General features: G+C 64.7%; 43 protein-coding genes (1 of these 43 running past the window's edge). 21 read left to right on the forward strand and 22 right to left on the reverse strand.

Annotated features, from left to right (window positions below; all coding sequences use genetic code 11):
* From OSH12_RS12560 to OSH12_RS12595, 8 genes are all read right to left on the reverse strand, one after another.
* Window positions 1–356: DUF3102 domain-containing protein (locus tag OSH12_RS12560; RefSeq protein ID WP_266343910.1), on the reverse strand; the 356-nt coding region annotated here is incomplete at its 3' end.
* Entirely contained in the window at window positions 353–658 is a 306-nt protein-coding gene (locus OSH12_RS12565; protein ID WP_266343911.1) for a DUF6074 family protein, read from the reverse strand. The genes OSH12_RS12560 and OSH12_RS12565, both read right to left, overlap by 4 nt.
* A gap of 90 nt (window positions 659–748) precedes the next feature.
* Window positions 749–1,360 (reverse strand): hypothetical protein, encoded by a 612-nt coding sequence (locus OSH12_RS12570; RefSeq protein ID WP_266343912.1) that lies wholly within the window; start codon window positions 1,358–1,360, stop codon window positions 749–751.
* Window positions 1,357–1,605: a hypothetical protein gene (locus OSH12_RS12575; protein WP_266343913.1), complete on the reverse strand. Its 249-nt coding sequence runs from the start codon at window positions 1,603–1,605 to the stop codon at window positions 1,357–1,359. The genes OSH12_RS12570 and OSH12_RS12575 overlap by 4 nt, the downstream gene beginning before the upstream one ends.
* A complete protein-coding gene (locus OSH12_RS12580) occupies window positions 1,602–1,895 on the reverse strand; it encodes a winged helix domain-containing protein (RefSeq protein ID WP_266343914.1) in 294 nt (97 codons plus the stop codon). Before OSH12_RS12580 ends, OSH12_RS12575 begins: the two co-directional genes overlap by 4 nt.
* 366 nt (window positions 1,896–2,261) lie before the next feature.
* Window positions 2,262–2,456 (reverse strand): helix-turn-helix transcriptional regulator, encoded by a 195-nt coding sequence (locus OSH12_RS12585; protein WP_266343915.1) that lies wholly within the window; start codon window positions 2,454–2,456, stop codon window positions 2,262–2,264.
* Between the two features lie 167 nt (window positions 2,457–2,623).
* Window positions 2,624–3,844, reverse strand: coding sequence for a hypothetical protein (locus OSH12_RS12590; protein ID WP_266343916.1), 1,221 nt, complete (start codon window positions 3,842–3,844; stop codon window positions 2,624–2,626).
* A complete protein-coding gene (locus OSH12_RS12595; protein ID WP_266343917.1) occupies window positions 3,841–5,043 on the reverse strand; it encodes a tyrosine-type recombinase/integrase in 1,203 nt (400 codons plus the stop codon). The genes OSH12_RS12590 and OSH12_RS12595 overlap by 4 nt, the downstream gene beginning before the upstream one ends.
* An 831-nt stretch (window positions 5,044–5,874) precedes the next feature.
* Here OSH12_RS12595 and OSH12_RS12600 point away from each other — a divergent pair.
* From OSH12_RS12600 to OSH12_RS12615, 4 genes are all read left to right on the forward strand, one after another.
* Window positions 5,875–6,084, forward strand: coding sequence for a cold-shock protein (locus tag OSH12_RS12600; protein ID WP_266343918.1), 210 nt, complete (start codon window positions 5,875–5,877; stop codon window positions 6,082–6,084).
* Window positions 6,085–6,318: 234 nt separating this feature from the next.
* Complete coding sequence (locus OSH12_RS12605; RefSeq protein WP_266343919.1) at window positions 6,319–6,543, forward strand: hypothetical protein; 225 nt, start codon at window positions 6,319–6,321, stop codon at window positions 6,541–6,543.
* Window positions 6,544–6,580: 37 nt separating this feature from the next.
* Window positions 6,581–6,961, forward strand: a complete 381-nt coding sequence (locus OSH12_RS12610) for a DUF6481 family protein (protein WP_266343920.1) — start codon at window positions 6,581–6,583, stop codon at window positions 6,959–6,961.
* 94 nt (window positions 6,962–7,055) lie between these two features.
* The gene (locus OSH12_RS12615; RefSeq protein ID WP_266343921.1) at window positions 7,056–7,634 is read left to right on the forward strand and encodes a DUF1294 domain-containing protein; all 579 of its coding nucleotides are present in this window, start codon (window positions 7,056–7,058) and stop codon (window positions 7,632–7,634) included.
* Window positions 7,635–7,704: 70 nt separating this feature from the next.
* On the opposite strand, the gene OSH12_RS12620 is transcribed toward OSH12_RS12615, so the two are convergent.
* Window positions 7,705–8,088, reverse strand: coding sequence for a hypothetical protein (locus OSH12_RS12620; protein WP_266343922.1), 384 nt, complete (start codon window positions 8,086–8,088; stop codon window positions 7,705–7,707).
* Window positions 8,089–8,307: 219 nt separating this feature from the next.
* On the opposite strand from OSH12_RS12620, the gene OSH12_RS12625 reads away from it, so the two are divergent.
* Genes OSH12_RS12625 through OSH12_RS12635 form a run of 3 tightly spaced genes read left to right on the forward strand, consistent with a single transcriptional unit; the run spans window position 8,308 to window position 13,228 of the window.
* Window positions 8,308–9,357: an HlyD family secretion protein gene (locus OSH12_RS12625; protein WP_266343923.1), complete on the forward strand. Its 1,050-nt coding sequence runs from the start codon at window positions 8,308–8,310 to the stop codon at window positions 9,355–9,357.
* Complete coding sequence (gene rbbA, locus OSH12_RS12630; RefSeq protein ID WP_266343924.1) at window positions 9,354–12,089, forward strand: ribosome-associated ATPase/putative transporter RbbA; 2,736 nt, start codon at window positions 9,354–9,356, stop codon at window positions 12,087–12,089. The genes OSH12_RS12625 and rbbA overlap by 4 nt, the downstream gene beginning before the upstream one ends.
* Before the next feature lie 2 nt (window positions 12,090–12,091).
* Entirely contained in the window at window positions 12,092–13,228 is a 1,137-nt protein-coding gene (locus OSH12_RS12635) for an ABC transporter permease (protein WP_266343925.1), read from the forward strand.
* A 36-nt stretch (window positions 13,229–13,264) separates the two neighbouring features.
* On the opposite strand, the gene OSH12_RS12640 is transcribed toward OSH12_RS12635, so the two are convergent.
* Window positions 13,265–13,612, reverse strand: coding sequence for a RidA family protein (locus OSH12_RS12640; RefSeq protein ID WP_266343926.1), 348 nt, complete (start codon window positions 13,610–13,612; stop codon window positions 13,265–13,267).
* Window positions 13,613–13,941: 329 nt separating this feature from the next.
* On the opposite strand from OSH12_RS12640, the gene OSH12_RS12645 reads away from it, so the two are divergent.
* The 6 genes from OSH12_RS12645 (at window position 13,942) to OSH12_RS12670 (ending at window position 29,049) form a co-directional block, all read left to right on the forward strand.
* Window positions 13,942–23,958 (forward strand): hypothetical protein, encoded by a 10,017-nt coding sequence (locus OSH12_RS12645; protein WP_266343927.1) that lies wholly within the window; start codon window positions 13,942–13,944, stop codon window positions 23,956–23,958.
* A 361-nt stretch (window positions 23,959–24,319) separates the two neighbouring features.
* Window positions 24,320–25,516, forward strand: coding sequence for a substrate-binding domain-containing protein (locus OSH12_RS12650; protein WP_266343928.1), 1,197 nt, complete (start codon window positions 24,320–24,322; stop codon window positions 25,514–25,516).
* Window positions 25,517–25,632: 116 nt separating this feature from the next.
* Complete coding sequence (locus OSH12_RS12655; RefSeq protein ID WP_266343929.1) at window positions 25,633–26,373, forward strand: ATP-binding cassette domain-containing protein; 741 nt, start codon at window positions 25,633–25,635, stop codon at window positions 26,371–26,373.
* Window positions 26,363–27,106, forward strand: coding sequence for an ATP-binding cassette domain-containing protein (locus OSH12_RS12660; RefSeq protein WP_266343930.1), 744 nt, complete (start codon window positions 26,363–26,365; stop codon window positions 27,104–27,106). The genes OSH12_RS12655 and OSH12_RS12660 overlap by 11 nt, the downstream gene beginning before the upstream one ends.
* Complete coding sequence (locus tag OSH12_RS12665) at window positions 27,103–28,089, forward strand: ABC transporter permease (RefSeq protein WP_266343931.1); 987 nt, start codon at window positions 27,103–27,105, stop codon at window positions 28,087–28,089. The genes OSH12_RS12660 and OSH12_RS12665 overlap by 4 nt, the downstream gene beginning before the upstream one ends.
* Window positions 28,090–29,049, forward strand: coding sequence for an ABC transporter permease (locus tag OSH12_RS12670; protein ID WP_266343932.1), 960 nt, complete (start codon window positions 28,090–28,092; stop codon window positions 29,047–29,049).
* Window positions 29,050–29,054: 5 nt separating this feature from the next.
* On the opposite strand, the gene OSH12_RS12675 is transcribed toward OSH12_RS12670, so the two are convergent.
* On the reverse strand, window positions 29,055–29,891 hold the full coding sequence (locus tag OSH12_RS12675) for an IclR family transcriptional regulator (RefSeq protein WP_266344392.1): 837 nt from the start codon (window positions 29,889–29,891) through the stop codon (window positions 29,055–29,057).
* 140 nt (window positions 29,892–30,031) lie between these two features.
* On the opposite strand from OSH12_RS12675, the gene OSH12_RS12680 reads away from it, so the two are divergent.
* A complete protein-coding gene (locus OSH12_RS12680) occupies window positions 30,032–30,934 on the forward strand; it encodes an amidohydrolase family protein (RefSeq protein WP_266343933.1) in 903 nt (300 codons plus the stop codon).
* Window positions 30,935–31,179: 245 nt separating this feature from the next.
* Here the strand turns inward: OSH12_RS12680 and OSH12_RS12685 are convergent, their stop codons facing one another.
* Complete coding sequence (locus tag OSH12_RS12685) at window positions 31,180–31,917, reverse strand: polysaccharide deacetylase family protein (RefSeq protein WP_266343934.1); 738 nt, start codon at window positions 31,915–31,917, stop codon at window positions 31,180–31,182.
* A 346-nt stretch (window positions 31,918–32,263) separates the two neighbouring features.
* Between OSH12_RS12685 and OSH12_RS12690 the strand changes: the two genes are divergently transcribed.
* On the forward strand, window positions 32,264–32,671 hold the full coding sequence (locus OSH12_RS12690; protein WP_266343935.1) for a response regulator: 408 nt from the start codon (window positions 32,264–32,266) through the stop codon (window positions 32,669–32,671).
* Between the two features lie 88 nt (window positions 32,672–32,759).
* Window positions 32,760–33,278 carry an MgtC/SapB family protein gene (locus tag OSH12_RS12695; RefSeq protein ID WP_266343936.1) on the forward strand — a complete coding sequence of 173 codons (519 nt, stop codon included), beginning with the start codon at window positions 32,760–32,762 and terminating at the stop codon, window positions 33,276–33,278.
* Between the two features lie 73 nt (window positions 33,279–33,351).
* Here OSH12_RS12695 and OSH12_RS12700 read toward each other — a convergent pair whose 3' ends face one another.
* The 5 genes from OSH12_RS12700 to OSH12_RS12720 form a co-directional block, all read right to left on the reverse strand.
* Window positions 33,352–33,957: a DUF1345 domain-containing protein gene (locus tag OSH12_RS12700; protein WP_266343937.1), complete on the reverse strand. Its 606-nt coding sequence runs from the start codon at window positions 33,955–33,957 to the stop codon at window positions 33,352–33,354.
* Between the two features lie 79 nt (window positions 33,958–34,036).
* A complete protein-coding gene (gene pbpC, locus OSH12_RS12705; RefSeq protein WP_266343938.1) occupies window positions 34,037–36,292 on the reverse strand; it encodes a penicillin-binding protein 1C in 2,256 nt (751 codons plus the stop codon).
* 147 nt (window positions 36,293–36,439) lie between these two features.
* Complete coding sequence (locus tag OSH12_RS12710) at window positions 36,440–41,974, reverse strand: alpha-2-macroglobulin family protein (RefSeq protein WP_266343939.1); 5,535 nt, start codon at window positions 41,972–41,974, stop codon at window positions 36,440–36,442.
* Window positions 41,975–42,321: 347 nt separating this feature from the next.
* Window positions 42,322–43,245 carry a response regulator transcription factor gene (locus OSH12_RS12715; protein WP_266343940.1) on the reverse strand — a complete coding sequence of 308 codons (924 nt, stop codon included), beginning with the start codon at window positions 43,243–43,245 and terminating at the stop codon, window positions 42,322–42,324.
* Window positions 43,238–46,597, reverse strand: coding sequence for a hybrid sensor histidine kinase/response regulator (locus tag OSH12_RS12720; RefSeq protein ID WP_266343941.1), 3,360 nt, complete (start codon window positions 46,595–46,597; stop codon window positions 43,238–43,240). Before OSH12_RS12720 ends, OSH12_RS12715 begins: the two co-directional genes overlap by 8 nt.
* 536 nt (window positions 46,598–47,133) lie before the next feature.
* Here OSH12_RS12720 and urtA point away from each other — a divergent pair.
* From urtA to urtE, 5 genes are all read left to right on the forward strand, one after another.
* Window positions 47,134–48,387 carry an urea ABC transporter substrate-binding protein gene (urtA, locus tag OSH12_RS12725; RefSeq protein ID WP_266344393.1) on the forward strand — a complete coding sequence of 418 codons (1,254 nt, stop codon included), beginning with the start codon at window positions 47,134–47,136 and terminating at the stop codon, window positions 48,385–48,387.
* Window positions 48,388–48,662: 275 nt separating this feature from the next.
* Window positions 48,663–50,279: an urea ABC transporter permease subunit UrtB gene (urtB, locus tag OSH12_RS12730; protein ID WP_266344394.1), complete on the forward strand. Its 1,617-nt coding sequence runs from the start codon at window positions 48,663–48,665 to the stop codon at window positions 50,277–50,279.
* A 73-nt stretch (window positions 50,280–50,352) separates the two neighbouring features.
* A complete protein-coding gene (gene urtC, locus OSH12_RS12735) occupies window positions 50,353–51,507 on the forward strand; it encodes an urea ABC transporter permease subunit UrtC (protein WP_266343942.1) in 1,155 nt (384 codons plus the stop codon).
* Between the two features lie 5 nt (window positions 51,508–51,512).
* The gene (urtD, locus tag OSH12_RS12740) at window positions 51,513–52,295 is read left to right on the forward strand and encodes an urea ABC transporter ATP-binding protein UrtD (protein WP_266343943.1); all 783 of its coding nucleotides are present in this window, start codon (window positions 51,513–51,515) and stop codon (window positions 52,293–52,295) included.
* 160 nt (window positions 52,296–52,455) lie between these two features.
* The gene (urtE, locus tag OSH12_RS12745) at window positions 52,456–53,151 is read left to right on the forward strand and encodes an urea ABC transporter ATP-binding subunit UrtE (RefSeq protein ID WP_266343944.1); all 696 of its coding nucleotides are present in this window, start codon (window positions 52,456–52,458) and stop codon (window positions 53,149–53,151) included.
* Here urtE and OSH12_RS12750 read toward each other — a convergent pair.
* The 5 genes from OSH12_RS12750 to OSH12_RS12770 form a co-directional block, all read right to left on the reverse strand.
* Window positions 53,141–53,338, reverse strand: a complete 198-nt coding sequence (locus OSH12_RS12750) for a hypothetical protein (RefSeq protein ID WP_266343945.1) — start codon at window positions 53,336–53,338, stop codon at window positions 53,141–53,143. The genes urtE and OSH12_RS12750 overlap by 11 nt on opposite strands.
* 149 nt (window positions 53,339–53,487) lie before the next feature.
* Window positions 53,488–55,662, reverse strand: a complete 2,175-nt coding sequence (locus tag OSH12_RS12755) for a right-handed parallel beta-helix repeat-containing protein (RefSeq protein ID WP_266343946.1) — start codon at window positions 55,660–55,662, stop codon at window positions 53,488–53,490.
* Window positions 55,663–55,796: 134 nt separating this feature from the next.
* The gene (locus OSH12_RS12760) at window positions 55,797–56,429 is read right to left on the reverse strand and encodes a 2-dehydro-3-deoxy-6-phosphogalactonate aldolase (protein ID WP_266343947.1); all 633 of its coding nucleotides are present in this window, start codon (window positions 56,427–56,429) and stop codon (window positions 55,797–55,799) included.
* A 10-nt stretch (window positions 56,430–56,439) separates the two neighbouring features.
* The gene (locus OSH12_RS12765; RefSeq protein ID WP_266343948.1) at window positions 56,440–57,378 is read right to left on the reverse strand and encodes a 2-dehydro-3-deoxygalactonokinase; all 939 of its coding nucleotides are present in this window, start codon (window positions 57,376–57,378) and stop codon (window positions 56,440–56,442) included.
* An 85-nt stretch (window positions 57,379–57,463) separates the two neighbouring features.
* Window positions 57,464–57,671, reverse strand: the final stretch of a protein-coding gene (locus OSH12_RS12770; RefSeq protein WP_266343949.1) for a lysozyme inhibitor LprI family protein. The gene runs 209 nt beyond the window's last position; the window shows 208 of its 417 coding nt (coding positions 210–417); its start codon lies beyond the right edge, outside the window; the stop codon is at window positions 57,464–57,466.

Consider the following 57,671-nt stretch of genomic DNA (forward strand, 5'->3'; position numbering starts at 1 on the left):
GGTGATGCGAGCTGGTAGACGACCGTCGCAGGCAAATCGGAAATGATTTCCGTTTTGGTTTCGAACGCCTCGGCGGCCAGCATGTAGTTTCGAGCCGTGCGATCCGTCCACCCGAACTCCGCCTCCAGCCAGGCGGTGAACCTGCCGTGCCCCAATACTTGTTTGGCGGCCAGCAGACAAACGCCTGTGCTGATCATTCGCTGGATAGTGGACTTCCGCCACAAGCGGATCTGAGCTGCGGCACCCTGTAGGCGTTCAGCGTCTTCGGGTGCGATATCCGCATAGTCGAAAGAGGCCACCACGGTGTGCCCCCCACTATCGGGCTGCAGGATGGTGTTGTTGCAGGCGTCGGTCATGCTGCGTCTCCATCTGGTCGAATGTCGAGAGTGGGGTGGCCGGCAAGGGCGCGCTGAACGCATTCGGTAAACGACTGGATCTCACGGTCGATTTCGGAGGCGGGCACGCCGGCTGATGCCATCTGTCGGGTCATGTCCGTGATGGTCTTGGTCCAGTAGACCTCTGCGCCCTTGCCGGATCGACCGGACAGTACATCGACCACACGGCGGATCTTGCCGAGGCGGCGCTCAGTCGGGAATGCGATGACGCGGGCAGTTGGTGGCGCCCAACGAAAAAGTGGAAGGTCGTTAGCTTCGCGCATGGCGTGCCTCGCACCAATATCTATATAGGATTTCGGAATCCCGAAATATTAGAACCCTTGATTTCTGCGGCTTTTGCGGCGTCCACATGGTCAGGATGCCTCCAATATTTCGGAGTTCCGAAGCGGCAAAATTTCGGAATCCCGAAGCGGCGTTTTCTTTTTGCGACCGACCTTGCCTCGCCCAGCGGCGGCCTTTTTTCGATCTACCTCAGACCACTGCTTGCACTGGTACGGGGTACAGCGCCGCCACTCGCCAGTTGGCGCGGCGCCCTCATAATCGCCGAGATAGGTGATGGTGAAGACGTTGGCGTGAGGCGTTCCGATACCGGCGCGTCCGCGATCAATCTTGATTAGGCCTTTGTACTCAAGCTCGTCGATGGCATCGGCGACGTATTCCCCGGTCACGCCGTAGTCTGAAAATTGGCCGTGGGTTACCACCAGCCGTCCGTTCTTCAGCCCGGCATGCATCGTGTGTTCTATCACCAAGCGGAATAGCGCCTTGGTCGCATTCCCGCTTAATGAGCGGAACGCAACCGATTCCATTATCTCGATGGTCAGCCAGGCCCAATTTCGGCTGCTATCTGCACCCTTGTCGAAACCGTCACTCTTGCGCGGCGGGCTGGTGTGCTTCCGCACCATGTTGAACGTCTTGCCGCCGGAAGTGCGGCTTCTATCGCGGGCGCTGAAGATGGCCGTGCTCATGCGCGCGCCCGGATCTCGGTCGAGTCCATGACCGTCCAGTTGGTCCAGAGGCCGGCAATGCGCACCGCATCGTCATGCGACCGGCCCTCCCAGAGGCGGGTCTGATCGGCGGCCGTAACCATACTGACGAAGTAGTGAGTATTGCCCAGGCTCGGATCGGTGGAGGGGCCGGCGATGGTGCCGGCCTCAATAAGGATGTGTCGCGGCGCGGGCTCGGCCTGGGGGAAGGCGACGACGTTGCTCATGCCGCCTCCTCCATGCTCAGGACTTCGACAGCCGACCTTAGAATGTAGCGGCCATGGAGGCCGCTAAAGGCCCCAGCGTGCGCCTCGTCAACCGTCACGATGTCGAGGCCGGCTTGCCTGGCCTTAAAGACGTAATGGCTCACCCTTGGCGCCGGGCTCTCAATGCTGGTTGTGCCGCGTGGCCCGGCCTTAATCAGCCGGTCGACCATCCATGCAACGCGACCTTTCAGGGTCAGGATGCGGCCGTCTTGGCCGCCGACGCGGATCTCAAGTTTGGTGACATTGCTCATGACAGCACCTCACACATGGCGAGGCCGGCGCTGATGGCCGTGACCGTCGCGATTGATTCCGACAGCCCGAAACGCTTCTGCAAGCGACGGCTGGCTTGATGGAGGGGAGACGAAGGGATAGCTTCGGTGCCGATCAGCTCCGCAAGATGATCGACTTTCGAAGGGCCGTGCGCTGTGCAACCAGCCGCGGCTTTTCGCGTTTCAGGGCTCGGGAATGGCGCCGGCCCTCGCTTGGGCGGTGTGTATATTCGGACGACTATTGTCATGACTGAACCTCTGCGGCTTTGCGCCAGAGGACGGTCGAGGCTATGCTGAACAAGCGAAACTGATAGCCTACGGCCCCGTCCAGAAATGGCGGGGCTTTTTTTAGGCGGCGTACCGGCGGGCCTTGGCGGCCTCAATCACGCCGACGATTTCAGAGCGCGGCCACCGGGACAGCGAACCGATTTTGACCGGCTTCGGCACGGTGCCGTCAGCGACACGGCGCCAGAAGGTCGGAACGCTCATCTGGAGGACCGCAGCGCCTTCGCGAACGGTCAGAAGAGGGTCGGTGAGTTGCATTGTTTCGCCTCGTGTTCGTTTGATACGAGGCAATTAAATGTCCGGGTTTTCAGGCCAAAGCAAAAGAAAGCGGGCCGGATATAGGCAGTTTCGGGCCGGAAATGGATCTACCTAAGCGGCCAATTTCCGGCACACTTAGCGCCAATTTCCGGCACCTATATCCGGCACTATTCAGCGGCTATTCCCGGCACAATATCCGGCACGCCGTCAGCATCCGTCGCCTTGGCGGATTTGAAGGGCTTCATGTAGTCTTGGAACGTCGAGCGTGACACCGTCTGCCCCCATACCGCAAACGCGAGGGCTGAAGCCTCGCTGACCAAGGCTGCTTCCTTCTCCCCGGCCAGAAGACGGTCGCCATAAAGGCGTTGGCACATGCGTTCTATTTCGCCATCAGCTTTCTTCTTCTTGCCTGGTCCGGGGCGAACGGCGGCCAGAGGCCAGGCCGCGCCATTGGCGCCATGGTCAGGAGTGCTAATTGCGACCAGTGGGTTCAGGTGCTCAATATGCATCCTGCTTGAATCCATGACTGCGACCGGCTGTGGAAAGAGGCGGAGCAAAACATCCGCGGGAAAGACGACATCCCACCAAAAACGGCCATTCGCTGCTTGGTAATGGGCGTCGGGGGCTATGCCGCTCAAAGACCAATCGCTTGCAGGTACAGCTTCAAGGACGGCCATAGGGACTAGCGGGCCAACCAAGTCCGCCTTGGGCATTGCGGCGCGCCAAGGGTTTACGACTTCCTGTTGCCATTCACCCTGCTGGCGCTCCGCCAGCTGCCGCATCTCGGTTTGGGATAGTTCGCGCCAGCCAAACGCCTGAATTGCCCCCTCGGCTAACGCCTGAAAGAGCTTAACCCAAGCACGGTCGATATGGTGCTGGAAGAGCCCGTGCACGCTGTCGATAAACGGCGTCAGTTCAAGGCGCTTCTCCAAGCTATTTAGATAATGGTCCCGGCTGCGGGCATCCGCCGGGTCGAACCTCGCCGTTGCCGAGATAGTGAGCGGGTAGACCGATCCACTGTCATCCACCCCCTTTTCGCTCCGCAGTCGAGTGATTTCATTGGTCAGCAGGCGAGGGCGAATATACCCGTGGTTGCTTAGAATCTCGTCATATCGCTCCCAGTCCGTGGAATCTTCCTGGAGGCCAGCCGCTACGGCCTCGAAGCCCCAAAAGCCGTGGAATCGATACTCCTGTGCGAAAACGGGATCCTTCCAATTGAAAGATAGGGTCCCAGTTTTCCAGCCGTCGTCCGCGTCATCGGGGTATTCGTCGGTTATGAGGTAGCTGCCTTCTGGGAACCGCCCGAAGCCTGCCCATAGGATGGCTTCCCAGATGTAGCAGTAGCGGGGGACCTCAAGCGGTTGGAAATATGTCGGTGTGTCGATCATGACGATTGGCCCCTCAAAAGAGCGACGACTTGGCCGCTGTTGCCCGTGACGTGATTAGCCCAGCGCTCTAAAAGGATGCGCCGCTGCTCCAAGAAATCGGTCCGCCGATACGCTCGTTCGACGGTGCCGCCGACTGTGTGCCCAAGCATCGTCTCGGCCACATCGTGCGGCGCGTCGGTCGTCTCGGCGAGCCAGTCGCGCAAGCTGGAACGAAAGCCGTGGGGACGAGCCTCCATCCCCTCGCGCTCCATGTGGCGCGCCATGGTGGCGTCTGAAATCACGCCTTTCCGAGCGCTCGGGAACAGGTAGCCGCCGCGCGCGTGGCGCTGCGCTTGCTCGATCACCGCCAGAGCTTCCCCGGAAAGCGGGATGCGGAAATCCGGCGTAGCATCCTTACGCCCCTTCATGGCCTCGCCGGGGATTGTCCAAATATCGCCGTCCAGTTGCTCTTGTCGAAGGAACCGCAGCGGCCCGGATCGAATGCCGGTGAGGATGAGCAGGCGCAAAGCAAGGTGCGTCACGCTGCCGGCGTCGAGGCTGGCATAGAAGGCTGGCACGTCGATCCAGGGCAGCGCGGGAATGTTCTGCGACTTGTGGCGCGTCCTTCCGAGAAGGGCGCGGGCCTTGTCTGTGGCTTGCAGATCTACCGTCAGACCCAGCGCCGCGGCATGCTTCAGGCAGAGCCCCAGGCGGTTCATTGCCTTCCGTGCCGTGTCCGCCTTGGTGTGCCAAATGGGCGCCAGGGTGTCGCGGATGTCCTTCTGGTCGATTTCCGCGACAGGGATATTCCCGAGCTTTGGCAGCACGTGAAGCTCAAGCGGTGTGAACCATCGGCCTGCCTTGCCGTCGCCTTTCAACTCCGCCTTGCGGCTTTCGAAGGCATCTAGGGCGATGTCCTTTAAAAGATGAATGCTACTAGCGGCTTCGCGGGACTGCCGGTCGCGCTCTTTAATGGGGTCTTTGTTCGCCCTGGCCACCGTCCGCGCGGCGTCAGCGGCATGGCGGGCGGCCTTGAGCGAGACATCGCTAACGGAGCCCAGCCCCATCTCCCGCCGACGACCGTGGATCGTGAAGCGGAGAAACCATTGCCCGCCACCGTCTGGGCGCTTGAAGAGCCACAAGCCCCCGCCATCCGAATATTTGCCCGGAGCGGCAGTCCGAACAGAAATAGCCGTCAGCTTGTTCAATCCGCGAGCCATTTCTGACCACCCCCCGATCCACCCAACGCTCTGCGCTGCGGCGATATTCAGTGATAGGCAATGATTCCGAACGAAGCAAGAACATCGAGCGGAGCCGCTGGGATTGATTTAGCCTGATAGGCGGTGAATTGCCGATATATTACAATACGTTGCCGCGTCTGGGCACCACCCTTTTTCCTTATTATTTCAAAGACTTAAGTGGTGCTGCATCCCCTCGGGGGACAAGCGGCATGTCACGTTCATGTTGCACTGAGGATTGTTGGCTTTATCTGTCCGTAGAGCCTTGAGGGAAGTTTCGTCACGCCCGGCGCTGTACTTGTTTCAGTCTTCCTAAGAGGAATTAACAATATAGTCGCCCCGTTATAGGGGGTGCTCTTTCGTCGCTTCAGCTGTCATTCGAATGTCCGCCTTGCCGCAGGGTGCGGAGCCAGCCTTGGACATCGCAACGTCGACTGTCGCTCAACAGGCCGCGTTCCTGCGATAGGGCATCGATCAGCCCAACGGGAGATCCGACGACAGCTCCATGGCGGGAAATGTGGCCTCGCCCTGACGGACGTTGTCCTGTCCTCGGACAGTGGGCATCGAGCAGGGGCTCGTTGGGAAATTCATCGCATTGCCGGATGCGGGCAATCCTTCCCAAGCGGGTGCCGAGCAATCAAAGCTTGACACTGGGCGAGGGTACCTTTAGTGAAGAAGGCGATATTTGCTTGACGAGCTTTGATTGCCGCGCGATTAGCTCCGCGCCTGAACGAACCTCCCTTTCAAAAATCACAGTCATTCTCCGTGGCATCTTCGTGCTGCGGTCGCTCAATACGTAAGAAGGGGTTCATCATGACCACCGGCACAGTAAAATGGTTCAATTCCACCAAGGGCTTCGGCTTCATTCAGCCTGACAACGGCGGCGACGACGCCTTCGTTCACATCTCGGCTGTCGAGCGCGCTGGCATGCGCGAAATCGTCGAAGGCCAGAAGGTCGAGTACGAACTCGAGCGCGACAACAAGTCGGGCAAGATGTCTGCTTGCAACCTGCGCGCAGTCTAATTTGGTATCTGCTTTCCTTTGACCACGGATGTACTGGCACTGTTGAGAGCATGAGACCAATGAAGGTCAGGCAATTTGCCTGGCCTTTTTTATTGCCGCTCGCCTGGAGCGTTTTCAAGCGAAGCGGGTACCGGTTCGCGTGAAGAAAACGCGATTCAACAAAGAGCCAGAGCCGTTCAGCGTTTCCATGAAACGAGGAACCGGTCTGGACGAGCCGCGCAGCCCGGAACCACCATGACCGAATCGCATAGCAAATCTCGCCAGACGGCAGATATTGCCTTTGGCAAAGCCAAGTCGCAGTTCGATGCGCGCGAACGTGTGTTCGCCGAGATCGACTCGATGGTGGGGGCCCGCGAAGAAAAGACCCTTCGGCTGCGGGAAGCCCGACTGGCGAAGGAATTGCAGGATCAACTGGCAGCGTCTGCCAGTTCCGTTGCAAAAAAGAATAAGAAGTCCTGACCGTTCGTCAGGATGAAACCTAAGCTGGAACAGACATTTGAGAAGCTTCAAGGATAACGAGTTCACCGGTCGTCGCAGCACTGCGGCCGACTCCAAGGCAGCCCAGCTGCAGGCCTATCGGGCCGCGCAGGAAGCTGCTGCCCCGATGCTGGCCGCGCGGCAGGCAGAACGACAGGCGATCGTCGAGGCCCGCGAGGAACGTCGTGCCGAGCGTGAGCGTCTGAAGGCCGAAGAGCAGGCACGTCTCCTTGCCGAAGCTGCCGAGCGCGAAGCCGCCCTCGAGGCTGCGGCTCGCGCCGAAGCCGAAGCCCGTGAGGCAGCGCAGAAGAGCCGCGTCTCCCGCGTGATCGAAGACGAAGCCGCACGCAAGGCCGAACGCGACCGGCGCTACGCCGAGCGCAAGGCCCGCAAGGCCTGACAAAGCCCAGAGGCATTGCCGGCCATGGCTGGCAGAGCCTGAGGGTTGGCAGCGCCGCGCGTCTGCATGAAAAAAGCTCCGTGGGGGATCCCCCATGGAGATCGATGCGATCCCGATCCAGCGGGCGCCATTGGGGTGCGTCACCGTTTCATGGAAACGGCGCGATACGCCAACGCCTTGTTTCGTCGCGCTGTCTTCGCGCAAGCCGCGATGCATTTCGCTCGAAAGCGCGCCAGGTTGCGCGTCTCCCGATCCTGCTTGTTTCGTGTCGGGGAGGGGACGCCGCCCCGCCTGCGACCGTCAAACCTGCGGAAACGCCAATGCCGATGACATGCTGGAGCGTGCCTGTTTTGGCCTCTCCTTGTTCGCGCCGCGCTTGATGCCGGGCGAGTACCTGGTGGCATTGGCCGCAGGCTATTTCGTCATCCTCAACGTCGCCTGCTTCCTGGCTTTCGCCTGGGACAAGCGCTGTGCCCAACGCGGCATGCAACGCGTGCCCGAGCGAACCTTGCTGGGCCTCGCCGGCTTCGGGGGATCGTTCGGCGCGCTCGCCGGCCAGCGCTATCTCCGCCACAAGACGCGCAAGCAGCCCTTCCGCACCCGACTTCGGATGATCATCGGGCTACAGGCCGTCGTTCTGGTCGGAGCCTGCCTTCTCTTCCTGCCTGGATAACTTCAGACCGCCAGCGGAGTCGCGCGGGCGGCCTGCGTTCGCAAGAGGTCGAGGAGGTCGGCGGTGCGGCTCAGCCGGCAGCTAGCCGTCTATTGGAAGCTGCCTGCAGGCGGGTCATTTCCTTGGCATAGGTTGCATCGGCCGCTGCCTGCGTGATCTGGCCGCTATCGACCCGCTGGGCGAGTGCCAGGCGCAATCCCTGCTGTTGGCGCAGCATTTCTGGATCGGGGAAATCGCGTGCGAACCGGTTTTCAGCATTGTTCAGGCATTGCGCCCGGCTGGTGCGAGTCGGATTTGCGCTTCTCTCATAGGCCGCCTGGCACGCGTTGTAGGCTCGATTGAGTCCCGCGCTTGGCCCTGGGGCTGGGCCGGCCGCGCCGGAAGGGGCCATAGATGTCTGCGTGGTTGAGCAGCCCGCGAGTATTCCAAGCAACGCCACGATTGCAATGCGCATGTCATGAACCTCCCGTTTCGCGCAGCATCGCTCTGTTTTGGCCGTGAGTCGAGGCTTGTTGACGTAACGTAATTTTGATCGCTTTCAACGTCGGGGTGTAGTGGTCTTTAGGGGTGTGACAATTCCTGCGGTTGTGGATCCAGACTTCTGCTTCCTCAAATCCGATCTGTGTCGGATACTGTCCTTGCAGCGTTGTGTTGAAATGCGAGGTACGGATCGATGCGTCACTCTTGGCCCAAAGCGGCGTTTGTCGCCTTCGCGGCGGTGCTGGCCACGGATCAACTCGCGGCAACGCTGGGTTCGGGCTCCTGGCTGGTTCCCCAGGTTGAGGCACAGAGCACGCTCAAGAGCCTGATCGACCGTCTTCGTGGCAACCCGCTTCCCAAAGGCATCGCCCAGTCAAACGGCCGGATCGAGGGCCAGGAGATTGAAGTCGCCAGCAAATATCCGGGTCGCCTTGTCGCCGTCGACGCGCATGAGGGCGATACGGTCGAGGCCGGACAGGTCCTCGCCCGCCTCGACGATCGCGAGTACCGGGCTCAATTGCTGGGCGCCCAGGCGCAGGTCCTGCGAGCCGAAAGCGCGCTGAGCGAGGTTGATGCGCAGATTTCGCAGCGCGACAGCGACCGCGCCCTGGCGCAATCGAGCTTCGATCGCATCGACGCGTTGTTCAAGAAGGGTCATGCGACCGGGCAGATGCGCGACGAGGCGCTGAACAAGTTGAACGTCGCGACGGCCGCCTATCAGGCGACGCTGGCCGCGCGGGCGCAGGCCGAGGCGGCGATCAAGGCGGCGGAGGCCGATGTCTCGCGTCTCAACGCGATCCTTGAGGATATGGTGCTGGTCGCGCCGCGACGGGGGCGCGTCCAGTACGAGCTCGCGCGCAATGGCGAGGTCGTCGGCGCCGGCACGCGGGTGCTGACGCTGCTCGATCTCAGCGATATCTCGATGTCGATCTATCTGCCGGCGAAGGATGTCGCCGGCATCGCCATCGGCGATGAAGCGCGGATCATTCTCGATCCGATCCCCAACTACGTGATCCCCGCGACGGTCACCTTTGTTTCCGGCGAGGCGCAATTCACGCCGAAGACCGTCGAGACCAAGGAAGAGCGCGACAAGCTGATGTTCCGCGTCAAGATCCAGATCCCGCGCGATCTGGTGAAGCGGTTCGAAAAGCAGGTCAAGGTTGGCGTGCGCGGGGCAGGGTTCGTGCGCACCTCGGCCGATGCCGAATGGCCGGATAGCCTCAAGGTCAATGTCCCGCAATGAACGAGGCAGTCGCCCGGTTGCAGGGTGTCAGCCATCGCTATGGCAAGCGGCTGGCCGTCGATGATCTAACCCTCGCCATCCCCTCCGGCTGCATGGCCGGGCTGATCGGGCCCGACGGCGTCGGCAAGTCGACGGTTCTCGGCTTGATGGCGGGCGTTCGCAAGCTGCAGGCGGGCTCGGTCGAGGCGCTGGGCGGCAACATGGCCGAAAGGCGGGTTCGCGACGCGGTGTCGCCGCGCATCGCCTACATGCCGCAGGGGCTTGGCCGAAATCTCTATCCAACCCTGACCGTCTTCGAAAACCTCGACTTCTTCGGCCGCCTGTTCGGCCAGGGGGCTGCCGAGCGCAAGGCGCGGATCGACGATCTGCTCAAGGCTACCGGGCTCGACCCGTTCCCGGATCGTCCAGCCGGCAAGCTTTCCGGCGGCATGAAGCAGAAGCTCAGCCTTTGCTGCGCGCTGATCCATGATCCCGATTTTCTCATTCTCGACGAGCCGACGACCGGCGTCGATCCGCTGTCGCGCCAGCAATTCTGGGACCTGATCGACTCGATCCGCGCCCGCCGGCCGCAGATGAGCGTCATCGTCGCCACCGCTTATATGGAGGAGGCCGAGCGCTTCGATTGGCTGGCGGCGATGGATGACGGCAAGGTGATTGCCGAGGGCTCGCCGAGCGAAGTCCGCGCCAAGGCCGGCAAGGACACGCTGGAAGAGGCCTTCATCGCCCTGCTGCCGGAGGAAAAGCGTCGCGGCTATGAGAGCGTCGTGGTGCCGCCGCGCGTCGTCGCGCCGGACGAAACGCCGGCCATCGAGGCGGAAGGCCTCACCTGTCGGTTCGGCGATTTCACCGCCGTCGACAATGTTTCTTTCCGCATCTCCAAGGGCGAGATCTTCGGCTTCCTCGGCTCGAACGGCTGCGGCAAGTCGACGACGATGAAGATGCTGACCGGACTGATCACGCCGACCGAGGGCTGGACCAAGCTGTTCGGCCAATCGCTTTCCGGCAACGAGATGGAGATCCGCCAGCACGTCGGCTACATGTCGCAGGCCTTCTCGCTCTATACCGAGCTGACGGTTCGCCAGAACCTCGATCTGCATGCGCATCTCTTCCACATCCGGAAGGATGAGATCGATGCCCGCATCGAGGAGATGCTGACCAGCTACGACCTGGCCGACGTGGCGGACGTGCTGCCGGACGGCCTGCCGCTCGGCATGAAGCAGCGGCTGCAACTCGCCGTCGCCGTCATCCATCGCCCCTCGATCCTCATCCTCGACGAGCCGACCTCCGGCGTTGATCCGGTGGCGCGGGATTCGTTCTGGCGGACGCTGGTATCGCTCGCCCGCGATCGCGGCGTGACGATCTTCATCTCAACCCACTTCATGAACGAGGCGGCGCGCTGCGACCGCATCTCGCTGATGCATGCCGGCAAGGTCTTCGCTGTCGGCACGCCGCAGGAACTGGCCGAACAGCGCGGCAAGGCTTCGCTCGAGGAGGCCTTCGTCTCCTATCTGAAGGAGGCGTCCGGCATTCCCGAGGACGCGCCAGAACTGCCCGCCGAGACCCCGCTGCCAACACCGTCGCCGCAGTTCGCGAGCCATGCCCGGCCGCGCCGCTTCGACCCCGGCCGTCTCTGGGCCTATGCGCGGCGCGAGACGATGGAACTGCTGCGTGACAGGATCCGTCTCTGGTTCGCCCTGCTCGGACCGGTGATCCTGATGATCACCTTCGGCTATGGCATTTCGTTCGACGTCGAGAATTTGAGCTTTGCCGCGTTTGATCAGGACAAGACCCCGCAAAGCCGCGCGCTCCTGGAAAACTTCTCCGCATCCCGCTATTTCAGCGAGCGACCCGACATCGGCTCCAGCGCCGAGCTGCAGAGCCGGATGAAGAGCGGCGAGGTCAACATCGCGATCGAGGTCCCTTCGGGCTTTGGCCGCGATCTAGTGTCGGACAAGCAGCCCGAAATCGCGGTGACGGTCGACGGCAGCATGCCGTTCCGGGCCGAGACGGCGAAGGGCTATGTGACGGGGCTGGCTGTCGGCTATGCCTCCGAATTCGCGCGCGAGAACGCCACGACGGCGCTTTCCACGGTGTCGATCGAACCCCGCTATCGCTACAATCAGGCCTTCAAGAGCGTCAACGCCATGGTGCCGAGCGTCATCATGCTGATGCTGGTGCTGATTCCGGCGATCATGTCGGCGATCGGCATCGTGCGTGAGAAAGAGACAGGCTCGATCGCCAATTTCTATTCGACGCCGATCAGCAAGAGCGAATTCCTGCTCGGCAAGCAGTTGCCCTATATCGGCGTTTCCCTGGTCAGCGCGGCCGTGCTGTTCCTGCTGGCGCTGTTCCTGTTCCGGTTGCCGCTGAAGGGGTCGTTTTCCCTCTTCGCCGTGGCGACGTTGATCTACCTGATCGCCACGACCGGTTTCGGGCAGCTGGTGTCGAGCTTCACCAAGTCGCAGGTCGCCGCCGTCGTCGCGACGGCGATCATCTCGATTGTGCCGGCTGTCAATTTCTCCGGCCTGGTCATTCCGGTCTCCTCGCTGACCGGTTCCGGCCGTGCGCTCGGGCTCGCCTTCCCGCCGGCCTGGTACCAGCCGATAAGCGTCGGCGCCTTCACCAAGGGCCTGGGCTGGGCCGACCTCTGGCCCAATGTGCTCATGCTGTCGGGCTTTTGCCTGATCTTCTTTGCGCTGTCGCTTGTCCTGCTGAAGAAACAGGACGCCTGACCATGTCCAACATCCTTCGCTGGTGCTCCAACCTCTTCTACCTCTTCATCAAGGAGCTTCGGAGCATCAAGGCCGACCCGATCATGCTGGTGCTGGTCGTCTACGCCTTCACCCTGGCGATCTACACGGTCTCGACCGGCGCCTCGACCGAGCTGAAAAACCTCGCCGTCGCGGTTGTTGACGAGGACAATTCGAAATTGTCTCGGCAGATCATCGGCGCGATCCAGCCGCCACTGTTCCAGGAGCCCGTGGCGCTCAACGTATCGGAGGTCGACGCGGCGCTGGATAAGGGGCGCTTCGTCTTCGTCCTCGACTTCCCGCCGAATTTCGAGCGCGACATCCTCGCCAATCGCGATGCGGAACTGCAGCTCGAGATCGACGCCACGGCGATTGTCTTCGCCGGCAATGGCTCGGTAGCGCTGCAGAACATCATCGCCAACGAGATTGCTGAATTCCGCTATGGCGGCGGCCTGACGACCGCCACACCCGTGAAGCTCGTGATGCGCAGCGCCTTCAATCCGAACCTCAACTCGGTCTGGTTCGGCGCGATGATGCAGGTGATGAACAACATCACCATGCTGACGCTGATCCTGTCCGGCGCGGCGCTGATCCGCGAGCGCGAGCGCGGCACGGTCGAGCATCTGCTGGTCATGCCCGTGGTCGCCAGCCAGATCGTGCTGGCCAAAGTACTGGCCAACGCGCTGGTGATCGTCATCGCCGCCACGCTTTCGCTGCTTGTCGTCGTGCATTGGCTGCTCAGCGTGCCGATCCAGGGCTCGATACCGCTCTTCCTGCTCGGAACCATCATCTACACGCTGTCGATCGCCTCGATGGGCATCCTGCTCGCGACATTCTCGACGTCGATGGCGCAGTTCGGTCTGCTGGCGATCCCGGTGCTGATCGTGCTGAACCTGCTCTCGGGCGGCATGACGCCGATGGAGAGCATGCCGGTCTGGCTGCAATATGCGATGAAGACGCTGACGACGACGCCGCATTTCGTGTCGTTCACCCAGGCGGTGCTGTTCCGCGGCGGTGGTTTCCCGCTGGTCTGGCAGTATCTGCTGATCTTCGTCGGCTTCGGGGCGGTCTATTTCGCCCTGTCGCTGATGCGTTTCCGCAGCGCTGTGCTGAAGGGGTAGCGCCGGCCACGTGCCCGTGGCCGGTCGCGGCAGGCGCTAGGGCAGGGCGGCGACGGCCGTGATCTCGATGATGTAATCGGGATCGGCGAGCGGAATGCCGCCCGTGGCGCGGGCGGGGGTGTTGTTCGGATCGACCCAGGCGTCCCAGACACTATTCATGGCGGCGAAGTCCGCGATGTCGCCGAGCCAGATCGTCACCGAAAGCAGGTGCGACTTGTCCGTGCCGCTGAGCGCCAGCACGCGGTCCAGTTCCGCCAGCGCGCCGCGGGTCTGCGTCAGGATATCGGCCCCGGCCGGTCCGACCTGTCCGGCGACATGCACGACGCCGTCATGCGTCGCCGCCTCGCACCAGCGCGCTGCCGGCTCCAGTCTCGTGATCTCCATGGCATTCTCCTTCGGTTGGCCTTGCCGATTGGCGACACTGCGAACTGTCCTGTTAATCGCTGCGGCCCTCGCGCGCCATCTGGCATGGACAGCATGAGGCTCTGGCAGCCCGCGATCCCCGGCGATGATGCGCGCGCGCAGCAGGTCTGAAAAATCATGCCTCCATATGCCGTTAGGTCACATTACGTTTCGGTAACCGTATAATTGTATATCGTCCACGCGTGCCCTTCGGCGCGGATGGCGGGGGGCTGGAAATCATGCGGGTTCGCACACGGGCGACCAAGGTTTTGTCGTGTCTTGGTCGGTGGCCGAATCCCCTGCCGGGAGCCATGGACCTTCGCCCCATCGCGGCAGCTTCCGGGCTCACCCTGTTTCTCGTCGTCATGGCGCTTGCTGGTTCGGGCAGTTCGGCCCAAGCGGCCTGCGTCGGCCCGACAGGCGGTATCGAGACCTGCACCGGCAACGCCAACAGCGGTTCGGCGGTTTTCGGCGCCCCCAACGTCAGCCAGCTCGACGTCAACAACCTCACCTCCAACCTGTCGCAGATCTCGCTCGGCGGCACCGGCAGCACGCCGTCATCGACGCCCGATCAGCCCAATTACACCTGCACCGGTTCGACCGACTGCACGATCACGGCCTTCGTTCCGGCGAGTGGCGATACCCCTGCTAAGCAGTCCACCTGCTCGGTCAACGAAGATGCGGCATCGGGCACGACCTGCACCCCACCGCCGGCAAACGCGCCGGGCGGCCCGACCGGCAATGCCGGTCCCGATGTCACCATCAATTACAGCCAGCCCAGCGCGGATGCGAATCAGCCCGGTAGCGGCGCCGTCGTCGCATCGGGTGACGACAACGCCGGCATTGTCGGCTTCTCGAATGGCAGCCGTGGCGGCAATGGTAGCAATGGCTATGTGTTCTCGAATGGCGGCGATGGCCATGATGGCGCCGATGGCGGCATTGCCATCGTCAATGTCGATGGCGCGGTCAAGACGACCGGCGCTCACGCTGCGGGTATCATCGCGACCAGCAATGCCGGCAATGGCGGCAATGGCGGCGGCGCCTATGGCATCTCCGGGAGCGCAGGCGATGGCGGTCTTGGCGGCAGCGGCGGATCGGCGACGGTCAATTTCACCGGAGGCAGCGTCGTCACGACGGGTGACTATTCGGCCGGTATCGCTGCGGTAAGCCAGGGCGGCGGCGGCGGCGGTGGCGGCGGCGGTGGCGGCCTCGTCTTCAACCCAGGCGGTGGCAGTGCTGCCGGCAGCGGCGGCAACGCCACCGTTGTCACGGCGGCCGGCACCTCGATCACAACCTCGGGCATCTATTCGCACGGTATCACCGCGCAATCGATCGGCGGCGGCGGCGGCAGCAGCGCCGGGGGCTTCGGCCTGTTCTCTTCCAGCGGCGGCGACGGCGGCAATGGCGGCAATGGCGGCGTCGTGTCGGTCATCAACGCGGGATCGATCACCACCAACAACAACAATTCGCAAGGCATTCTCGCCCAGTCGATCGGCGGCGGCGGCGGCGATGGCGGCTCCAATTTCGGACTGTTTGCCTCCGGCGGCGGCGGCAGCCTCGGCGGCTATGGCTACGCCACCGGTCTGGCGAATGAAATCGCGGTCGGCGTGACCAATTCGGGCGCCATCGTCACCAAGGGCGAATCCTCGAACGGCATCCTGGCCCAGTCGATTGGCGGCGGCGGCGGCAATGGCGGGTCGAGCGGCGGTCTTGTCTCGCTGGGCGGCACCGGCAGTTCGACGACCGATGGTGGCATTGTCCAGGTCACCAATACGGCGACGGGCACCATCAAGACGAACGGCCTGGCCTCCGCGGGCATTTTCGCGCAGTCGATCGGCGGCGGCGGCGGCAATGGCGGCGTCAGCTATGGCCTGTTCTCGGCCGGTGGCGCCGGCGGCGCCGGCGGCAAGGGCGGCCTCGTTACGGTGATCAACGCCGGCGACATCGAGACGGGCATCAACGGCCTGGATTCGATCAATTCGGCCGGCATTTTCGCGCAGTCGATCGGTGGCGGCGGCGGCAATGGTGGCGGTGCCTTCTCAGGCGGCGTCGGATTCAGCGTTGCTCTCGGTGGCAAGGGTGCCGGCGGCGGTGATGCTGGCGCGGTGGAAGTTCTGCGCGATGCGCAGAACACTCGTTACTCGATCATCACGCATGGCGCGCAATCCGACGCCGTGTTCGCGCAATCGGTCGGTGGCGGCGGCGGCAATGGCGGCTTCGCGGTATCGGGCACGATCGGCGCTCTGGCGCTTTCGATGGGTGGCGATGGCGCAAAGGGTGGCAAGGGCGGGACTGTCACGGTCGAGACGGCCGGGTCCTTGACGACCTCTGGCGACGGATCGCGCGGTATCTTCGCGCAATCGGTCGGCGGTGGCGGCGGCAATGGCGGCGCAGCCATCGCGGTTGCCGTGGATGCAGGCGCTGGCTTCGCGGCGGCGATCGGCATCGGCGGCACAGGCGGCGCGGGTGGCGATGCCTCCGCGGTTGATGTCTCGAGCCTCAGCGACATCAAGACCACGGGCGACAATGCCCAGGGCATCTTCGCTCAATCGATTGGCGGCGGCGGCGGCAATGGCGGCTATTCGGCCGGCGGCGCGCTGGGCGGCATCGGCATCGCGGTCAATATCGGCGGCAGCGGTGCAAGCGGCGGCCTTGGCGGCGCGGTTGACGTCGACAGCTCCGGTTCGATCTGGACGAAGGGCAAGAATTCCACCGGCATCCTGGCGCAGTCGATCGGCGGCGGCGGCGGCAATGGCGGCTTCGCGGTGAGCGTGGCGCTCGGCGCTGGCGCGGCCAGCGTCGCGCTGGGCGGCTCGGGAGGCGCCGGCAGTTCGGCCGGCGACGTCACGGTCGATGCCGATGGTGCGGCTCATTTCCTGCAAGGGAAGGGCCGCAGCGACTGGAACCTTATCACTGAGGGCAGCAATGCCGTCGGCATTCTGGCGCAATCGATCGGCGGCGGCGGCGGCAATGGCGGATTCGCGGGAAGCCTTTCAGCCGGCGCTTTGGTCGGCGTTGGTGTCAGCCTCGGCGGCACGGCAGGCGGCGGCGGCGATGCCGGCACGGTCAAGGTCAACAACGGCAAGAAGATCGACTCGGTCATCACGCAGAACAACATCCTGACGCTTGAGGACGGCTCGACGGGCATTCTCGCCCAGTCGGTCGGCGGCGGCGGCGGCAATGGCGGTTTCGCGGTGGCTTTGAGCGGTTCCGGCTCCTTCGGCGCCGCAGGTGGTGCGGCCGCGGTCTCGCTCGGTGGCGGCGGCGGCGCGGGTGGCGTCGGCAAGGATGTTGATGTCATCAGCTACGGCAACATCGCCACCTATGGAAAGCAGTCTGCCGGCATCCTGGCGCAGTCGGTCGGCGGCGGTGGCGGCAATGGCGGTTTCTCCGTCGCGGGCACCTTCACGACCGGCGCGCTCGGCGCGTCCGTCGCCATTGGCGGCAGCGGCGGCTCGGGCCAGAATGGCGGAGCGGTCACCGTCAGTTCGACGGGCAACATCGATACGCATGGGGACCAGTCAGCGGCCATCCTTGCCCAGTCGGTAGGCGGCGGCGGCGGCAATGGCGGTTTTGCCGGCGCGGGTGCGATCACGCTTCAGGGCGCTGCCGTCGGACTCGGCCTGGGCGGTTCGGGTACGGGCGGCGGCAATGGCGAGGCGGTCAAGGTCGGGTCGACAGGCAATGTGACGACGTCGGGCAACCAGTCTGTCGGCATCCTGGCGCAGTCGGTCGGCGGCGGCGGCGGCAATGGCGGCTCGACCGTCGCGTTGGCGGTTGGCCAGCAAGCCGGAGTGAGCGTGGCGCTGGGCGGCGGCGGTGGCTCGGGCGGCACGGGTGGCGCTGTAACCGTCACCTCCAAGGGCGACATCGCCACCGGGGCGGCTTTCAATCCGGAAACCATGCAGACGGTCAGCGGCACGGGTTCCTCCGGCATTCTGGCGCAATCCATCGGCGGCGGCGGCGGCAATGGCGGCTTCGCTCTGTCGGTCAGCGGCGGCAAGTCCCTCGGCGTCAGCGTTGCGCTTGGCGGCAGCGGCGCGGGCGGCGGCAAGGCTGGGGTCGTCAAGGTCACGAGCGAAGGCGACGTGTCGACGGCGTTCGACAATTCCTCGGCGATCTTCGCGCAATCGGTCGGTGGCGGCGGCGGCAATGGCGGCTTCTCCGGCGTGCTTGCGATCGCGGTTGATGGTGGCGCGGTTGGCGTCAGCCTCGGCGGCTCGGGCGGTCAGGGCGGCAATGGCGACGAGGTCACTGTCGGCAGCACCGGCGATATCGTCACGCTCGGCGCGGGGTCAAACGGCATCTTCGCGCAGTCGCTTGGCGGCGGCGGCGGCAATGGCGGCTTTTCGGTCGCGGCCAGTGGCGCCGGCAAGGGCGTCAGCGCTTCCGTCTCGATCGGCGGTGGCGGCGGCGCGGGCGGCATCTCCGGCCTCGTCAAGGTCGATCATGCCGGCACGATCGCCACGGCAGGCAATCTCGCCAATGGCATCCTCGCGCAGTCGATCGCCGGTGGTGGCGGCAATGGCGGCTTCTCCGTCGCGGGCAATCTGACGATCGACGGCGCCGGTGGCGCCAGTGTCAGCGTCGGCGGCTCCGGCGGAACCGGCCAGAACGCCGGCGCGGTCATCGTCAACAGCAATGTCGGGAAGACGCTTTCCGGCAATGCCGCCACAATCCACACCGAAGGCGGCGACGCCAATGGCATCTTCGCCCAGTCGGTCGGCGGTGGCGGCGGCAATGGCGGCTTCTCCGGTGCCGTTTCCGTCTCGGGCCCGGATGCGAAGGCGGCGGTTGCCGTTTCGGTCGGCGGCTTTGGCGACGGCGGCGGCAACGGCTCGACGGTCGACGTCACCACGGTCGACAACATCCTGACCGAAGGCGACGGCGCCAACGGCATCCTGGCGCAATCGGTCGGCGGTGGCGGCGGCAATGGCGGCTTCTCGTTTGCCGCAGCCGTCAACGGCTCGCTCGGCAAGGACACCAAGGCGGCGATCTCCGCCTCGCTCGGCGGCCTCGGCGGCGCGGCCGGCGACGGTGACGCCGTGACGGTCGATTCAACCGGCATCATCCAGACCAAGGGCAAGAAGGCCTATGGCATCCTGGCGCAATCGGTCGGTGGCGGTGGCGGCAATGGTGGCCTGAGCGTCACGGCAAGCCTGAGCGGCGGTGAAAACGGCAACCAGATCAGCGCTTCGGTCGGCGGTTTCGGCGGCGGCGGCGGCGCTGGCGGCGACGTCACGGTGACGCATGACGGTTCGATCCTGACCGAAGACGACCAGTCGGTCGGCATCTTCGCGCAGTCGGTCGGCGGCGGCGGCGGCAATGGCGGCCTGTCGATTGCCGGCTCGATCGCCGGCAAGGACGCCAAAAGCCTGTCGGCCTCGGTCGGTGGTTTCGGCGGCGAGGGTAGCTATGGCGGCATCGTCAAGGTCGACAACACCGGTGCCATCACGACCACTGGCGTCGAGGCGCATGCGATCCAGGCGCAGTCGATCGGTGGCGGCGGCGGCAATGGCGGCATGGCGATCGCGGCAAGCATCGGCGCTCTCGCCGACGGCACCAACGTCAACGCCAGCGTCTCTGTCGGCGGTTTTGGCGGCGATGGCGGAGCCGCCGGCGACGTGACGGTCAAGAATGACGGGCTGCTGTCGACCAAGAAAGACGGCGCTTTCGGCATCTTCGCGCAGTCGATCGGCGGCGGTGGCGGTTCGGGCGGCAACGCGATCAGCGGCGCGCTCGGCCTCGGCGGCAACACGCCCGGCACGCAGGTCAACATCACCGTCGCGGTCGGCGGCACCGGCGGCAGCGGCAATGTCGGCGGTGACGTCAAGATCACCCAGGATGGCGGCATCATAACGGAAGGGATCGGCGCAGCAGGAATCTTCGCGCAGTCGATCGGCGGCGGCGGCGGCACGGGCGGTCGGTCGAATTCGATCTCCCTGCAGCTTGGGCCCTCGTGCAAGCCGCCCGTGGACTGCGATGCGACGAAGAATTCGCCGAACTGGAACCTTCAGGCGACGGTTGGCGGCGCAGCCGGTGACGGCAATATCGCTGGAATCGTCGATGTCGCCAATCTCGACTTCATCCTGACGCAGGGCGAAAAATCGGCCGGCATCGTTGCCCAGTCGATCGGCGGCGGCGGCGGCACCGGCGGCGACGCCTATGTCGGGCTTGGCGGGTTGGTTTCGATTCCCCTGCTGCCCGTGGATCCGCTCACCTTCCTGAAGCCGTTCAGCACCGGCAGCTTCAAGCGCTCCGCTGCGATCGCCATCGGCGGTTCGGGCGGCACGGGCGGCAATGGCGGCGCGGTGATCGTCACGAACACCGGCAAGATCGTCACGGAGGGTCAGACCTCCGATGGTATTCATGCGCAGTCGATCGGCGCCGGTGGTGGCGATGGCGGCGATGGCAATGCGGGCATGCTGGGCACGATTGCCCTCGGCGGCAGCGGTGGCGCGAGCGGCAATGGCGGCGCGGTAACCGTCACCAATGGCGCAATCGATGGATCGCAGGCGCAACTGGCGCTGATCGAAACCTTCGGCGGCGTGGTTCTGGATGAGGACGGCGAAGTCGTCGACAGCAATGCGGAAACCGGTCGCTCGGCCGGTATCTTCGCGCAGTCGGTCGGCGGTGGTGGCGGTACCGGCGGTGGCGCGGGTGCGTTGCTGGCGGTGGGCGGCACCGGTGAAGCGGCCGGCAGCGGCGGCACGGTCACCATCGACAATTATGGTGGCATCCTCACCCATGCGGACGATTCCGTCGGCATCTTTGCCCAGTCGATCGGCGGCGGCGGCGGCGCGGGCGGCTCGGTTGGCTTGACCCTTGTCGGCGTCGGCGGTTCCGGCGGCGCAAGCGGCGAGGGCGGCATAGTCGACGTCGGCAACGCGGCGATGATCGAGACGCATGGCGTCGATTCCCATGCCATTTTCGCCCAGTCGGTTGGCGGCGGGGGCGGCAGTGGCGGCGGCAAGAACGCCGGCAAATTCACCGACAAGATCCCGGCGCTTGTCCTGGTCGGCGGCGGTGGCGGCGCATCCGGCAGCGGCGGCAGCGTCACCGTGACGAACGCCAATAGCCTGCATACCACCGGCGACGGCGCCGATGGCATCAACGCCCAGTCGATCGGCGGCGGCGGCGGTTCGGCCGGCCGTACCTTCGGCCTGATCACGGTCGGCGGCGATACGGGAGCGACCGGCAATGGCGGTCACGTCACGGTCGACAACATCATCGCGACCCATATCGACCCGACCAAGACGACCAAAGGCACCATCCTGGTCGAAGGCTATGGCTCTAACGGCATCTTCGCTCAATCGGTCGGCGGTGGCGGCGGCAATGGCGGCGGCGGCCTGGTGGACGGCCTGAGTTCCGGTTCCATCGACGTTGGCGGTACGGGCAAGGGCGGCAATGGCGGCGCGGTCGATGTGACCAATGCCGGACAAATCACCACGGTGAGCGCAGCCTCGGTTGCGATTTTTGCCCAGTCGGTCGGCGGCGGCGGCGGCAATGGCGCCATGACCGGCGGCACCGCGCTGACCGGGAACGGCGCGTTCGACTTCAACATCGGTGGAGCCGGCGGCGTGAGCGGTCGTGGCGGCGACGTCACGGTCACCAACGAGTCGACTGGCGTGATCATCACCAAGGGTTATGGCTCGACCGGCATCATGGCGCAGTCCGTCGGCGGCGGCGGCGGCACGGGGGGCATCACCTATGTGACGAGCCCCGGCGGGACGCCGACGATCGCGTTGGCGGTCGGCGGTTCGGGTGGCGCGGGCGGCGACGGCGGCGTCGTCAAGGTCGTCAACGACGGCAGCATGTTGATCGAGGGAGACAATTCGGTCGCGATCTTCGCCCAGTCGGTCGGCGGCGGTGGCGGTCGCGGCGGTGCGGCGACGGCGGTTGCCCTCGGCGTACCGGCGATCCTCGGCGGCGATGGCGCTACCGGCGTGGGCGGCGATGTCGAGGTGACCAGCACCGGAAGCATCCAGCTGACGGGCAAGGGTTCTGTCGGCATCTTCGCGCAGTCGGTCGGCGGTGGCGGCGGTGTCGTCACGGCGGGTACGGACGGTATCGTCGAGGCAGCCCAAAACGCCGGCAACGGCAAGGGCGGCAAGGTCACGATAACAGGCAATGCCAGCATCTATATCGAGGATGCCAATTCTGTCGGCGTCTTCGCGCAGTCGATCGGCGGCGGCGGCGGTGTCGGCGGTTCCGACGGCAATTACCTCGGCCTCGATGGCTTCTCCGGCGCGAGTGCTCCGACCTTCGCCCTGTTCGCGGCACCTGCGGGCTTCATGGGCTCGGCGGGCGGCGCGGGCGCCGGCGATGACGTGACCATCACCCAGACCAAGAGCGTCGCTATCATTGGCGACGGCTCTTTCGGCATTCTCGCCCAGAGCGTTGGCGATGAGGGCGAAGGCAATGGCGACATCAACGTCACCATCGCCGACGTTCCGTTGAGCCCGGTTTTGGTTATCGGCGGCACCGGTTCCGGCGCCGGCGTTGGCTTCAGGGACGGCAAGACCAACAAGCTCACCAACTATGGCCTTGTCGCCTCGATCAACGGGATCGACGGCTATGCCATGCGTGCAACCGGCGGAGACGATACTTTCGACAATGCCGGCGCGGTCTATGGTTCTGTGGCTCTGGGGGCCGGTCAGAATGCCTTCAACAACCGCTTCGAGGCGGCTTACTTTATGGGTGAGACCGTCGATCTCGGGCTAACGGGCCAGTTCTCCAACGCCGGCTACATGTCGCCGGGCGATTGGAACCGCGTCTTGACCACCACCTTGACCGGCAATCTCGAACAGGCCGACACGGGCGCTTACCTGCTTGATCTCGATCTGGCCGGCACGACCGACAGGATCGACGTCAGCGGTAAGGCCGAAGTGAATGGTCTTGTCGCGGTCAATGTATTGAATCCGGGCGCGGCGCGTACCGGCAGCACCGACTATGTCATCATCCATACTGAAGGCGGTGTCACGGACGAGGGGCTCGCGCTCGACACCCTTCCTAGCGCTGTGGCGCAGTACAAGCTGCTCTATCCGCTCGATCCGAAGGATGTCGTCCTCAACGTCGACATCAACTATGCACGCGGCGGCCTGACGGAAAACCAGACGGCGGTCGGTTCGGCGATCAATGCGATCCAGACGGATCTGACCTCGCCGAACTTCACCCAGATCGCGGCGGCGCTGTTCTATGTGCCGACGCTCGAGGCGCTCGGCGCGGTCTATGACTCGATCTCGGGCGAAGGCGTCAGCGGCTTCCAGCAGCCTGAGTTCGACATGAACAGCAGCTTCATGGCGGCGATGACCAGCCAGGCGGACAGCTGGCGCATCGGCATCGGCACCGACCCGGCGAGCCAGACCTTCGCGCCCAAGCCGCTCGGCTATGCCCCCGAGCCGGGCAAGAATCCGGCCTTCGCCGCGCTGGAGACGGTCGAGGAGCGTCGCTGGAAGATCTGGGCGACGGTTGGCGGCAATTCCGGCAACGTCACCGGCGATCCGACCGTCGTCGGCAGCGCCGACCTGACCTACAAGGGCGGCAGCCTGGCGGCCGGCCTCGACTACCAGCTCGATCCCGACACGCTGATGGGCTTTGCGCTCGGTGGCGGCGCCGGTTCGTTCTCGGTGCCGGATCGCGAGACCAGCGGCAATATCGTCGGCGGGCATCTCGGCGCCTATGCCTCGAAGAAGTGGGGCCAGTTCTATGCCAATGGCGCGGTGTCGCTCGATATCTACAACAACAGCACCACCCGACAGGCGACCGTGCCCGGTACCGACGCACCCCTCAATCCCGTCCAGGGCTTCTCCGAGCGTTGGGAAGGCGACTTCCTGAGCGGCGGATTTGGCGCAAAGGTCGAGACCGGCTGGCGTCAGCCGGTGGCCGGCCTCGGCGCGGTCACGGGCTTTGCCGGCCTGCAGTTCGCGTCGCTCTCGATGCAGGGCTTTTCGGAGACCTCGCCGAATGGCGACGTGCTGGGCCTCGACTATGCGAGCCGCACCATCACCTCGCTGCCGTCTTCGCTCGGCGTTCAGGTGGACACCGTGCTTGACCTTGGCGACAACATGACGATCCAGCCCTGGGCGCGCGCGGCATGGCTGCATGAGTTCAACCCGGATCGTTCGGTCAATCCGACCTTCCTGTCCGCGCCGGGATATCCCTTCGTCGTGCAGGGCGCAGCGGCGGCCGAGGATGCGGTGGCGGTCAATGCCGGCTTCAAGATGAACTGGGGTCCGGACACGTCGTTCTTCGCCACTTTCGACGGCAAGTTTGCCGGCAACGTCCAGACCTATGGCGGTAACGCCGGCTTCCAGGTTCGCTGGTAGGTCTACCCGCTGCCCGCCGCGCCTGCTTGGCGCGGCTGGTTCGATTGATGATCTGCCAAGACGCCCGCCCCCGTTAAATTTCGCCGGGGCGGGCGTCTTGTTTTGCGGCCCCGCGCGGTTGGCCGACACCCGGCCCGCCTTCCCGAACGTTCCCTTGCGATCCCCCGCCAAAATCCTGTTGACAGGATTGCGGCTTGCTATCTGATATGAACGAAAGATCTCACCTGCGAAAACGATCTGAGGGAGGAACCGGCGTGGGTGACGTCGGCCGGCGGGACGGACGGTTGTCGCGAATGCGGCAGCGTGAATTGAGCGCGGGGAGCGGATGTCCGCCCCGGCCAAGAGGGAGGGAGACAGGATCATGACACGGGCTAGCAGGACGAGTTTGGGCTTGGCGGTTTGCGCCGCGGCCGTGATGAGCGTCGCCAGCGTGGCCAGGGCGGAGACGCCGCCGGCTTTCGCGACGCTGCCAGCGGAAGTGCAGGCGCTCTATCTCGGTGTCGAAGAGACGATCCAGCCTTCCGCCTATGACAATTTCGGGCCGGTGAAGCAGCCCTGGAAGTGGTGCCATTCGGAGTCCTATCAGGGCAATCCGTGGCGCGTTTCCGTCACGCACGAGTTGGAGCGTCTGGTCGGCCTCTACAAGGAGAAGGGCTGGATTTCCGATTTCGAGATGTCGGATTCCAACGGCGACACCGGCCAGCAGATCGCCCAGATCCGCGCCTTCATCGACAAGAAGTGCAGCATCATCACCTCGTTCGCCGGCTCGTCGACCGCGCTGAACGAAGTGATCGAGGCAGCCTTCAAGGCCGGCATTCCCTTCGTTACCGGCTCCGGCGCCGTCACCAGCCCCTATGCCATCAACGTCGATTCGAACTTCGTGAAGTTCGGTTATGACGTCGCCAAGGGCGTGATCGACGGCATCGGCGGCAAGGGCAATGTGCTGCGCATCGAGGGCATCGCCGGCAGCCCGCTGGTCGCCCAGCAGCGCGTCGGCGCCGACAAGGCTTTTGCCGAAGCGCCCGAGGTCAAGGTAGTCCGCGACGTCAACGGCAACTGGTCGCCTAACGTCACCAAGACCGTGACGCTGCAGGTACTGGCCACCACGCCGCAGCCGATCGCCGGCGTGTGGACCTCCGGTTCGGAGTCGCGCATCGTCGCCGAGGCATTCAAGCAGGCAGGCCGGCCGATCCCGGTTGTCTCCGGCTCGATCTCGGGCGACGCGCTCGGCTTCTGGAAGGACAATCAGGACACGTTCCGCTTCACCGGCGGCGCGTTGATGCCATCCTGGACGGCGCAGACGCTGTTCCGCGTCGGCGTCCGCGTGCTCGAGGGCCAGCAGCCGAAGCTGAACATCCTCATGATTCCGGTGCCGGCCGTGAACCCCGACGAGCTCGGAAAATGGCATCGTGAGTGCATGACCAAGGATGCCGTCTCGATCTTCCCGGTCGCGCCGCAGGATCCGATGCCGGAAGCGCTGATGGACGCCTATTTCGCCAAGCCGGCGCATACGGCGCTGTTCGACTACGCCCAAACGCCGGATCCCTGCGCCAAGTAGGCGCTGCTGAAGGCGATGAATGACGCTACGCCGGTGGCTTTCGAAGAAGCCGCCGGCGTATCGTTCAAACAGGAATCCGGCGCTCGCTGGTTGCGCATCCGGGAGAGTGAGAGTTCATGCTGGAGATCCGGGATCTCTCGAAGCGCTATGGCGAGACGGTAGCGCTCGACGGCGCCACCATCGATTTCACGCCCGGCACGATCCACACGATCCTCGGCGAGAACGGCTCGGGCAAGAGCACGCTGGTCAAGCTGCTCTCCGGCATCGTCACGCCGGATCGTGGAACCATCACCTTCGAAGGGCGCAAGATCGCCGGCCGCGATCCCGCCGATTTTCGCGCCGCCGGCTTTGCCACCGTGTTCCAGGAAGTGCTGATCGCGCCGGATCGCAGCGTCACCGACAACATCCTGCTCGGCTATGACGGCCTGTTCCGCCGCCGCGTGCCGCGTGGCGAACGCCGCGCCCTGGCCGGTCGCATATTGTCCGAATTCGCCTCGACCCATGTGCCGCTCGACGAGCCGGCCGGCGAGGTGCCGCTGGCGGCGCAGCAATTGATCGTGCTCGCCCGCGCGCTGACGCGATCCCCCCGCGTGCTGATCCTCGACGAAGTCACCGCCGCGCTCGATTTCGCCGATCGCGAGGCGGTGTTCGCGTTGATGCGGCGGCTGGCGGCGAGCGGTTGCCTGATCCTGTTCATCACCCACCGGATGGATGAGGTCACGGGCCTCTCCGACCGCGTGACGGTGCTGCGCAGCGGCCAGGTGGTGAAGACGCTGGAGAAGGGCAATCTCGTGCCGGATGAACTGCTTGCGCTCATGGCGCCGGAAACCGCGCGGGAGCTGCATCATGTCGGATAACCCGGTCTCGCTCTCCGTCCTTGGCCTGTCACTGAAGCCGGGCGCCGTTTCGTTCGACCAGGAAATCCGGCGCGGCGAAATCGTCGGCCTCGCCGGGCTCGACGGCCATGGCCAGGACGCCTTCATCGAGACGATGGCCGGCCTGCGCCCGCCCGTTGCCGGCCATGTGAATGCCGGTGCGAAAGCCGACCGTGTCATAAGGAGCTTCCGGCAGGCGGTTCGGAGCGGCATCGCCTATCTGCCGCGCGACCGCCGCGCCACCGGCATTTTCCCGTCCATGTCGATCCTCGACAATTTCGCCATCGCCACCGTCGGCCGCGACCGCAAGCTTGGCCTGATCAGCCCGGCCGAGCGGCGCAAGCGCTATGACTATTATCGCGACCGGCTGTCGATCGTCGCACCCGACCCCGGCCGCATGATCACCACGCTTTCCGGCGGCAACCAGCAGAAGGTGCTGCTCGCCCGGGCGCTCGCGCACAAGCCGGACGTACTGCTGCTGAACGATCCGACCCGCGGCGTCGATATCGCCACCCGCCGCGTCCTCTATTCCGTGTTCCGCGAACTGGCGGCGGAGGGCATGGCGCTGGTCATCCTCTCGACCGAGATCGAGGAGGCGCTGGTCTTGTGCGACCGCATCCTTGTCTTCCGCGAGCAGGAACTGGCCGCCTCGCTGGAAGGCGCCGAGCGCTCGTCCGAGCGCATCATATCCACCATGTTCGGACGCGCAGCATGACGGCAATGGCCACCTCCCAGCCGACCAGCAAAGTGCCCGCCCTGAAGGCGATATGGCGGCAGACCGGCTTCGCGCCGATCCTGTTCGTCGTGCTGCTGGCGATCAACATATTCATCAACCCGGCCCGTTTCTCACCCAGTGCCTGGGGCACGCTGATCGGCCTCGCCGCGCCGCTGGTGGGCGCGGCAATCGCCTCGGCGCCGGCGATCCTCGGCGGCCGGGGCGGCATCGACATTTCGGTCGGCCCGATCATGGGCTTCGTCAACGCCATCGTCGTGCTGGTGCTGATCCAGAAGCTCGGCCTCACCTCGCCCTTCATCGTGGTCGGCGCGGCTGTCCTGATCGGCGCTGCCATCGGCGCGCTGAACGGCTTCATGGCGACGATCCTGCGCATCCAGCCGATCGTCGCCACGCTCGGCACCTATCTGCTGCTGGTCGGCACCACGCTGACCATCCTGCCGGCGCCGACCGGCACGGTCCCCGTCTGGCTGAAATCGCTCGGCGGGCCGCTGTCGATCCTGCCGCTCGGCGCTGTCTTCCTGATCTGGATCGGCATCCGCCGCCTGCCTTACTACGACCACCTGATGGCAGTCGGCAGCGACGACCGCGCCGCCTATACGGCCGGCATCCCGGTCACGCTGGTGCGCTTCCTGTCCTATGTCATCACCGGCGTCTTCGCCGGCGTCGCCGGGTTGATGATGACGGCGCTGATCGGCTCGGCCGATCCGTCGATCGGCCCAACCTACACGCTGATCGCCATCTCGGCGGTGGCGCTCGGCGGCGTCAGCCTCGCCGGCGGCCGTGGCGGCCTGCTCGGCGCCGCCATCGGCGCCATCGACATCTTCCTGCTGCAGAGCGCGCTGACCTTCTTCAACTTCTCGACCTTCGTCCTGCAGATCGCCTATGGCGCGATCCTCGTCATCGCCATCGTGCTGACGGCCTTGCAGGATCGCTGGCTCGGACGCATGCGGGGAGCGGCCTAGATGACACGCTTGACCAGTGACCAGGCGCGCGTGCTCGGCGCGCTCATCGTCGCCGTCGCCCTGCATCTGACCGGCACGGCGCTGATCGAGGGCTACAGCAGCGAATTTTCCATGCGGGCGATGCTGGTGCTCGGCTCGCTGCTCGCCATCGCTTCGATCGGCCAGACGCTGGTGGTGATCATCGGCGGCATCGACCTGTCGATCCCCTTCGTCATCGGCTTCGCCAATGTCGTGACCGCGCAGCTCTATGGCGGCGGCATGAACTTCGCGCTGGTCTGCCTCATCGTCGTCGGCCTCGCCTGTCTCATCGGCGCGCTGAACGGGCTGATCTCGTCAAGCCTGAAGCTGCATCCGCTGATCGTGACCCTCGGCATCGGCACCATCGTGCAGGGTTCGGTGCTGTTGTGGACCGGCGGCTTCCCGTCCGGTTCTGCGCCGGATTCGATCACCGAATTCGTCTCGATCGGCGGCTCGGTCGGCTTTTTGCCTGTGCCGTGGCTGGTGCCGTGCTTCGTCGCGCTTGCCGCGATCGTCACCGTGGCGCTCGCCCGCACCGCCTATGGCCGCCGCCTGTTCGCGCTCGGCAGCAATCCGCGCGCCGCCCCCCTGGCGCTGATCCACCCGGTGGCGATGTGGACCGCGACCTTCGCGATCTCGGCCGCCTTTGCCGCCGTCACCGGCATCCTGCTGCTCGGTTTCACCGGCTCGGCCTATGGCGAAGTGGGACAACCCTATCTGTTCCAGACCATCGCCGCCGTCGTCATCGGCGGCACGGCGCTGGTCGGCGGGCGCGGCTCCTATCTCGGCACGGTCGCCGGCGCGCTGGTGCTGACCGAGATCAACACGCTGCTGATCGGCATCGGCCTGCAACCCTCGCTGGTCCAGGCCGTGCTCGGCGTCGTCATCGTCGTGCTGGTGTCGTTCTACGGCCGAGACGCCCATGTCCGGACGACCATCTAGGGGCCTCAACCCTTGATCGGGAATTTTGGCTCCGGCAAATGGCCGCCGATCTGGCGGCACAGTTCGGCCGCCGACTCGTAGAGATGTTTTGAAGCATCGACGAGTTGCACCTGGTTGGTCACCCAGAGCAGGAACGGCATGGTGATCGCCGCCTGGGCGATGCCGCTGGCGTCGAAGATCGGGAAGGAGACGTCGGTGATGCCACGCAGCGTCTCGTCCGCCACCACCTCATAGCCGCGCTTCTGGATCTGTTCGACGCGGCGGATCAGCGGCTCCGGATCCTTTTCACGCGAGCGCAATTCTTCCGAGGCGCGCTCGATCAGCATGGCGCGGGTCGGCTCGTTCTGGAAGGCGATCAGCGTGCGCCCGGACGCCGTCGACAGCATCTTGGTCTGCGTGCCGAGCCGGACGCGAAAACCGACCGGAGCAGGATTATCCGCGACGGCGATGACGCGCACGGTCAATCCGTCGAGGATCGACAGGATGATCGCCTCCTCGACCTCGGCCGCAAGGCTCGCCAGGATCGGCTGCGCCGCCTCGCGCAGACGCCGGATCGGCGGATGGCCGCAGGCGAGGTCGAACAGCTTCATCGAGATCTGGAAGGCTTCGCCGGGCGGCTTGCGCTCGACATAGCCGCGTCGCTCCAGCGAGACGACGACGCGGTAGACCTCCTGCACCGAGCGGCCGAGCGACTGGGCAATCTGCGACAGGATCAACCCGTTCGATTGGCCGGCGAGTAGCTCAAGGATATCGAGTCCCTTCTCCAGCGCTGGGGCCTTGTAGGCGAGGGACGCGGCCTGCTTGTCCGGTTCCGCCAATGCGGCTGCTTCCTTGGCCATCATTCCACTCACTGGCTGTTGTTTCCCCATCGATACAGTATCGCGCCCTTGACAGCATGGGGAGGTGGATCTCCTATTTAAACGATAAAGTTCATATGTGGAAAATGACGCCTTCCGGCGGCATCGTCCGGGGAGGCATGGGTATGACGGGACAGTGCTATGACGGGCCGATCATCGACGCCCATCATCACCTTTGGGATCTCGGCCTTGGCAAGCATGGCTGGCTGAGGGGCGGCAGCAGCGACGACGAAATCGCGCCGCTTCGCCAGAACTATCTGGTCGCCGACTATGAAGCGGAGGCGCTGCCGCTGAACATCGTCGCCAGCGTGCATGTCGAGGCGGACTGGGATCCGGCCGACCCTGCCGGCGAGAGCCGCTGGCTCGATACGCTCGAGCGTTCGCCCGGCATTGCCGAGCGCTATGTCGCCTATGCGGCGCTGCTCGATCCCGACGCCGAAGCAGTGCTGGAACAGCATGCGGCCAATCAACGGGTCGTCGGCATCCGCGAGATCTTGAGTTGGCATCCCGACCCGGCCAAGCGCCGCATGCCCGACAACGACCGCATGGACGATCCGCGCTGGCGCGCCAATCTCGAAAAATTCCGCCAGCATGGCTTCAGTTTCGACCTGCTGATCACGCCGCATCAGTTTGAAAGCACGCGCCGGCTGGTGGCTGATTTTCCCGATATCGCCTTCATCCTGAACCATTGCGGCAGCCCGATCGACCGCGACGCCGAGTCCATGCAGCGCTGGCGCGAAGGGCTCAAGCAGCTCGCCGCCGCGGAAAACGTCGCGATCAAGATATCGGATCCGGTCGCCTACGATCCGCAATGGAGCCGTGAAAGCCTGACTGAAGTGATCGACGCCTGTATCGACGCCTTCGGCCCCGAGCGGGCGATGTTCGCGACCGATTATCCCGTCGCCGGGCTGCATATCAGCCTTGCCGAATGGGTCGACGTCTTCAAGGACGCAACGAAGGCATTCTCCGCCGATGAGCAGGCGGCGCTGTTTGCCGGGAACGCGCGGCGCTGGTATCGCATGCCGTAGAAAGCATGCCATCGCCGCCCAGAACTCCGGGCTTCTTGATTGGCTCGCTCCGCCATCATCCTGAGGCGCTTCGCGCTAGCGAAGCCTCGAAGGAGGCTCCAGCGGAGCACGGTTCATCGCTTTGATATCGGCGTCTTCTGGACCCTCCTTCGAGGCCCGGCTTCGCCGGGCGCCTCAGGATGATGCGCGAGTTTTATGTGTGGTGGCTTGGAGGTCGTCGCACATATGCGTCGCGAAAATGCGCCTCAATTGCTGGCCTGTGTCTGAACGTCGTCGAGCTTGACGAAGACGGTGCCGCTCGCCAGCAGGCGCTGTATGCCTTCGGCCACGCCCTTGCCGGCCGAATGGCTGGGCTGGTTGATATGGGCGATGATCACGTCGCCCGATTTGGCGGCGGCGATGCGCTTGGCGACTGTCGCGGCCGGCAGCGAAGCGCCCATGTCGGCATTGAGCGAGAAGCCGGCGATCGAATAGCCTTCGGCGCGGATGGAATCGAGCGCGTCGCGGCTATAGACGGCGGTGGCGCCGCGGAACCAGTGCGGTGCCTTGCCGGTCGCCTGCAGGACCGCCGCCGCTCCGCCATCGACCTCCTGCTTGACGCTCGCCAGCGATCCCGCCGTCTTCAGCCCGTAGAGGCTCGGAATGTCGGTGATGGCCGGGACGTGCTGGTCGCCGTGGTTCTCGATCTGAAACAGTTCGGGATGTGCCATCAGCAGGGTGATCGCACCCGGATTGTGCTTCAGCCAGCGATGCGTGACGAACAAGGTCGCCGGAATGCTGTGCTCGATCAGTACGTTCAGGATGCGCAGGTCGACCGCGCCCGAGCAGGCGTCAAAGGTGAGCGCCACGACGCGCGGGCCGGGTGGCGGCGAGGCTATGCGCAGCTTGAGTTCGACGTCACGCGAACTGGCGGAGGCGGCCGTGCTCATCAGGACCGAGACGGCTACCCCAATCAACATGGCGCGGAACGAAGGGGCAGGCATGCGAAACTCCCGGATACGGCCGACTGTCGGCGCGCACAGCTAAGGGCGCAGTCTTGGACCAATTTGTGGCCCTCCGCCAATCGTTGACCGATGTTCTCCCTCGCTTCCGAGGGCTTGCCGCCAACGCAAGTCACGTTTTGATAACAAAGCTGTTAGGCTGTCTCGACAAGGGTGAGTGCTGGGACGGTTGGGGGCGCACTCCGTATCCAAGCCGGGACGAGGAGCAGGATGGCTCAGATCGCGCAGTGCCATTGCCGGGTTTGCGAGGTGAACGTCAGTTATGTCTCTGGTGCGGGGCGAGAGTCCGGTCGCGCCAAGACGGGCAGGGCGGTGGGGGAGAGCGGCCATGGGTAGCGGCTCGCCGGTCATCCTGCTGATCGAGGACGAGGCGCTGGTGCGTTTCGCTGTCGCCGAATTGCTGGAAGAGCTCGGATTTGTCGTCGAGATGGCGGCCTCGGCCAAGGAGGCGACCGCCCATCTGCGCGCACCCGATCATCACCACAATCATTACCGCGTCGTGATCGTCGATCTTGGACTTCCGGACAGTTCGGGCGAGGACCTGGTCCGGAATATTCTGGCCGAATTGATCGATATTCCAGTCATCATTGCGAGCGGCGACGACCCGTCCTCGATTGACCTGGCACTCACGGGCGACGCCCGCGTTGCCTTTCTCAGCAAGCCTTATGGCGCGCGGGGGATGATCCAGGTGCTGGATGGGCTCGGTATCGTCGTCGAGCGGCCGCTCGACGGCTGATTGCCCGCAATGCGCATGCCGGTCACCGACATGCAACCATGGCGTCGGACTGACGTTCCCGCTTAAGGACGCACTTGGAGGCTGCTGGATGACGATGGATCTCTATCTCGAGGCGACGTTGCGGCTCGGGGCAGCGGCTCTTTGTGGCCTGCTCATCGGCATCAATCGCGATGTCCATGAAAAGCCGGCCGGCATGCGCACGTTGGCGCTGGTGGCGCTCGGAGCCGCCGTGGCCACGCTGACAGCGCTCTGGATCCCCGGTTTCGAGAGCGAACCGGACGCCCAGAGCCGCGTGATTCAGGGCGTGATCCAAGGCGTTCTCGCCGGCATCGGCTTCATCGGCGCCGGCGCCATCATCCGCATGGGCAAGAATGGCGAGGATGTGCAGGGAGTGACCACCGCCGCGACCGTCTGGATCTCGGCCGCCATCGGCATCGCCTGCGGCATGGGAGCCTGGCCGATCGTGCTGGTCGGCTCGCTGCTGGTGTTCTTCATCCTGATTGTCGCCAAGCGCATCGAGAACTGGCTGATGCGGAAATTATTGCCGAAAGACGAGAAGGGCCACCCCGACAGGGCGAAGGCCAAGGCCGAACGAGGTTCCGGCTGAAAGGCGGCATTCGCGGAGACGGCGAATGGCTCCAGCTTCTTGTTTGTTCGCGTTTTCTTCAGGCGAAAACGCCCTACGTCAGGACACTCGCGCCGAGATTGATGGCAAGCGCCAGCAGCGTCGTGTTGAAGATGAACGACGCGATCGAATGGAACATCATCACCATTCGGAAATCCGTCGTCCGCACGTTCACGTCCGACGTCTGGAAGGTCGCGCCGAGGCAGAAGGCGAAATAGAAGAAGTCCCAGATCACCGGTTCGGGCGTGTCGGGGAAGATTAGGCCGCCGACATCATCCTCCGTCCCGTCCGCGTTGCTGTCCGTTCCGGCCGGCGCGTAATAGAGCCGCGCATAGTGGAACGCGAACAGCGTGTTGAAGACGACCCAGCCGAGCGGGATGCTGATGATCGCCGTGGCAAGATGCGTGGCCGACGTGTTGGAGCCGTTCAGGATCGAGAAAATCGAATAGAACGAGAAGGCGATGGCGCCGACGGTCAGCGCCATGATGAGCAGGATGCCTTCATCGTCGTTCCGCGCGCGTCGCCGTAATGTGTCGAGATTGGCTTTCGCCGCGAGCCGCAGCAGGAAGAACAGATAGACGATGAAGAAGATATCGCCGGAAGCGATCAGCGCGAATTCGGGTACGATCCAGCGAATGATGAAATACGCAACGATCGCCACGATGACGGACTGATAAAAATGGGTGTGTTGTTGCCAGTGGCGCTGGAGGAACGAAATCGGACTGCTCCGCTCTGCGAGCCTATTCGACGAATACCGTCACGCGATCCGACCGCCCGGCCGAATCAACCACTGATAGCGTAACAAATCCCGGCCCGTCCGGTTGCCAGCTTTCGGCGCGGGAAAACGGCGTCTGCGCGATCGGCAGGCCGTTGGCGAACCAGGTGAAGGGCGGCTGGCCGTTGCGGATCTTGATCATCAACGGCATCGGATCGCCGGCGCGGATGCCGAGATCGACCTGGACGCCATCGGGCGGGAAGGCGATCTGCGGCGTGTCGGGCGCCTTGTTGGCGAGCGTGTCCGTGCCGCGAAAGCGCTTCAGCGGCGCCGGCAAATCGCCGTTGGACGCAATCAGCGCGCCACGCGGCGCGGGCATCAGCGGGGCGCGGTCGCCGCCAAGCTTGTCGAAGGCTTCGAACAGCACCGGCGCCGCCGTGCCGATGCCGGAAAGGCCGGAGACTGGCGCGCCATCGGCACGCCCTGCCCAGACGCCGATCACCGTGCGGCCATCGAAACCGATCGACCAGGCGTCGCGATAGCCATAGGAGGTGCCGGTCTTGTAGGCGATGCGGCCACGCGCGCCGATTGTCGGCGGCGGCACGTCGGCGAGGATGTCGGAGACATACCAGGCGGCGAGCGGATCGAGCACCGGCGCGGTATCGGCCGTGGCCACGATCGGCACAGGCTCGGGATGCAGCGCCACCGGCCGGCCGCCGCGCGCGATCGCCGCATAGACCGAGACGAGGTCGCGCAGCGATATGCCGACGCCGCCGAGGCCGACGGCGAGGCCGGCGGCCGACATGTCCGGCAGGCGCGGATTGGCCGCGGCGCGCTTCAGCCGCGCAATCAGCCGCGCCGGCCCGACCGCGTCCAGAACCTGCACGGCCGGCACGTTGAGCGATTGCGTCAGCGCATCGTGGATGGTTACCGTGCCGCGATAAAATCCGTCGAAATTGACTGGGGCGTAGCCGGCAAAGGCGGAGGGCTTGTCCTCGATCAGGCTTTGCGGATGGGCAAGGCCCTGCTCGAAGGCGAGGCCGTAAATCAGGGGCTTCAGCGTCGAGCCGGGCGAGCGCACCGCTTCCGTCATGTCGACATAGCCGTTGCGGCCATCATCCATGAAGCCGGCCGAGCCGACCGAGGCGAGGATGTCGCCGGTGACATGGTCGGCAACGAGGATGGCGACCGACGTCTTGGCGCCGACTTTGGCCGCACGCGTGCTGGCCAGCGTCTCCAGCTTCGCCTGCAATCGGCCGTCGATGGTGAGCTTTATCACCGGATCGCCCGGATGCCGCTTTCGCGCTTGATCGCCGAGGTGTGCCGCCAGCATGGGAAACGGCTTTCGCGCTTCGGGAATGCGTTCTGTCTTGGCGGAGGCGGCGGTCTCCTCGTCGAGCACGCCCGCCGTGACCAACCGGTCGAGCACGCGGTCGCGCGCCGCCTTGGCCGCCTTCGGGTCGCGATCCGGCCGCCGCGCTTCCGGCGATTGCGGCAGCGCGACGAGCAGGGCGGCTTCCGCGATGGTCAGCCGGCGCGGCTCCTTGCCGAAATAGGCCAGCGTCGCGGCGCGGATGCCTTCGAGATTGCCGCCATAGGGCGCCAGCGCCAGGTAGAGCGACAGGATCTGGTTCTTGTCGAGTTTTTGCTCGAGCGCCCGCGCATGGACGATCTGCTTGAGCTTGCTCTCGGCCTGTCGGGTCGAGCCGCCCTGGACAAGGCGCGCGACCTGCATGGTCAGCGTCGAGCCGCCGGAAACGACATGGCCGTTGCGCAGGATCTGGCCGGCGGCGCGGCCGAAGGCGCGCCAGTCGACGCCGTGATGCTCGTCGAAGCGGCGATCCTCATAGCCCTTCAGCATGGTGAGGAACATCGGATCGACCTCGCCAAGCGTCACCGGCAGCCGCCAGCGGCCTTCCGCGATGGTGTAGGGCCGCAGCAGCGTATCGGTGCGATCGACGACGATCTGCGAGGTCGGCACCTTGGCCGGATCCGGCACCGGCGGCAGCGTCCTGTCGATCTCGGCCAGCACACCGCCAAGCCAGGCATAGGCGAAGAACGCTGCCAGCCCGAGCGACAGCCCGCCAATGGCGAAGCGGCGGGGCCAGCCCTTTCTTTCACCTCTCCCTGAGGGAGAGGTCGACGGCGAAGCCGGCGGGTGAGGGGTTACGCCCTCTCCGGTTAGCCCGTAAACCCTCACCCGGCCCTGCGGGCCGACCTCTCCCTCAGGGAGAGGTGAAGGTTTGCCTCCATTGCTGTCGCTGTCGCGTCCGCCGTTCATCGCCGCCGCCTTTGATGGCTCGGCGCCAATCCCACGCTCGCCGTCATCCCCGCGAAAGCGGGGACCCATTCAGCCTGAGGCTTCGGCTGCATGGATCCCGGGTCTTCGCCCGGGATGACGGCGCGCGTGGTCATGCGTTTCGTCCGCTCACTTCGTCGTCGTCGGTCCGACGATCTCGACCGAGCCGGTGTCGGTATGAGCCTGGCGGTCGGGGTCGTACATGTCTTCGACGGTTGCTGCCGGATGCACGAACTGGCCCGGCGACACGGCGCGCACGCCATAAGCGACCGAGAACTCCAGCGGATCGCCGGCCGAGCGGGTCACCGCCGCGACGAAGCGGTCGGTGCGGGCCTCGGTGTGGGCGACATTGGTCTCGACCTTCAGCCACTCATAGGAGGCCGTATCGCCCGAGCGCGAGATGTTGGGGTTCTCGATCTCGAAGCCGGCGGGCAACGGATCGACCACCATCAGCCGTCCGAAACGCTGCTTGTCGGCCAGCACCCGCAGCACCACCACCAGCCGGTCGTTCTGGCCGACCGTCGTCGGGTCCGCCTCGCTGCCATCGGTGTTGAAATAGCTGCGGGTGATGGTGAAGCCCTCGCCGCCGGCCGGCTCCGGCGTCGCCGGGATGCCGGTCAGCGTCAGGGCGGCATCGAGCGCCACCTTGCTGGTGTTTTCCACCACCAGCGGACGCGGCGACACGTCGGAACCAAGCAGCTTGCGATAGAGCGGCACGTCGGCATGGTTGCCGTCGACCTCGATCGAAGCCTGCTTCAGGTCCGACATCATCGCGGCCGCCGCCATCAGCATCCAGCCCTGCTCCTGGGTCGAGATGTAGCGGCGGTTGTCGCGGGTGGTGGCGACGTCGTCGACCAGCGTCTTCAGGTTGGCGTCCTTGTCGCCGCTTTCGGCGACGAGCGTCAGCACGGCGGCCTGGTCGCGCAGGGTCGAGCCGTAATCCTCGCGGCCGACGAGCAGCGGGCCGTAGCCGCGCTGCAGATTTTCGATCGCGACCTTGAGCACCGAGCCGGAGCGAGCCTTGTCGCCGTAAAGGGCGAGGGCCGCGCCGATCTGGGCCTGCGCCAGCGGGGTTGCGAAGTTGTTGAGCTTCGATTCCGCGTAATAGCGCAGATCGCCGATCGCCGCCTTGCCGTTGCGGGCCAGCACATAGAGCGAATAGGCGATCGCCTCGCCACCCTTGTCGAAGTCCTGGGCGTAACCGACCTTGTTGGAGAGGTTGTCGAGCGCGTTGTTGAACGCGATCTCCGGCACCAGGTAGCCGGCCGCCTTGGCGCGGGTCAGGAAGTCGGTGACATAGGCATCGAGCCAGAGATCCTCATAGCCAGGGCCCCAGAGGCCGAAGGAGCCGGCCGAGGACTGGTTATCGAGCACCTTGCCGATCGAATCCTGCAGGCGCTTGCGAAGCTCGCTGTCCTGCGCGATGCCGATCGTCGCCGCCACCTGGTTCAGATAGAGCAGCGGCATGGCCTTCGAGGTGATCTGCTCGGTGCAGCCATAGGGGTAGCGATCGAGCGAGGCGAGGATCGCCGCGACGTCGAGCTTGGCCGAGCCGCCAATGGCGAGCGTGGCGCTGGTGGTGCCCGGCACGAATTCCGCGAAGGCGTATTCGTCGACGGTCAGCTTGTTGCCGGGCGCGAGCGAGATCAGTGAACGGCGCGAGACCGGCTGACCGGCCGGGCGGATGCCCAGCATGTAGGTGCGGTCGAAGGTCTGGCCGTTCTCCGGGCTCGCCAGGCTGACGGTGATCTGGTGATCGCCAATGTCCACCGCCTTGATCGGCAGCGCGATCGTGGCGCGGCCGGCCTTTTCCAGGCGAACCTGCTTGTCGGCATCACCGGGGTCCATGGCGAGGCCGGGGGCATCGACGGTCAGTTGGTAATCGCCGGCCGGGCCTTCGACATTGTTGATCTCGACCTGGATGCGGCTCTGGTCGTCGGGCGTCATGAAGCGCGGCAAACTTGCCATCACCACGACCGGATCGCGGATGATGACTTCCTTCTCGGCATGGCCGATGCCTTCCTTCGACCAGGCCATCGCCATGACGCGGACCGAGCCGTTGAAATCGGGCACGTCGAAGGTGATCGTCGCCTTGCCGTTCTCGTCGACCTTCACCACGCCGGAATAATAGGCGATCAGCTTCTCGGTCGGCGGAACCGACTTCAGGCCCGGCGCGCCGCCGTCGCCGCCGGAGCGGAGACGGCCGGGGACGCCCTGCATGCGGTCGATCAGCAGGCCGTAGAGGTCGCGGATCTCCATGCCGAGCCGCCGCTGGCTGAAATACCAGCCGTCCGGATCGGGCGTCTTGAACTGGGTCAGGTTGAGAATGCCGATATCGACGGCCGCCACCGTGACATAGGCGTCCTCGCCCTTCTTCAGATTGGCGAGCGTGACGGGGATGGTGAGCGGACCGCGCGGCCGGATCTGGTCCTCGGGGTCGAGCTGGACGTCAATCCGGCGATCGGCCGGATCGACCGGCACCCAGGCGAGGCCGAGCGCGCGCGTCGGCATCCGCTTGGCCTGAACGTCCATCGGCCGGAACAGAGTCGCCGTCACATAGGCGCCCGGACCCCAATTGGCCGTCACGGGCAGGTCGACGGTCGTGCCACCCTCTGGAACCTCGACCGTCTTCATGTCGATGACGCGGTCGTCGATCACCATGATCTGGGCGATGCCGGGGAAGCGCGGATCGAGACGGAGCTTGGCCGTGTCGCCAGGCTTATAGTTCTTCTGGTCAAGCGAGACGGTCAGCATGTCCGGCGTCTCGGAGGCGGCCGAGGCGTCGACATACCAGCCGGCGTCGAAACCATAGCTCGACGAGGTCGGTGCCTCACCGGCGAGCGCGACCGTCAGGCGGAAGCGGCCCCAGTTGACCTTGCCCTCGATGGCGGCGGGCTTGGAGGCGTCGAGATCGACCGTGCCATTGGCGACGCGGGTCGCCGTGGTGATCGCTTCATACTTCCAGGAGCCGTCGCGGCGATACCACTGGTAGTTCGTGTCGAGCTTCTCGATCTGCCAGGTCGCGCCCTTGGCGTCGATGCGCTTGCCGTCCGGGCCGATGGCGATCAGCTCGAAGCTGGCCGCGGCGCCTTCCGAGACGCTGCCGTCGAAATTCGGCTTGATGCCGATATGCGGCTTGTTGCCATTGGCCGGCAGGGTCAGGCGGCGCTCGACGGCGCGGCCATTGGTGTCGGTGACGCGGACGACGATTTCGGCGTTGAAGAGCTTGGTCGTTTCGGGAAGCGTGGGCACGGTGGCGTCGAAATTCGCCTCGCCGGCATCGTCTGTGACGGCGCTGGCGCCGAGCGAATCGCGCACGCTTTCGACCGGGTCGTCAGATAGGCCGAACGAAAAGCCGGGATAGTCCGGGCTGGTGCTGGTCGGCGTTGCGATGATGTCGCCGTCGACGCCGAGGCCGATCGCCGTTGCGCCATAGAGATATTTGGCGGTCAGCTGGATCGGGAAGGTACCGCCGGAGATCAGCCGTTCGGCCGTCGTCTTCAGCTCGAAGGCGATCCGCTCGGGCTCGAAATCATCGATCAGCGCCGAGATTTCGGTCAGCGCCGCGCCATCCGGATCGGCATAGAGCTGGAAGCGCCAGGCGCCGCGCTGGGCGCCATCGGGGATCGCCACGTCATGGCTGTAGCCGCCCTGGCCCTCTTCGGTGAGCTGGGTGCGCAGGAATTCGACGCCATCCGGGCGATCGACGACCAGCGTCAGCGGCAGGCCATTGACGGCCTTCGCCTGTGCGTCGCGCAGCAGCGCCGTCAGATGCACCGTCTCGCCGGGGCGATAGATGCCGCGTTCGGAGGTGAAGAAGGTGTCGAGCGGGCCGGGGGCCGGGCGCCCGTCGACGCCACGATCGGTCAGGTCGAAGGCGGTCTTCTTCATGTCGAGGAAGGCGTAGTCGCCGGCCGCCGTCTGGGCGACCAGCAATTGGGGCGCCATGCCGCCAATGCCGCGCGCCAGCCCCGGTTCGAAGCGGACATAGCCATCGGCATTGGTGGTCGCCTCGCCCAGCACCTCGTCATTGGTGGCGACGAGCTTGACCTTCACGCCGGCCAGCGCCTGCGCCGTATTGAGCGAGCGGATGACGGCATGGACGCCGTCATTGCCGGAAAGCGCCGACAGGCCGAGGTCGGAAACGATGAACCACTGCGTGGCGAGCGAGGAATCGTAGCCGCCATCGTTGGAGCCCTTAGTCGCGGCCTTGGCGGTGATGACATAGACGCCCGGTTCGATCGTCTTGACCGCATCGCCGATCGGGATCGCGGTCGTGATGTTCTCGTTCAGTTTCTTGGCGCCGACCTCGATCTGGCCCTTCCAGACGGAGGTGCCCGACGTGTTGGCGATCTGGCTGGCCGAATAGCTGTCGAGCTGGCGCAGGAAATTGCCATCGCGGACCGCGATCGCGATCGAGCGGTCGCCAATGCGATAGACCTCGGCGTCGATCAGGTCGGTGTTGATTGAGTCGATCGGGATCGAGGCGCCCTGGCCGGCGGGCAGCACATAGGCGTTGCCGGCAAAGCCGACCCAGGGGGCGCGGTCGCGGATATAGCTGGAGACGGAAGCCGTCTGCGCCAGCTTCTCGCCATCGGCAGACGGCAGGCCGGCGCGGAAGCGCATGGTGTAGCGCTGGCCGTGCTTCAGTCCGTCGATGCAGATCTGGCTGTCCTGCGGCTCGACCGCGAGGCCCTTGCCGCCCTCGACGACGACATAGTCGGAGAGCGTCGCATCGGATACCGGCAGCGGATCCGAGAAGACGACGCACATGCGCGGCGAGGCGGCATCGGCATCGACCGTGTTGGAGACGACGCGGAACCCGCGCTCGGCGATCAGCTTGTCGTAAGCGGCGCGGAACTGCGGATCCTGCTTGTATTCGAGGCTGAGGCGATAGGACTTGATCGCTTCCTTCCACATCTCGCGCCGTTCGAGCGAATGGGCGAGCAGGGCGAGCGACAGCGCCTGGTCGCCGGCGCCATCGGCGCGCAGATAGGCGTTGATGGCGGCCGACGTCGCGGCAGCCAGCACGTCGCGGCGCTGCGAATAGTCGTCCGGATTGCGCTTCAACAGGCCGAGCGCGAATTCGCGCCAGATGCCGGAATCATCGGGCGCGATCGCCAGCATGGCGCCGAGATCGCGCTCCAGTTCCGTCGTGTTGCCATTCGCCCGCGCCCGGTCGGCACCCTGGCGGATCGTGTCATAGCCAATGCCATGCGAGGGATAGTCGCGGGCCAGCGTATTGAGCTGCGCCTTCGCATTCTCGAAAGGCGAGGGCCCGAGGAAGGTCAGTTCCTCGATGCGCTTTTCCTGGGTCGTCTTGTCGATCGACTTGGCGACGATGATGCGGCCGGCCGTGGCGCCCGGGGCGACGGCGAGACTGCCGAAATCGCTCTTCAGGAAGCACCACGTCGCCTTGGTATTGTAGGTGAAGGCCTTGCAGGACTGGTCGTCGACGCAGGCGGTCGCGCAGGCCTTCTGGTCGATGTCCTTCAGCGTCTGCAGGTCGAAGCCGGGATAGTCGGCGTCGCGGCTGATGATGACGCGCCGCGGGCCGTCATCCTGCGCCTGCGCTGGAGACGCCATGCCGCCGAGGGAAAGCGCCAGGCCGAAAGCCAGCCCCAGCAATCGGCTCGCACCGCGAAGTCCGCCCATAGCGCGCATGTCTCTCTCCCGAACGCCGTCTTCACCAAGCGGCGCAGTCTAGGCGTCGGAAGCCTTCAGGTAAAGCTGCGCTGGCAAGTTGGTTGTGCAGCTAAGTATTTAGAATTGAACGGAAATAATTCGCAACTGGCGTGTCTGTGATAGGCGTCACAGGAGCAGCGTGCGTGCTTCTTCACCTCTCCCTGAGGGAGAGGTCGACGCCCAACGGGCGGCGGGTGAGGGTTTACGCCCTGGCAAGCGTCATTCGGAATTCCGATGATAGGGGATCTATTCGGATGGTTCCCTAAACCCTCACCCGGAGCTTCGCTCCGACCTCTCCCTCAGGGAGAGGTGACAGTACAGTCTCGCTATCCCTCGCCAAGCGCCGTCAGCGCGCTGATGGCGGCGGAGGCGCGGTTTTCGACGCCGAGCTTCTGATAGACCTGCTCCAAATGCTTGTTCACCGTGCGCGGCGACAGGCCGAGGATCTCGGCGATGTCGCGGTTGGATTTTCCGCGCGCGATCCAGAGCAGCACCTCCGCCTCGCGCTGGGTGACCGTGAACTGCTTGCGCAGCGTCGCTTCCTGGCCGCTGTCGTCGTCGCTCGACAGGCGGAACAGGAATTCGTCCTCGCCGGTCTTGCCGACAAAGGCGAGCTGCAATTGCCTGCCCCCCTCGACGGTGATCGGGCCGGGCGGGGCGAGGCCGCCGCGCTGGCCGGCCGAGATGCGCAGCCAGATCTTGACGCTTTCGGGCAGGTGGATGGTGCCATCGCGGTTCGGCAGCGTCGTCTCCAGCAGCTTTACCGCCTGCGGCGTGCACCAGCGGATCTCGCCCTCGCGGTTGGTGGCAAGCAAATAGCGGCCGGCGGTATCGAGCGCCATCCGCGCGCTCTGCGCCGTGCGGGCATTGGCGAGATGGACGCGGATGCGGGCGAGCAACACGTCGAGGATGATCGGCTTGGTCACATAGTCGACGCCGCCGGCCTCCAATCCCTCCAGCACATGCTCCGTCTCCGACAGGCCGGTCATGAAGATAACCGGCACATGGGCCAGCGCCGCATTGGCCTTCAGCCGCCGGCAGGCCTCAAAGCCATCCATGCCGGGCATGACGGCGTCCATCAGCACGATGTCGGGCGTGATCCGATCGACCAGGCCGAGCGCGCGGGCGCCCGAGGTGGCGACGAGCACGGTGGCGCCGGAGCGTTCCAGCGCCTCGGTGAGGAAACTCAGCGTCTCGGGCGAATCGTCGACGACGAGGACGATGTCGCGGGCGTGCGCCGTCTCAGTCATGATCGCCCACCCCCTCCAGCGTCGATTGATAGAGCTCAAAGTCGAAATTGCGCAGATGCGTGCGGAGTGCTGCGACCAGCGGCTGGTTGTCGGTCTCGGCCGCCAGCTCGTCCAGCTTCGCCTCGATGCCACGGACATAGCCGATCTGGCCAAGATCGAGAAGTTCCCGCACATGATCGGCACCGGGGCTCACCAGCGCCGTCGGCGTCTCGATTTTCGATGGGGCGGGCGGTTCGTCGATCCAGTCGAGCTTCAAGAGCGCCTGGATGCGATCGAGCAATTGCCGCATGTCGAACGGTTTTGGCAGCGCCGCGTCATGCGCCGCGTCTTCGGCCGGTTCCGGTTGCATCTCGCCAAGGCTGGCCGACAGCATGACGATCGGCGCCGCGTGGCCGTTTTCGCGCAAGCGCCGCGCCAGTTCCCAGCCGGTCATGCCGGGCATGGAAATATCGAGCAGGAACAGGTCCGGCCGGATATCGGCGGTCAGCGCCAGGCAGGAAGGCCCATCCGGCACCGGCAGCACGATGAAGCCGAGCGGTTCGAGAATCTGGCGCACCAATTCGCGGTGATCGGGATCGTCATCGGCAACCAGTATGGTGCGGCGCGGCCCCTGATAGCCAAATAGGCGCTTGGCGGGAGCCGCCAGCGGAGTCGGCCGATCGACCGCCGCCAGCATCAGCCGCACCTCGAAGGTGCTGCCGCCACCCTTTGTCGGCTTCAGGATGATGTCGCCGCCCATCAGCTGCGCCAGCATCTTGGTGATGGTCAGACCCAGTCCGGTGCCTGGCACGGCAAGTGACTGCGAACTGGCGCCGCGCTCGAACGGCTCGAAGATCCGCTCGGCGTCGGCGGCAGGAATGCCGGGGCCGGTATCCTCGACCTGCAGCGTCGCGACCTGGCTGCGATAGCCGATCCTGAGCGCGACATGGCCCGTCTCGGTGAATTTTATCGCGTTGGAGAGCAGGTTGACGAGGATCTGGCGCAGCCGCTTCTCGTCGGTCGCCACCACTTCGGGCAGGTTCTCCGGCCGCTCGAAGCGGAAGCCGAGCCCCTTGGCCTCGGCCTGGAAGCGGAACATGTCGACGACCTGGTCGAGGAAGTCGGTCAATCGGATCTCGTCGCGCTGCAGCCGCAGCCGTCCCGCCTCGATGCGCGAGATCTCCAGCAGCCCGTCGATCAGGCCGGAAAGATGCTCTGCGCTGCGACGGATGACGCTGATATTGCCCTGCCGGGCTACGGGGATCGTCTCGTCGCGCTCGAGGATCTGCGCATAGCCGAAGACGGCGTTGAGCGGCGTGCGCAGCTCGTGGCTGAGGCCGACGAGATAGCGGCTCTTGGCCTGATTGGCCGATTCCGCCACGTCCCTGGCGCGTTGAAGTTCGGCGTCGGTCTTTCGATGCGCCTCGATCTCGCGCAACAGCAGCGTCGTCTGGCGGGCGGATTCCTCCTGCGCCACATGCCGGCTCTCATTCGCCAGCACCAGGAACCAGGCGGCGATGCCCGATACAATCAAGAGGATGAAAAAGGCGGCCCAGAGCGTCTGGGCAATGATGTCGCCATGCAGGCCGCCATAGGCCGTCGCCTGCACATGGATCAGCAGTAGCACGAGGCTGATCACGGCCATGAACAGGGTCAGGATGCCGGCATATTGCACGATGCGCGGGCCGATCCGCGCAGCTACTCCCGCCGGCAAGACGGCCGAAACCGCCTCGCTCACCTGGCTCTGCAACCGCGCGTGCGGCTTGCAGAGATCGTGACAGCGGGCGTCGAGCGAGCAGCAGAGCGAACAGATCGGGCCGGAATAGGCCGGGCAGTAGGCGCTGTCCTCCGGCTCGAAATGATGCTCGCAGACAGTGCATTGGATCTCCTTCAGGAGATGCCAGTGGGCGCGTGGCTTGCGGGCGAGGTAGTAGCGGCCGCCGGTTGCCCAGGCGATGGCGGGGGCGGCGACCAGCGCGACGCCGAGCGCGATGAAGGGCGCGAACGCCTTGGCTATTTCGCCGACCAGTCCGACCGCCGCGATCAGGCCGAGCAGGGTGGCGATCGCCATGGCGCCGACACCGACCGGGTTGATGTCGTAGAGATGGGCGCGCTTGAACTCGATGCCGGGCGGCGACAGGCCTAGCGGCTTGTTGATGGCGAGGTCGGCGACAATGGTGCCGAGCCAGGCGACGGCGACGACCGAGAACAGCCCGAGCGTCTGTTCCAGCGCGCGATAAATGCCGAGCTCCATCAGGAGCAGGGCGATCGCCACGTTGAAGACGAGCCAGACGACGCGGCCGGGATGGCTGTGGGTCAGGCGCGAGAAGAAGTTTGACCAGGCCAGCGAGCCGGCATAGGCGTTCATCACATTGATCTTCAGCTGCGACACGACGACGAAGGCGGCGGTCAGGAACAGCGCCGCATCGGTCCAGGGCAGCACGTAGCCGAAGGCCACGACATACATGTGCGCCGGCTCGGCCGCATGTTCGGCCGGCACACCGTGGCGCAGCGCCAGCACGGCGAGGAATGAGCCAAAAAGCAGCTTTGGCGCGCCGACGATGATCCAGCCGGCGCCGGCCAGCAGCGTCGCGATGCGGCCGCGCCGGCCTTCGAGACCGGCGGCGGGAAGGAAGCGCAGGATGTCGACCTGCTCGCCGATCTGCGGCATCAGTCCGAGGATGACCGAGCAGGCGGCGCCCAGCGAGACGATGTCGAGGCCGCGATGGCCGGTCGCGGGCGCCAATCCCTCGAAGGCGAACCAGGTCGCGACCGAGCCGGAATCCTGCCAGAGGATGAAGCCGACCGGCAGGATGTTGAGGACGATCCAGAGTGGTTGGGTCAGGATCTGGAAGCGGCTGATCCAGCTGATGCCATGGGTCACCAGCGGGATGACGGCGACGGCGCTCAGAATGTAGCCGATCCAAATCGGGATGCCGAAGGCGAGTTGTAGCGCCATCGTCATGATCGAGGCTTCGATGGCAAACAGGATGAAGGTGAAGGTGGCGTAGATCAGCGAGGTGACGGTCGAGCCGATATAGCCGAAGCCGGCGCCGCGCGTGAGCAGGTCGATATCGACGCCGTAGCGCGAGGCATAGCGGGCGATGGGCAGGCCGGTCAGGAGCAGCACGACGCTGACGATCAAGGTTGCGACGAGCGTGTTGATCGTGCCGTGCGAAAGCGTGATCGCGCCGCCGATCGCCTCCAGCGCCAGAAAGGAAATCGCGCCGATCGCGGTCTGCGCGACACGCGGCGTGGTCCAGCGCCGGGCGCTCTTCGCGGTGAAGCGGAGCGCGTAGTCTTCCAGCGTCTGATTGGCGACCCAGCGATTATAGTCCCGGCGGACGGGAAGGATCCTTTGTCGTCCCGTCATAGAGTTTTGCTTATCTTCTGAGCCTGCCTAGGATTTGAGCGATGATGCGGGATCAGGCTCGGTGGCGCAAGGGTTTTTGGTGATTCCGGGACGCGACGGATTGGGGAGGGAAGGAAGCCCCTCACCCCAGCCCTCTCCCGCAAGCGGGCGAGGGAGTGATGCTGTGCGTTTCCCTGCGTGAGTGACGCTTGATGGTCCCGACTCACTGATCCGCGCCGTCAACCTGCACGGTCTGCCCCCTCTCCCGCGAGCGGGAGAGGGCTGGGGTGACTTCCTTCAACCAAAGCTCTCCTCCCGCTCCGGTTGTCGTGATCCACATACGTCAATCGACGTATATGCTGCACGGCACCATTCATCGGACAGTTCCCCTCACGAACGAGCCCGGCATTGCCTTCCAGATCGCCCGGTCCCGTCTCGCGATTGTCGCAAGCCAACCGCTCCGCCCGGCCGAAACGCCGTGGAAAGGGGTCGAACAGGGGGAATTGAGACCGATGAGCTATATCAGCCGTACATTCGGCGCGATCGCCACGGCCGCCATGATTGGCGCCGGCGCGACCAGCGCCATCGCTGCGGAGGAGACCATCAAGGTCGGCGTCCTCCACTCGCTGTCGGGAACGATGGCGATCTCCGAAACCACGCTGAAGGACACCGTCCTCTTTCTGATCGACGAGCAGAACAAGAAGGGTGGCGTTCTCGGCAAGAAGCTTGAGGCGGTTGTCGTCGATCCGGCCTCGAACTGGCCGCTCTTCGCCGAGAAGGCGCGTGAGCTGATCAGCCAGAACGGCGTCTCGGTCGTGTTCGGCTGCTGGACCTCGGTTTCCCGCAAGTCGGTCCTGCCGGTGTTCAAGGAACTCAACTCGATCCTGTTCTACCCCGTCCAGTACGAGGGTGAGGAATCCGAGCGCAACGTCTTCTACACCGGTGCCGCTCCGAACCAGCAGGCCATTCCCGCCGTCGACTACCTGATGAGCGAAGATGGCGGCTCGGTGAAGCGTTGGGTGCTCGAAGGCACCGACTACGTCTATCCGCGCACCACCAACAAGATCCTCGAAGCCTACCTGCTGTCGAAGGGCGTCGCCGCCGAAGACATCATGGTCAACTACACGCCGTTCGGCTTCTCCGACTGGCAGACCGAAGTCTCCGCCATCAAGAAGTTCGGCTCGGCCGGCAAGAAGACCGCCGTCGTCTCGACCGTCAATGGCGATGCCAACGTGCCGTTCTACAAGGAACTGGGCAACCAGGGCGTCAAGGCGACCGACATTCCGGTCGTGGCCTTCTCGGTCGGCGAAGAAGAACTCGCCGGTATCGACACCAAGCCGCTGGTTGGCCATCTCGCCGCCTGGAACTACTTCCAGTCGATCGACACGCCGGAGAACGCCGAGTTCATCAAGAAGTGGCGCGCCTTCATCGGCAACGACAAGCGCACCACCAATGATCCGATGGAAGCGACCGTTATCGGCTTCAACGCCTGGGTCAAGGCCGTCGAAAAGGCCGGCACGATCGCTCCGGACAGCGTCATCGACGCTCTGATCGGTGTCTCGGTGCCGAACCTGACCGGTGGTTTCTCGACCATCATGCCGAACCACCACATCACCAAGCCGGTCTATATCGGCGAGATCCAGGACGACGGCCAGCTGGACGTCGTGTGGCAGACCCCGGGCCTGGTCGTCGGTGACGAATGGTCCGATTACCTGCCGGACTCGAAGGACCTGATCTCCGATTGGCGTGCTCCGATGTCGTGCGGCAACTTCAACGTCGCCACCGGCAAGTGTGGTGGCAAGGGCTCGTAGTTCGCCGCTCTGAGCCTGAGCCAAACGGGAGGCGGCGCGTCCGCCTCCCGACTTTCATCGAAGAGGGACGGACCCAAGGGGGTGCGTCCTTCGAGGCGGCCCTTCGGGCCCCTCAGGATGATGGAAGCTGAGTGCTGCGGGTGGTGCCGAACGCTTTGACCCCAGCCCTCGACATTGTGAGCAACCCGCCAAGCGGGCGTCTCGAACCGCGTACCTACGACCAACCGCTTCCGAATAACTGAGGCTCCAAGCCTGAGGACAATCCCGTGGTCGACATGATCTCCCGCTTCAAGACCCTTCTCGCCACCCTGGCTCTCGTCGTGCTCGCCGCGATCCCCGCGGCCCATGCCGACGATCTGAAGCCGCTGGTCGATGGGCTCGGCAAGTCTGGCTACGCCGCGCTCCGGCAGGCCGTCGGCGCGCTCGCCGCGACCGGTGACCCAGCCGTGGCGCCGATCCTTCAGTCGCTTTCCACCGGTGATCTCTATGTGCGCAAGTCCGATCGCGCCGTCTTCGCCGCCACCAAGGCCGAGGACGGCTTCAAGCTGACGGATCCCGCCACCGGGACGGATGCCGGCACCGCCACCTCCGGCGAGATCGACAAGATCAAGGTCAACAATGCCGTCCGCGAGGCGGTGACAACCGCGCTCGGCTCGCTGACGCTGATGAGCCCCGACATTGCCAAGCGCCGCTTGGCCGCCGCCGACATGTTTCGGAATGGCGACCCGGCGCAGATCTCGCTGCTCGACCAGGCGATCGCCAAGGAGTCCGACGCCGGCATCGCCGCGACGCTGCAACTGGCCCGCGCCGCCGCCGTCCTGAAATCCGACCAGCCCGACGCCGACAAGATCGCCGCCATCCACGTATTGCAGACCAAGGGCGGCCGCGACGTGCTCGGTCAGTTGACCGCCATTGAGGCGTCCTCGGCGGATGGTGCGGTCAAGACCGCCGCCGCCGACGCGCTCACCTCGATCCGGGGTACGCTAAAACTCTGGGACGGCGCGCAGAACATTCTCTACGGCGTCTCGCTCGGCTCCGTGCTGCTGCTGGCCGCCATCGGCCTCGCCATTACCTTCGGCGTCATGGGCGTCATCAACATGGCGCATGGCGAGATGGTCATGCTCGGCGCCTACACCACCTTCGTCGTGCAGGAACTGATCCGCAACAACGCGCCCTGGCTGTTCGACTGGTCGCTGGCGATCGCGCTGCCGCTCGCCTTCCTGGTTGCAGGCCTCGTCGGCGTGCTGATCGAGCGCATGGTGATCCGCTATCTCTACGGCCGGCCGCTCGAGACGCTGCTCGCCACCTGGGGCGTGTCGCTGATCCTGCAGCAGGCCATCCGCACCTGGTTCGGCCCCAACAACCGCGAGGTCGGCAATCCGTCCTGGATGTCGGGCGCGTTCGAACTCGGCAATTTGACCATCACCTACAACCGGATGTGGATTGTCGTCTTCTCGCTGGTCGTCTTCGCCGCCCTGATGCTGGTGCTGAAGCGCACCTCGTTCGGGCTTCAGACCCGCGCCGTGACGCAGAACCGGCCGATGGCCTCCTCGATGGGCATCCGCACCCCCTGGGTCGACGCGCTGACCTTCGGCCTCGGCTCGGGCATTGCCGGCATCGCCGGCGTGGCGCTCAGCCAGATCGACAATGTCAGCCCCAATCTCGGCCAGGGCTACATCATCGATAGCTTTATGGTCGTGGTGTTTGGCGGGGTGGGCAATCTCTGGGGCACGCTGGTCGGCGCCTTCACGCTCGGCATCGCCAACAAGTTCCTCGAGCCCTATGCCGGCGCCGTGCTCGGCAAGATCCTGGTGCTCGTCTTCATCATCCTGTTCATCCAGAAGCGCCCGCGCGGCCTGTTCGCCCTCAAGGGCCGGGCGGTGGAAGCATGAGTGACTTGTCACGGGCCGCTGCGGCGGCGCTCCGACCTCTCCCTCAGGCAGAGGTGAAGAAAGGGCTCCAGTCATGCTGACAAGCTTCATCCTGCGCGCGCTCGACCGCCGCACCTCGATCGTCCTGCTGGTCATCCTCGGCATCGGCATCCTGCTGCCGGTGCTGAACCTCGCCACCGACCCGTCGAGCCCGTTCCATGTGCCGACTTACGTCCTGACCCTGCTTGGCAAATACCTGACCTATGCGTTGCTGGCGCTGTCGGTCGATCTGGTCTGGGGCTTTTGCGGCATCCTATCGCTTGGCCACGGCGCCTTCTTCGCGCTCGGCGGCTACGGCATGGGCATGTACCTGATGCGCCAGATCGGCGATCGCGGCACCTATGGCAATCCGATCCTGCCGGACTTCATGGTCTTCCTGAACTGGAAGGAACTGCCCTGGTTCTGGACCGGCTTCGACCACTTCTGGTTCGCCGCCATCATCGTGCTGCTGGTACCCGGCCTGCTCGCCTTCGTGTTCGGCTGGTTCGCCTTCCGAAGCCGCGTCACCGGCGTCTATCTGTCGATCATCACCCAGGCGATGACCTATGCCTTGTTGCTCGCTTTTTTCCGCAACGACATGGGCTTCGGGGGTAACAACGGGTTAACAGACTTCAAGGACATCCTGGGCTTCGACATCCAGGCGGATGCCACGCGCGGCGCCTTGTTCTTCGCCTCGGCGCTGGCGCTGGCGGCGGGCTTCTGGATCTGCCGCGCGGTGATTGCGTCAAAATTCGGCAAGGTGCTGGTCGCTGTCCGCGACGCCGAAAGCCGGACCCGCTTCATCGGCTACCGGGTCGAGGGCTACAAGCTCGTGGTCTGGACGCTGTCGGCCATGATGGCCGGCGTCGCCGGCGCGCTCTACGTGCCGCAGGTCGGCATCATCAATCCCGGCGAATTTGCTCCCGCCAACTCGATCGAGGCGGTGATCTGGGTGGCGGTCGGTGGTCGCGGCACGCTGATCGGCCCGATCGTCGGTGCGTTGCTCGTGAATTTCGGCAAGACCTGGTTCACCAGCGGCATGATGGCGGAATACTGGCTGTTCGTGCTCGGCAGCCTGTTTGTGCTCGTTACCCTGTTCTTGCCCAAGGGCGTCGTCGGCACACTGATGGCAAAAAAGGATAGGAAGCCGGCCGAAAAGCCGATCGAGGACGTCGTGGCGCCTGGCGCCGCCGTCCAGGCAGCGGAGTGATCGCCATGAACACGCCCATCGATTCAACCAAGGTCGCGCACGCCAAGGCCAAGGATTCCCTGCTTTACCTCGACGGCGTCAGCGTTTCCTTCGACGGCTTCAAGGCGCTGCGGGGGCTGTCGCTGGTGATCGAGCCCGGCGAGATGCGGGCGATCATCGGTCCCAACGGCGCCGGCAAGACGACGATGATGGATGTCATCACCGGCAAGACCAAGCCGGACTCCGGCGATGTCTATTTCGCCGGCGACACCGACCTGACCCGCATGGACGAGGCCTCGATCGCGTCGCTCGGCATCGGGAGAAAATTCCAGAAGCCGACCGTCTTCGAAAGCCATACCGTCTGGGACAATATCGACCTGGCGCTGGCCGGCGTGCGCAAGCCCTTCGCCACCTTGTTCCACCGCACCACAAAGGCCGAGATCGCGCGGGTGGAAGAAATCCTCGAGACGATCCGCCTGACCGACAAGCGCGACTGGCTCGCCGCCAATCTCTCGCATGGCCAGAAGCAATGGCTGGAGATCGGCATGCTGCTGGCGCAGGAGCCCAAGCTGCTGCTGGTTGACGAGCCGGCCGCCGGAATGACTGACGCCGAAACCGCCGAAACGGCCATCCTGCTCAAGGAAATCGCCAAGACGAAATCGGTCGTGGTAGTCGAGCACGACATGACCTTCGTGCGTGACCTCGACGTCAAGGTGACCGTCCTGCATGAGGGTTCTGTGCTCTCGGAAGGCTCGCTCGACGTCGTCTCGGCCGATCCTAAGGTCATCGAAGTCTATCTGGGACGCTAGCGATGGCGACCGAACCTACAAGCGATACCAAGGTTCCCGGGTCCGATACGCCGCCGAAAAAGCGAGGCGGGCCAAAACTGCGCCGCTCGGCGGCATGGAGCCTCGCTGTGGCGCGGATGACGGAAATGACAAAGCTGCCGGATGGCGAGAGGGGCTGATCATGCTCGAAGCGAAGAACGTCGATCTTTTTTACGGAGCCGCGCAGGCGCTGCGCCATGTCTCGCTCTCGGCCGAAACCGGCAAGGTGACGTGCCTGATGGGCCGCAACGGCGTCGGCAAGACGAGCCTGTTGCGCGCCATCGTCGGCCAGAAGCCGATTGCCGGCGGCGAGATCCTCTGGGAAGGCAAGCCGCTCGGCCGCATGGCGCCACATGAGCGAGCCAAGGCCGGCATCGCCTATGTACCGCAGGGGCGGGAAATATTCCCGCTCCTGTCGGTCAAGGAGAATCTGGAAACGGGTTACGCGCCGCTCTCTCGTCGCGAGCGCAACATTCCCGATTATGTGTTCGATCTGTTTCCAGTGCTGAAGGACATGCTTCGCCGTCGAGGCGGCGACCTGTCAGGCGGTCAGCAGCAGCAACTGGCCATCGGCCGGGCGCTGGTGATGCGACCGCGGCTGCTCGTCCTCGATGAACCGACGGAAGGCATCCAGCCATCGATCATCAAGGATATCGGCCGCGCGATCACATGGCTCCGCCAGCAAGGCACGATGGCCATTCTGCTGGTGGAACAATATTTTGAGTTCGCGCATGAGCTTGCCGACAATTTTGCAGTGATGGATCGTGGCGAGATTGTTGTCTCGGGTCCGCAATCCGAAATGGGCTCGGACATCGTCCGCGCCCATCTTACCGTATGAAGCAGCGCTCCATGGCGTCGAGGTCGCGGCTGCGCCGCGTTTCGACCTTGCGCTCCATCTTGCGATAGAGATTCCGGATATCATCCGAATGCACGCCGTCACTGGCCATCATCAGGGCGATGATCGGCTCATGCAGCAGTTCGTTGAGTGAAGCCTCCCGTGGGAAGCAGGCGGTGGAAACGTCCATGACGGTTCTCCTGATCTCGCTTCGATGTACGCATACTAACCGGATCTATGTGCGGAATTTATGACGGACGTCACACGCTGGGTTCACTTTCGCTTGAGGGGGAAAAGCCTCGCTTGCGTGAACCCAGCTTGTTGCTTCGCCGTCGAACCTTAGTGGCAGCTGGTCGCCAAGGTGCCAGCTGCGATCACCGTTCCGCCGACCGAGAACGTCTGGCCGCCGTTCTGAATCAGGTCCGTTGACGTCCAGGCTCCCGAATCCGCAACGCAATCCACTGCACCTTCGGCAACGTCGATATTGCCGGAGATGTTCGTAAGATTGCCACTGAGATGCACGGCTTCAAGCCCCGAGCTCTCAACATTCACATTGTCGAAGCTGATATTTTCGAGCGGGCCCATGAAGCTGTAGGACGGGCCGTAGAGATAGATGCCGTGTTCTTCCGCGTTCCGGATGACGATGTTCGAGAAGGCGATGTCGGTCGAGCCCATGTTGAGCATGATGCCGCTGCGGCTCGGTCCGTCGATCGTCACGTTCGACACCTGGATGTCGCTGGCGGCGTTGGCGAAGCTGGACGGGCCGATGAACTGAAGGGCGTTGACACCGCCGATCAGGGTCAGTCCGTCCATGCTGATGCCGGTCGAGGACATGATGACGATCAAGTCCATCGTCCGCGCCGCGGCTGAATTGTCGATCTTCAGGTTTCGTATCGACACGTCCTCGGCGCCGACCAATTGGATCGCTTCCCGGCGCGTGTTGGTGATCGAGACGTTCTCGATTGCCAGACCGGTCGTGGGATTGGGTGCGAAGAGCTTCCAGTCTGCATCATCTTCAAACGCGGCATTGGCGAAGATGCCGTAGGTGACGTTCTCGATCGCGACGTCGCGGATCGTGACGTCGTTGGACGAAAACAGCGAGATTGCCGTGTTGGGCACGCTGCGATCGGGATTGAAGATCGAGAATTCGCAGGTCGTGTTGTTGGAGCAGATCGTCAGGTCGTGGATGCGCGTCCCTTCGATCAGGGCGCCGTCGACTTCGCTGAGGAAGATACCGTGGCCGGCCGTTTCGGCGATGTCGAGGTTGCGCAGCGTGATGTTTTCGACGCCGTTGGCGCCAACGCCGTCGCGCCCGCCACGGATCGACAGGCCGACCGCGCCGCTGTCATCGGCCATGGCGAGAACGTCGGACGTGGTGGTGCTGCCGACCAGCTTGGTTTCCGCGCCGGAGCGCGTGAACGTCGCCGCGCCGCCGCTGCGGGCGCCGATGATTTCCAGGCCGCCCTGGCCGCCGACCATGAACTGGCCGGAGGAGAGCAGCAGTGTCTGGTCAAGCTGGATCACGCCATCGGCGAGGATCAGCGCGTTCTCGCCGGCCGCCGCGATGGTCTCGTTGATGGCCGCCGCATTGCCGGTGGCCGAGGAGACAGTGCGGACATTGCCGACGACATTGCCGGTATCGGCATAAATCGCGGCTTCCGCATCGCCCGTCGCGCCGACGCCGGTGCGAATGAAGTTGGCGCGCTCGACGCGCTGCATCAGCGGATCGCGTGCGGCGAGCGCCGGGCCCGCCTTGCCGAGCGGAATGCGCAGGCGGGCGAGGAACTGGCCCTCGGCCTTGTCCTCATTGTCATAGGTGAAGCCGGCCGACAGGCTGAAGGTCGAACCGGTGGTGAAGCCCGGCAGGTCGGAGAACGACAGTTCTGCCCGGGCGCTGACGCCGGTGATGTCGTCGAGCCTGTCGCCATCATACCAGTAGCCGCCACCGTAGAGCATCATCTGCGCCGGCGACTTGGCGTCGAACATGGGCAGGCGGAATCCAGCCTCGCCGTCGAAGCCGGCGAGCGCATGCTCCTGTCCGGCGCGGAACACAAGGCGGCCGGCTTCGATCAGCGCGGCATTGGCCTCGGCGGCCGAGCCGTATTTGTCGCCGAAGGGCAGATAGCCGTTCAGGCGAAACACCATGTCGCGCGAGATCAGCTCGGCGCCGGCGGAAATCTGGTGGAAGTCGTTGTCGTAGCCGGTGTGGAGATAGTCATAATAGCCGTATGCGCCGACCGTCCAGACACCGTCCAGTTGCATGCGCCAACCCAGACCGGCCGAAAGCTGGTCCATCTGGTCGTTGTTCATGTGGCCGCGCAGGTCGCCGAAACCAATCGAACGATCGCCAAACCCGAATGGCAGGAAGATATCGAAGCCACCGATGGCGCCGTTTTCCTGGCCGCCTCCCAGCGTGATCTCGACCGTCGGTCCGATGGCATCGGCCTTGGCGGAGGTGGTTATGGCGAGTGTCGAAGCAGCGCACAGAAGCGCTGTGATCACGGAGGATCGCATGATGGCAGGTCCCGGTTCCAAACTGCACCGGGCTTTGAAACAAAACGCCCGGCAATGACTGCCGGGCGGTATAGGATCGAATCAAGTCATTGAAAACAAATATGTTTTCTTATTAGACCAATGTAAAACTGAGCTTACGCAGCGCCAGTTGCGGCCTTGAATGCCGCCACCAGCTTGCGCGCGCGCTCGCCGACATCGGCCGCCGTCATGCCGGGCTTGTAGATGTTGGAGCCGATGCCGAAGCCGGCGCAGCCGGCCTGGATGTAGTCGCCGAAATTGGTTTCATTGGCGCCGCCGACGGCGAGCACCGGCACATGCTTCGGCAACACGGCCTTCATCGCCTTGATGCCCGACGTGCCGATCAATTCCGCGGGGAAGAATTTCAGCGCGTCGGCACCAGCCGCGAGCGCCGCGAAAGCCTCGGTCGGCGTGAAGACGCCGGGATAGGATTCCATGCCGAGCGCCTTGGTCTTGCGGATGACAGCCGGATCCGCGTTCGGTGAGACGATCAGTTCGCCGCCGACATCCTTGACCGCCTGGACATGGTCTTCGGTCAGCACCGTGCCAGCGCCGATCTTGGCGCGGCCGGCCGAGCGCTTGATCATCTTTTCGATCGAGACGAACGGTTCAGGCGAATTGAGCGGAACCTCGATCAGCGTGATGCCGGCTTCGATCAACGCGTCGAAGACGTCGTCGGCCTCGGCAGGGGTGATGCCGCGAAGGATGGCGACGATGGGGATATGTGAACCGAACAGGGGATGGGTCATCGTTTCAATCTCAAAGAAGGCCGTTGGCGCGGGCAAGTCGTACAAGACCACGGCGGACGAGGGCGGAGCCGTCCCGCGTCTCGGCCGGATGGCCGGCGACCTGGAAGGCGGCATGATAGGAGCGCGCGAGTGTTCGCGAGCCGACGATGCGAATGGGGCGGTCGGCATCGAGCAGGCCCATCTGGCGGGCGGCGGCAATTTCGCCGCCGATCACGAGGCCCGATAGATAGGCGAGATTGTCATCGCCGGAGACGCCGTCCAGCAACTGGCGGACGCGGACGGAGAAGATCGCGCCGAGGAAGGGAAGGCCCTCTTCGACGCTGCGCTTCACCGCGAGGGCGAAATGCGGCGAGCCGGCGATATCGTCGGCATCTTCCGCCACCGAATGGCGCAGGAATGACTTCCGCGCCAGGAGATCGAACATCTCGCCGGTCAGGAAGGTCTGGAAGGTCGTGATCTCACCCTTCGAGATCGCCGCCCATTTGGAATGGGTGCCGGGCAGGATGGCGATGCCGTCGAAATCGGGCTCCTCCTCCATCAGGCCGACAAGCTGGGTTTCTTCGCCGCGGATGACGTCGCCGTCGCGCGCTTCCGAACGCAGCACCAGCCCCGGCACGATCGCCATCTGGCGATGGTCGGCGGTCTGGAACGTCAGCAAGCCTCCGGCCAGCGCGTCCGGCGAGGTGGGTACGGGGATGTAGGCGGCTTCGTGCCAACCCTGCCGGCTGCCGACCATGCCCGCCATGATCGCGGGAACTTTTGGCCAATTCGCCACGAGCGCGTGGAAGGCATCCTCATGCCCGACACCGCCGAGCGCGCCGATTCCGTCTGCGCTATCTGCCTCCGCGAGGATGGCGCCCTCACGATCCAGCAGCATGGCGCGGCAGCGGGTCGTGCCCCAGTCGACGGCGATGAGGGTTGCGTTGGCAAAGCGATCGGCGGGCATCATTCGGTCCGTAAGTTCTAAATCTGGAAAAATATGGAACGGTTGTTCGACTATCGAGCCTCGGTGTCAAGCTGACAGCGGCGACGTCTCACTCGGCCTTATAGCCTCGCAGCGTCAAGGCACGGTTCTTGAAGAGGTCGGCGTTTTGCGAAGCGAGCGTCACCGCGATCATCGTCCCGCGGTCGCGGGCCCAACGTGCCTGCTGGAAGCGTTGCTCGGCGGCCTTATAGGCCTCCCACTGTTTCTGCGTGCCCCGCAAGATCCCGCGCGAACGGGCGTCGAGTGTCGCGGACAGG

It is taken from the genome of Kaistia terrae, from assembly GCF_026344005.1.
GTDB classification, from domain to species: Bacteria; Pseudomonadota; Alphaproteobacteria; order Rhizobiales; family Kaistiaceae; genus Kaistia; species Kaistia terrae.

Bases quoted from the DNA above. Each gene is read 5' to 3' on its own strand.
- OSH12_RS12565 (WP_266343911.1), bottom strand. From the start codon at position 658: ATGCGCGAAGCTAACGACCTTCCACTTTTTCGTTGGGCGCCACCAACT.
- OSH12_RS12570 (WP_266343912.1), bottom strand. From the start codon at position 1,360: ATGAGCACGGCCATCTTCAGCGCCCGCGATAGAAGCCGCACTTCCGGC.
- OSH12_RS12575 (WP_266343913.1), bottom strand. From the start codon at position 1,605: ATGAGCAACGTCGTCGCCTTCCCCCAGGCCGAGCCCGCGCCGCGACAC.
- OSH12_RS12580 (WP_266343914.1), bottom strand. From the start codon at position 1,895: ATGAGCAATGTCACCAAACTTGAGATCCGCGTCGGCGGCCAAGACGGC.
- OSH12_RS12585 (WP_266343915.1), bottom strand. From the start codon at position 2,456: ATGCAACTCACCGACCCTCTTCTGACCGTTCGCGAAGGCGCTGCGGTC.
- OSH12_RS12590 (WP_266343916.1), bottom strand. From the start codon at position 3,844: ATGATCGACACACCGACATATTTCCAACCGCTTGAGGTCCCCCGCTAC.
- OSH12_RS12595 (WP_266343917.1), bottom strand. From the start codon at position 5,043: ATGGCTCGCGGATTGAACAAGCTGACGGCTATTTCTGTTCGGACTGCC.
- OSH12_RS12600 (WP_266343918.1), top strand. From the start codon at position 5,875: ATGACCACCGGCACAGTAAAATGGTTCAATTCCACCAAGGGCTTCGGC.
- OSH12_RS12605 (WP_266343919.1), top strand. From the start codon at position 6,319: ATGACCGAATCGCATAGCAAATCTCGCCAGACGGCAGATATTGCCTTT.
- OSH12_RS12615 (WP_266343921.1), top strand. From the start codon at position 7,056: ATGGAGATCGATGCGATCCCGATCCAGCGGGCGCCATTGGGGTGCGTC.
- OSH12_RS12620 (WP_266343922.1), bottom strand. From the start codon at position 8,088: ATGCGCATTGCAATCGTGGCGTTGCTTGGAATACTCGCGGGCTGCTCA.
- OSH12_RS12625 (WP_266343923.1), top strand. From the start codon at position 8,308: ATGCGTCACTCTTGGCCCAAAGCGGCGTTTGTCGCCTTCGCGGCGGTG.
- rbbA (WP_266343924.1), top strand. From the start codon at position 9,354: ATGAACGAGGCAGTCGCCCGGTTGCAGGGTGTCAGCCATCGCTATGGC.
- OSH12_RS12635 (WP_266343925.1), top strand. From the start codon at position 12,092: ATGTCCAACATCCTTCGCTGGTGCTCCAACCTCTTCTACCTCTTCATC.
- OSH12_RS12640 (WP_266343926.1), bottom strand. From the start codon at position 13,612: ATGGAGATCACGAGACTGGAGCCGGCAGCGCGCTGGTGCGAGGCGGCG.
- OSH12_RS12645 (WP_266343927.1), top strand. From the start codon at position 13,942: ATGGACCTTCGCCCCATCGCGGCAGCTTCCGGGCTCACCCTGTTTCTC.
- OSH12_RS12650 (WP_266343928.1), top strand. From the start codon at position 24,320: ATGACACGGGCTAGCAGGACGAGTTTGGGCTTGGCGGTTTGCGCCGCG.
- OSH12_RS12655 (WP_266343929.1), top strand. From the start codon at position 25,633: ATGCTGGAGATCCGGGATCTCTCGAAGCGCTATGGCGAGACGGTAGCG.
- OSH12_RS12660 (WP_266343930.1), top strand. From the start codon at position 26,363: ATGTCGGATAACCCGGTCTCGCTCTCCGTCCTTGGCCTGTCACTGAAG.
- OSH12_RS12665 (WP_266343931.1), top strand. From the start codon at position 27,103: ATGACGGCAATGGCCACCTCCCAGCCGACCAGCAAAGTGCCCGCCCTG.
- OSH12_RS12670 (WP_266343932.1), top strand. From the start codon at position 28,090: ATGACACGCTTGACCAGTGACCAGGCGCGCGTGCTCGGCGCGCTCATC.
- OSH12_RS12675 (WP_266344392.1), bottom strand. From the start codon at position 29,891: ATGATGGCCAAGGAAGCAGCCGCATTGGCGGAACCGGACAAGCAGGCC.
- OSH12_RS12680 (WP_266343933.1), top strand. From the start codon at position 30,032: ATGACGGGACAGTGCTATGACGGGCCGATCATCGACGCCCATCATCAC.
- OSH12_RS12685 (WP_266343934.1), bottom strand. From the start codon at position 31,917: ATGCCTGCCCCTTCGTTCCGCGCCATGTTGATTGGGGTAGCCGTCTCG.
- OSH12_RS12690 (WP_266343935.1), top strand. From the start codon at position 32,264: ATGGGTAGCGGCTCGCCGGTCATCCTGCTGATCGAGGACGAGGCGCTG.
- OSH12_RS12695 (WP_266343936.1), top strand. From the start codon at position 32,760: ATGACGATGGATCTCTATCTCGAGGCGACGTTGCGGCTCGGGGCAGCG.
- pbpC (WP_266343938.1), bottom strand. From the start codon at position 36,292: ATGAACGGCGGACGCGACAGCGACAGCAATGGAGGCAAACCTTCACCT.
- OSH12_RS12710 (WP_266343939.1), bottom strand. From the start codon at position 41,974: ATGCGCGCTATGGGCGGACTTCGCGGTGCGAGCCGATTGCTGGGGCTG.
- OSH12_RS12715 (WP_266343940.1), bottom strand. From the start codon at position 43,245: ATGACTGAGACGGCGCACGCCCGCGACATCGTCCTCGTCGTCGACGAT.
- OSH12_RS12720 (WP_266343941.1), bottom strand. From the start codon at position 46,597: ATGACGGGACGACAAAGGATCCTTCCCGTCCGCCGGGACTATAATCGC.
- urtA (WP_266344393.1), top strand. From the start codon at position 47,134: ATGATTGGCGCCGGCGCGACCAGCGCCATCGCTGCGGAGGAGACCATC.
- urtB (WP_266344394.1), top strand. From the start codon at position 48,663: ATGATCTCCCGCTTCAAGACCCTTCTCGCCACCCTGGCTCTCGTCGTG.
- urtC (WP_266343942.1), top strand. From the start codon at position 50,353: ATGCTGACAAGCTTCATCCTGCGCGCGCTCGACCGCCGCACCTCGATC.
- urtD (WP_266343943.1), top strand. From the start codon at position 51,513: ATGAACACGCCCATCGATTCAACCAAGGTCGCGCACGCCAAGGCCAAG.
- urtE (WP_266343944.1), top strand. From the start codon at position 52,456: ATGCTCGAAGCGAAGAACGTCGATCTTTTTTACGGAGCCGCGCAGGCG.
- OSH12_RS12750 (WP_266343945.1), bottom strand. From the start codon at position 53,338: ATGGACGTTTCCACCGCCTGCTTCCCACGGGAGGCTTCACTCAACGAA.
- OSH12_RS12755 (WP_266343946.1), bottom strand. From the start codon at position 55,662: ATGCGATCCTCCGTGATCACAGCGCTTCTGTGCGCTGCTTCGACACTC.
- OSH12_RS12760 (WP_266343947.1), bottom strand. From the start codon at position 56,429: ATGACCCATCCCCTGTTCGGTTCACATATCCCCATCGTCGCCATCCTT.
- OSH12_RS12765 (WP_266343948.1), bottom strand. From the start codon at position 57,378: ATGATGCCCGCCGATCGCTTTGCCAACGCAACCCTCATCGCCGTCGAC.